We start from the raw sequence: 57671 nt of genomic DNA on the forward strand, positions 1-57671 counted from the left end.
CGATGAAATCAAGCATTAGTAAAACCAGTGGAACTTACCCTGACACGGATTTCCACTGGTTTTTACGATTTTTATCAGACTAACTTCCACTTTTATTGGCGATGGAAGTTAGTTTGGGAATTTAGCACTTTTTTCGTGATTTTTCTTTTAAAGTTCTACTGTCAAGACTTGACCTTGCCTGACAACCTGTTCTCCGGCAATATAAACATCATCTACATCACTGGATTTGACAGCATAGACAAGGTGAGAAAGCATATTTTCCTGGGGTTGGAGATGGATTTTCCCTTGAGGTTGAATGACGAGAAAATCTGCCTGTTTACCAACTTCCAGACTTCCTATCTTATTTTCCATCCCTAGGACCTTAGCCCCTTCGATTGTCAGTGCCTTGAGAGCTGTTTCGATTGGGAATTGGCTGGCATCTCCACTTTTCATCTTCTGAAGAAGGGCTGCAGTCCGTCCTTCCTCAAACATATCAAGGTTGTTATTAGAAGCAACTGAATCTGTCGCAATTCCCACAGCTACTCCTGCTTTTTGGAGTTGGGTGATTGGAGCGATTCCTGAGGCCAATTTGAGGTTACTAATAGGATTGTGGGCGATAGATACTTGAGACATTGCTAAGCGTTCAACTTCTCGCTCGTTTAATTCGACACCGTGAGCAAAGACCGACGGATGATCTAAATAGCCCAGTTCTTCTAGAAAGGCGAGTGGGCGTTTACCGTATCGTTTCAGGATAATTCCCGACTCCTCCTTGGTCTCCGCCACATGGATATGGATGGGAATATTCAGCTCTTTCGCCATATCTAAGCTAGTTTCCAGCAAGTCTCTACTACAGCTGTAAGGAGAATGCGGTGCTACCATAACCTTGAAATTTGAATTATTATATCCAATAATTTCTTCAATGATTGCTCGAGTTCTGCTTATCGTCTCAGCAGTTGTCTCTGCCTCTGAAGAAAAGAGGGTCGGTGAGAAATAACAACGCATCTTGGAAGCCTTGACTGCCTGATAAATCTGCTCAATATCCACGCCATTGGGATTATACATGTCGTTGAAGGTTGTTGTTCCCGACTGGAGCATCTCTGTCAGAGCCTGCTTGACTGCCTTTGTGGTCATCTCTGGTGTAAAGCCTGCTTCTGCCGGCCAGATATAGTCTGACAACCATTCATGGAGATTGCTATCATCTCGGATTCCTCTCAATCCTGTCATAGCAGAATGAGTATGGCAATTGACCAAACCAGGCATCATCCAGGCTCCCTGATAGTCTATAATCTGCTCAGCTTGCTCTAAAATCTCTGACTTTTCTTGACCGACATAGACAATTTGAGAACCCTTAACGGCTAAGATTCCATCTAGATAGACATGGAAATCTTGATCACAAGTCACGATATTTACATGCTGATAGACTTTCATTCTAGGCTCCTTTTCTAATTATACTCTTCGAAAATCTCTTCAAACTACGCCAGCTTCACCTTGGAGTAGATATCATAGGTATATGTAACTGACTTCGTCAGTCTTATCTACAACCTCAAAGCAGTGCTTTGAGCAACCTACGGTTAGCTTCCTAGTTTGCTCTTTAATTTTCATTGAGTATTACAGTGAATAATTTTTCTAGCTATTGTAACAAAAAAGTCACCCGAAGGCAACTTTTTTTGTTCATGAGATTTCAGAATAGAAAGAATTATTCAGAGCTAAAAGCTGCAGCTTGCTGCATTTGGTAATACTTGCCCTTTCTAGCCATGAGATCCTGATGATTGCCATGCTCCACGATGTCACCATCCACCAAGACTAGAATCAAATCCGCATCCTGAATGGTTGACAAGCGGTGGGCGATGATAAAGCTTGTGCGCCCCTTCATGAGTTTAGCAAAGGCATCCTGTACCAACACTTCTGTCCGCGTATCGATAGAAGAAGTTGCCTCGTCTAAGATGAGAATCTTGGGAATAGCCAGAAAGACTCGGGCAATGGTCAAAAGCTGAGCCTGACCGACAGAGAGAGATTCACCCGCATTTTCTAACTTTGTATCGTATCCCTGTGGCAACTGTTGGATGAAAAAGTCGGCATTGGCTGCTTTGGCAGCAGCAATCACCTGCTCTCGACTGGCTTCAGGATTGCCAAAGACAATATTGTCATGAATGGTCCCTTGCTTGAGCCAGGTTTCTTGGAGCACCATGCCAAACTGCTGTCGTAGCGAAGCACGACTATAGTCATAAATGGATCTTCCGTCTAGCAAGATATCTCCTGAGTTAATAGGATAGAAACGCATAAGAAGATTGATAAGGGTTGATTTACCAGCACCTGTCGGACCAACAATAGCCACCTTGCTACCAGCTGGAATATCAATAGATAAATCCTTAATCAAAATCTTTTCAGGATGGTAGCCAAAAGAGACCTGTTTAAAGGAAATAGCTCCCTTAACTTGGTCACTAGTCAAGACTTCCTTACCACTTTCAGCCACCTCGGGACTTTCTAAGACAGCATAGACGCGCTCTGCGCAAGCGAGAGCACTTTGCAACTCAGCTAGCACTGAAGAAATATCGTTAAAGGGCTTGGTATACTGCTGAACATAGTTCAAAAAAGTTACTAAACGACCGATGGTCAAAGTGGAACCCATCATGATACGATAAGCTCCCACTCCAGCTAGAAGAGCATAAATGAGCGAATTTACAAAGCGAGTCGAAGGATTGACCGTTGAGGAATAAAAGATAGCTGACTGAGAATAGCCTGCGTAGTTGTCATTAGCCTCACGCAGTCTTTGGATAAACTCTGCCTGAGCATTAAAAGACTGGATAATGGTCTGTTGGCTCAACGATTCTTCAATCAACTGAGTTTGAATTCCCCTAGTCTCTGTTTGCTTCTGGAAGAGATGATAGGAGCGTTTGGCAATGAAGCGTGAAATCACCATGGATAGGGGCGTCAACAACAAGACCAATAGAGTCATGAGGAGATGAATTTGGAGCATAGCTAGAATACTAACCAAAATCATCAAAACGCCAATGAAAAATTGGTTAAAAATCATGGTCAAGCCAGCTGCCAACTGTTCGATGTCCGTGGTTACACGACTGACCATCTCTCCACTGCCTTGCCGATCCACAAAAGCAATCGGTAGACGATGGAGCTTATGGATGATTCGTTCTCGTAAGTCTCTGGTATAAGAGAAAATTAGGCGATTATAAAGAAGAGGATTTACCCATTGTACCAGAGTATTTCCTATTACCACCAAGATCATTTGAAGGAAAATCTGCCAAAAAACTGATGATGAACCAATCACTAGGACTTGGTCAATAACCTGCCCAATCAAGATTGGTAGGTAGATCGATAAGGCAACCTGGGCAATGGTTCCTAGAAAGGCTAGGAAAAGGAGGAAGGGATGGCTTGCTAAATCTTTAGCCAAACGTTTGAGCGTCTGATTTGCTGTTTGTCGTCTCATGCTAGTCCTCCTTTCCATGTTGGGATGCATTGATTTCGCGGTAGACTTGGCTAGTTTTCATCAAATCCTCGTGCTTGCCGACAGTTAGGAGCTCACCTTTTTCCAAGAGAAGAATCTGGTCAGCCATCTGTAGTGTAGAAGTTCGTTGAGAAATCAAAATTAAGCTCATATTGGGTAAGTTCTCTCTAATAGCTTTCAAGAGCTTAGACTCGGTAATGGTGTCGAGGGCTGAGGTCGCATCATCTAGGATGAGAAACGGAGCTTGATGCAAGACTGCTCGAGCGATAGACAGCCTTTGCTTTTGTCCACCTGAGAAGTTTCGCCCTCCTGCCTCAACTAGGGCATCCAAAAGTCCTTCCTTTTCACTGACAAAATCCTTGGCTTGCACAATCTCCAAGAACTGCCAAAGTTCTTGGTCCGTTACTTCTTGATGCAACCCTAGAGTCAAGTTGGAACGAATGGTTCCTTTAAAGAGTTCGACTTTTTGGGGCACATAGGCAATCCAAGACCGCCACTCCTCTAAATTACGAGGACTATGTCCATCTCGATAAAGGTCAATGCTTCCCTTGTCTGCTGGATAAAGACCCAGCAAGACTTGGACCAAGCTTGACTTACCAGAACCCGTTCCCCCAATGATACCAAGGATTTGCCCTTGCTTCATATCAAAAGAAATGTCTCTCAGAGAAGGCTGGGCCGCATCAGGATAGGTGAAGGTCATTTCTTGGACTTGTAAAACCAGATTGCTGGTAACTTGCTTTTGTTCTAATTCTGAATGGATGTCTTCTAGAGTCTCAGCAAAGACCTCCTCGATTCGCTTGGCTGAGATGTAGGATTGATTGAGGGAATTTATCAGCATGGCTAGCTTGACCAATTCCACCAAAATCTGTAGGAGATAGTTGATAAGGGCAATGAGAACACCTTGACTGAGCAATCCTCCTTGGATAGAAACATATCCTTGCCAGATAATGACGAGGAGAGTTCCATTTACAATCAGATAGGTCAAGGGTGTTAATAAACTAGACCAGAAACCTGTTTTTTCTTGCAAACTGGCATAGACTTGGTTAAGGGTTTGAAAAATCTGTAACTCTCGTTTTTCTTGTCCAAAAGCACGAATAACTCGCATTCCTTGTAATTGCTGGCGGGTTTCTTGAACCAGTTGGTCCGTTTTCTTTCTGAGATTACTGTAGAGAGGATTGACCAGTCTAGAGAGCCCTACAATGACAATGGTCAAAATGACAACCATGACCAAGAACCAGAAAGTCAACTCAGCTGAGATTCGATAGGCCATAAAGATGGCACCAAAAACGATAATGGGCGCTCTCAAAAAGAGACGCAGGAATTGATTGATACCAGTCTGTATCTGGTAGGTATCAGAAGTCAAGCGAGTGACCAAGCTAGAAGTTGTCAAACGGTCTCTGCTGTCCTTTGGTAAAGAAAGAATATGACGATAAAGATCGTCTGTCAACTCTTTGGCAAATCCTACCGCTGCCTTGGCTGAGTAAAACTGAGCTACCAAGGCCACTACAACGCCAATCACTGCAAAGATAAGGAGCAAACCAATCTGCATCCAGAGATGGCCTTGATCTCCCTTAGGCAAAGATTGGTCAACAATCCCAGCAATCACCATGGGAACTAAGAGTTCAAACACAGCTTCTAACAGCTTGAACAGCGGGGCTAAAATTGATTCCTTGATGTAGGGTTTAAAGTAAGATAATAGGTGTTTCATAAATCCCTTCTATTCATATTCTGAAAATGAAGAAAGTGGGAAGCACCCACCCTCTCTGTTTTATACTCAATGAAAATCAAAGAGCAAACTAGGAAGCTAGCCACAGGTTGCTCAAAACACTGTTTTGAGGTTGTAGATAAGACTGACGAAGTCAGCTCAAAACACTGTTTTGAGGTTGCAGATAGAACTGACGAAGTCAGTTACATATATCTACGGCAAGGCAACGCTGACGTAGTTTGAAGAGATTTTCGAAGAGTATTATTTGTTTAAGTAAGGCAGTAGATAGCCGTATCCTGCCTCTTCCATCTCATCCTTGGATACAAAGCGCAAGGATGCAGAATTAATACAGTAACGAAGTCCACCTAACTCCCGAGGTCCATCTGTGAAAACGTGGCCCAAGTGAGCATTGCCTGACCGAGAACGAACCTCGATTCGCTCCATTCCATGACTCATGTCCTTGTAATAATGAATCAATTCCTTGGAAATTGGACGGCTAAAGCTTGGCCAACCACATCCTGAGGCAAACTTATCCTTGGCGAAAAAGAGTGGCTCACCTGTCGTGATATCAACATAAATCCCTTCTTCAAAGGTTTGGTCATAAGCATTGGTAAATGGAGCCTCTGTAGCAGATTCTTGGGTAACACGATAAGATTCTTCTGATAAGCTTTTCCTTAACACTTCTTGACTAGGCTTTTCATAATTTGCTGCATCAATCAATGGCTTCTCAGCATCGGTCACATCGATATGACAGTAACCAGAAGGATTTTTCTTGAGATAGTCTTGATGGTAGTCTTCAGCCAAAATGTAATGATGTAGTTTCTCCACCTCTACTGCAATCTTGCGACCAAGCATACGTTCCTGCTCCTGCACAACAGTGTAGATAGTTGGCAAGTCTGCTTCATCTTGGTAATAAATCCCAGTTCGATATTGGCGACCACGGTCATTCCCTTGTTGATTGATTGACAAGGGATCGATGACTCGGAAATAATAGAGCAAAATTTCTCTAAGTGACACTGCTTTCTCATCGTAAATCACTTGCACAGTTTCTGCATGGTCTGTTTCCTTGAGCAACTGATAATTGGTCGTTTCGACTTGTCCATTAGCGTAGCCGACACTGGTTGCAAGCACTCCAGAAATGCGTGAAAAATATTCCTCTAGGCCCCAAAAGCAACCACCTGCTAGATAAATTTCTGCCATCTTCGTTTCTCCTTTATCAAGTTTATAACTAGACTTCTTTTCAAAAAAAGGATAGGAAGCCCTCTGGTCGAGAGTTTCCCCATCCTATCATCTATTCTTTATTTTGCTTCGACACGGACACCTTGGGTATCAACTTTCAAATCATGAAGTTTTCCTTTGAAAGGTTGCTTTTCCAATTCTGCCTTAATCGTTGGCATCTTATCATGAGAAGCCAGAACCATAACTGTCGGCCCAGCACCAGAGAGGTAGGTTGCATAGGCACCATTTTCTTTGGCTACTTGCTTAATCGTCGCAAATTCTCTCACCAAGTCCTGACGATAGCGCTCGTGGAAGAGGTCTCCCTCGATTGCTTGCCCAGCTGTTACCATATCTCCTGCCAACAAGGCCGCAACCGCCACATTGGCGATAGAACTGGCCGCAACAGCTTCCTTGTAAGACAATTTTTTAGGCAAGACACCACGGCTATCGCGAGTGCGTAATTCATAGTTTGGAATGTAGGCTAGGAAATCACACTCTGGGAAGTCTGCTACGATAGCTGAAACTTGCCCATCAACAGAGCTTGCAATAACGAGATTACCATAAATGGCTGGAGCCACATTGTCTGGATGTCCTTCTATCTTAGTCGCCAACTGCAATTTTTCATGGTCTGATAAGTTGAGCTGACCCAGTTGATTAGCTAGTTCAACCCCAGCAACAATAACCGAGCTAGAAGAACCCAAACCACGCGCCAAAGGAACATCACTGGTCATTTTCAAACGTCTTGGTTGCAAGTCTGGTACAATTTGCAAGGCAATTTTGAGCAAGAGATTACGCTCATCATGTGGAATCCATTTGCCAATCTGATGTTCAATCAACCACTCATCTCGTTCTTCGCAGACCTCAATTTGAAGATACTTGGTTACAGCTACACCGATCGAGTCAAAACCCGGACCGATATTGGCACTAGTTGCAGGTACGATAATCTTCATTTTATTCTCCTAGCACCTTGAAGGTATTCAAGAGGTCAAATTCTGATACCTTGGTCAACTCAGCTGAAACCTTTTCAAGCTGGGCTTTATTGATCTTATGTGTAATGATCACAACACGCGCCTTGTCACCTTCTTTTCCATCTTGGAGGATTTGCTTGAAGGAAATATCTTGAGCATTAAAGATTTCAGCCAACTTCAAAACCTGACCTTTTGAGTCTGGAGCCAAGATTGAGAAGTAGTAGTTTGATTTAACATCTTCTGGATTAGCCAAGACCAAGTCACGGCTATATTCATTGAAGTCTTTGCCAATGGTCCCATCATTCAAGCGGCGAACGATACGGACAATATCGGCCACAACACTTGTTGCAGTTGGTTTTTGGCCCGCACCTGGTCCGTAGTACATAGACTCACCGATACCGATAGATTCTACAAAGACAGCGTTCATTACTCCATTCACACTAGCAAGTGGGTGCGCTTTAGGAAGGAAGGTTGGAGTTACTTCTGCGGCAATACCTGAAGGAGTTTCCTCGATAGAACCAACCAATTTCACTACATAACCAAGCTCTTGGGCTACAGCTACGTCTTCTGGTGTGATGTTGCGGATTCCCTTGTGGGCTACATCGTCAAAGGCAACCTTCATGCCAAAAGCAAATTGGCTCAAAATAACCATCTTGTAGGCTGCATCAATCCCATCTACGTCATTTGTCGGGTCGCTTTCTGCAAAACCAAGTCTTTGCGCTTCCGCTAGAGCATCATCGTAAGACCAGCCTTCTTCCACCATCTTGGTCATCATGAAGTTAGAAGTTCCGTTGACTACTCCAAGCACGCGCGTGATTTTATCAGAAGCCAAGGAATTTGCCAACGTACGAAGAATTGGAATCCCACCAGCTACTGCTGCTTCGTAGTAAAGTGCTACCTTGTTAGCTTGAGCAATTTTTAGCAACTCTGCACCATGGACCGCCAAAAGGTCCTTGTTAGCAGTAACAACGTGTTTTCCAGCTTCCAAGGCACGAGTGATAAAGGTTTTAGCAGGTTCGATACGCCCCATCAATTCCACTACAATCGTAATGTCTTGGTCTGATAAAATATCATCCACATTGGTTACAAAGTTAAAATCATTTCCTGCTGCAAGCAAGCGATTCTTTTCTTCTTCATCCTTAACCAATACCTTAGCAACTTCAATCTCTGAATGTGCTGATTGATTGATTTTTTCTCCATTTTCCTTTAGGAGGAAAGGCACACCACTTGCAACGGTACCAAATCCTAGTAAAGCAATTTTAACTGTCATGTTAGTCTCCTCGAAATTTTCTAATATAGCCATTATAACAAAATTTTGTGAAAATTCCTATTATAGTAAATCACTATTTCAGTCTAGAAAAGAAAAAACGAATCAAACGATTCGCTCTTCTTAAAATCTAGAAATAGCTTTCCAGAAAGGATTATCCAATCTTTTGCAGATTGAGCACTGCATCGTGATTCAGCAAGACTTGACCATACTCTTGCAAGACTGAGCGACTGATATCACTATCTTCCGCAAACTCGCGCATACGAGCCAAAAGCCAAGCTGGATATGGACTTGGATGATTTTCAATATCCACTAAAATGGTCAAATAATAGCGCTCATTCATCTTATAGAGTTCAGAAGTTTCCATATCAAAAGTCACTGTCTTAGCAAAAGCCACCAATTCAGCTAACTTAGAAAAAGAAAGTATGTAGTAGATGTAGGGCTCTTTCTTGCTCTCAACTGCTTGTTCAACCAGCTCTTGCTCTTCTTCCTTGGCTTCAACCTGCTCTAGAGATTGAATCGCTTCGATATCATCCTTAGTTTTGTCTGCGATACTTTTTTCCAGGGTTTTGATAAATTCATCTGGCGACATTTGTGCCAATTCTTCCATATCTGGTAAATCTGATAAGTTTTCAAAATCTAGATTTTGATCAATCTTTGATTTGGTTACAAAGACATCGACCTTATCCGGTTTTGGAGTCACACGGAAGCTCAACATGCCTGTATCCAAAAAGCTCTCAGGCATCTCTAATTCATCCAAGATAGCATAAAAGAATTCTTCTGTTTTTTCTTGAGGAACAAGAAAGTCAGCAATCTCCATGCCACGATCCATCAAATCCTCTAAAGACATCGTGATTTTCAAAGTTGTATCACTAATTTGTTTCATTTTCATTGCTAGTAACCTCATACTTTCAGTTCTATCTATTATACTAGATTTTTACGATTTTATCAAAAGAAGGCTCCTATATCAGGCTAGAATTTCCCTAGGGTCTTTTCTGAAGAAGACTCTCAAAGAGAATTTCTGCTGACAAATAGAAAAAGCCTTCAAAATCAAACTTCTTGTCCGACTTTGAAGACCTAATGCATCCGAATGCTTATAATTTAAAGGTTGCTACACCGAGGATAGAACGATTTAAGTTTCGAAGAATTTGAAGACTTTGCTCAAATTTCTTATAACGAGTTACTCCGTATTCTTCAACAAGAAGGACTGTATCTCTTTCCAAAAGAGATGATACATCTTGTAAATCTACAAAATGCATTCCTTTTAAAGCCTCTTGACTCTGTTGCAATTTATCTAGGATAGCTTTATTTGAGCTAACGATGGTCAATTCCTGTCCAGCATTTTTGTATGACAAGACATCTGCTAGGTTAGCAATTGTTGTAATCTCTGTTACAAAATCAATTTGATATTGAGAAAAATCACCTGCTCTATTGATTGTTGGGTTAAAGAGATAAATCAACACATTTCCCATTACAACCAAAATCACACAGATTACTCCAATAACAGCTAAACGGAGAATCAAATTCTTCACATTCAATCCAAGCGCTGTCTCACCGTTTGCATTCAATTCTTTAGAGTTGATGGTTTCCAATTTTTCAATTTTTACATTTGCATAAGTGTGTTTAAATTTCTCAATCAATCCATCAATTTTTCGCTCCAACAAGTCATTAGCGTCTTTACTTGGTGTCAAAATTTTCACACCAACCCCTGCATCGTCAATCATATAGTAGACAGTCAGTTTTTTCCACCAATAATCATTCGTAGAATTTTTCAAGGTTGTCTCTGTCGTATCTAATTCACTAGCAATTTTTTTCAACTCACTCGGGTCTACATCATTGAAAAGATAAGCTCCATTCAAATTCCCATCAATCAATTTCCCATAGAAATCACTATAACCACCAATTTGATGATTCAAAATCGTTTTAGCTGAATCTTCTGGAGGAGTGATTTTATAGCTAAGATAAGTTGAATAACTTGTTGTGTCTTTGACAGTATTTTTATTCTTAACTGCTTTAATTGTAAATGGTACAGCAATGAGAGCAAATAAAGCGATGAGAGCTAAAATATTTGCTTTTCGTTTCTTGTAAAGATTTGCAAACAAATCAGCTACTGAATAATGTTCAAACATGATTTTTTTCTCCTTTGTTTAGTAGATACTGGTTTTCTTTTGTAAGCATTTTCGCTACGAATAGAATCACAAGAACAATTCCCCAGAATTGCATTGTAAATAAATTGAAGAAACTTTCTGAAAAGCTACTTCTAGGCATAAAGAATAGATTATTCAAGATGAGTAGGGACAAGGCAAATAGGATTGTTCTTGAACGATAGGCTACTTGCAGCATAGCTATGAATAATACACCGAGTAAAAGACTAAGTAGAAAGACTCCTATCATACCATAGTCTGTATACAACTCCATGATATAACTACTTCCGATACCATGTCCTTTCAGGTACTCCTTGTTCAAGACGAGATAGGATAGATTGTGGGCATAACTATTACTATCAATAGCTAATTCCACACTATTGGTTGTATGTTCAAAGGCTTTTCCTCCGAAAATGGCCCCCAAACTTCCTCTTGCAAAATAATCCATAATAGGACCAAAAGTAAAATTACGGAAATCTCGGTAAGGGAGGCTACTGTTAAATAGAAAACCTCGAGCCAGAACTCCAAAACTAGTCCCTTGTTTATAGATAAAGTCAAGCAGGATATCCCAGAAACCTGTATGGGAAACTTGGACATTATCCCGTACATAATTGAGCACTCCCATCGCTAACATGAGAATAGGAGAACCTACAAAAATCGCTAACTTTTCTTTAAATCCAATCCATTTTCCTTTTTCAGTTTGCTCCCGCATAAAATAATAAACAAAAGCAAATAAAATACTTAAAATGAAGGGATTTCGTGTCCCAATTGCCAAATGAATGGTATTAGCTGCTATAAAGGAGACAAGTACTGCTGTTGCCTGCAATTTCTTAGGTTTCGTTGCCAGATACATACACATTGCATAGACCGTAAAGGTAGACAAAATGTAGGTAAAATAAGGCAGTTTACTTTCAAAATTTGCATAGTAGGCATAGTAGGAAGTCTGCAAGCGATACAAGAGTCGTTCAAATAACCGAATAAAATAGAAAGGATAGGTTAGAAGAAAAACTCCTAATGATACAAAGCGTAACCGCTTGATATAAACCTCTTTTAGAGAACTTCCTATCTTGGGTACTTTTATTTGCTTCCTAGCTATAAAATAACGAGCCAAGATGCCTCCAGTCGTCAAGCCCAAAATCGAAACCATGACGACTATAAAGGCAAAACGATAGGCTATGGGATGATAGGTATCCAAAGCACCATCCCTAAAATAATCAATGGTTGGCCTTGATACCAAAAAGACAAAAATAGTTAAAAAGAAAATAAAATGGATTAAGTAATACTTGATATCATTCCAACAAGCAATTAAGCTACTAACCAGTAAGAACAATAAAGTAGAAAGCAAGCTAACATTGTTATTATTAAACAGATACACAATTCCACTTACTAACGTCAAGGCATAACTGACTATGGTCAAACTAAATAATAATCGTTTCCCATCAATCACTTGCTCACCCCCGTTCTAATGTAATTTTTTAGATTTTTCAATATTTTTCAGTAATAAGAATCGGTATAAGGAAATATTTATGAATAGAGCCAAGGCACTAATTCTTCTCCCCTTACGGAAAATAGGATTCCTAGCAATAGCAAAGGCATGGCCTTTTAAAAAACGATGAATCTGAGAATAGGCTTCAAACTGTTTATACTGATCATCTAGCAACATCTTATCCAGAATAAAGAAGTGGGCATAAGCCAATCTGAAGAAAGCAACCTCCTTTAAGTCAGGATAGTTTTTCATAACTTCATTATAGAACTTTTGATAGATATCAATATAGGCTAAATCCTTCTCTGCATAAGGTTTAGTCGTAATACTATCCCCTCTATGGAAATAGTAATAATAGGGTTTGGTATTAACCACATATTTCTTAGCCAACTTGATTAAATCAAAATGATAATAGGCATCTTCGTAAATCAATCCCTTAGGAAAGGATAGGGCAGTTGCAAACTCTCTCTTGATTAGCTTATTGCAGATCGTTCCAGGTATTTTTTCACCTATGAGGTATTCCCTCAGAAATGTTTGGGAATCACAGACAAAATAGTCATCCTGATTAGCTGACTGTGGGCTCTCATCATTAGCATAGACATTCATGACACCACAGCTTGAAACATCCGCATCTTCTCGAATTAATTGCTCATATAAGCTCTGAATCATTTCTGGATGGATATAATCATCTGAGTCAATAAAAATCAGATAATCTCCGTGAGCCTGCTTCATTCCATCATTTCGTGCTTGCGACAATCCTTCGTTCTTTTTATGAAGCACTGACACCCTATCATCTTGTTCAGCGATTGAATCACACAAGCGACCACTTTCATCTGTTGCACCATCGTCAACAAGAATAATTTCCAGATTTTGATAGGTCTGTTCCTGAATGGAAGCTATCGATTTTTCTAGGTATTGCGCCACATTATAGACTGGTACAATGACACTAATTAATGCAGTTTCCATGCTACTCCTCTAATAGTTTTTCTACTTGTTCGATTTGTTTGGCAATTGTAAATTGCTGAATGAATTGGCTAGCCTCATTAACATCAAAATGTGAGGCAGAGGTCATGTAGTTCGTAATTGCCTGAGCTGCCTCTTGATTGCTCTCAATGATTTGTCCAAATTCTCCTTCTTGGGATAATTCCTCAGCTCCTCCGACATCCGTAGAGACAAAAGGAAGTCCCAGACTCAAGGCCTCCACATACACTCCAGGAAAACCTTCTTGTTTAGACATAGACAAGAGAACTTTCATCTGAGACAAATACTGGTAAGGATTTTTTTGATAACCAAGGAAATGTACATAGTCTTCAAGCTCATACTCTTTAACTCGTTTTTTCAGCTCCTCTTCCATATCACCAGCCCCGATAAAATAAAGATGATAGTTTTTTCCCTCTTGGTGTAATAACCGTATCACTTCCACCACACGGTCAGAACCCTTATTTTCCTCAATTCGTCCAATGGTACAGATACTTTGAGGCGCAATCTCGATATCTATCTTCTCTTGTGATCTTTCTAAAATAGTCTTAAAATCATAACCATTGTAGACCGTCTGTAATTTTGAAGCATAATCTGGATAGACTTCCTCGATAGAATTACTAGTCTTTTTTGAAATTCCTACAATGGTATCCGCAGCATCCAACTGGCGTCTATGAAATTCCCTTTTTGAGCTATCCTTAAGAAATTCTTCAATACTTCCATGAATCCAAGAGATTTTCTTGACCTCTTTTCTTTTAGAGAACAAAAGCGGTGGATTCATAATGGTAAAAGAAACCTCAACATCGTAGTCATCTTTTACAAGTAAGCGACGTGTCAGTCTTGGAAAATAAATTCTCATTCTCCACAAAAGAGCTCGGATCCATCTGGCTTGGCGATAATCCTGAAGTGACTTTAAAATGCCTACATGCTTGGGAACTGATTCGTAACCCTTATCAAAATGCTCCATTTCAAGAATATCAATATCATACTTTTCTGGATCTAGATTTGAAACAATTGTCGACAGAATCTTCTCTGCGCCACCCCCAAGAGAAAAAGACCACATAAAAAATAAGATTTTTTTCTTAACCACCATATTCTCCCTTGTATTCTGTATAAGACTTATCCATATCAGCAATGACTGCATCATGATGCGGTACTTGCTTGTCTACTGGTGGTGGAGTCATGTAGTCTCCAAAAGCAGTGCTGAGATAGGCATCATAGCCAACTGGAATAGGCATCTCTGTCCCTTCAAATGGTAAAAAGATATTATCTTCAAAAGATGCGATTGGGTACTTGTTTCTCATGTAGCCAGGACCTGAGCATAATTCCGTGATTCCATAGCTCTCAGCCAGACTGTACTTGGTCATTTCTTGTTCAGCTTTTTTCCAAATGAGATAACGGAGAGATTTTGGCGTCAAACCGAGTAGAATGCGACTTCCCCATTTCATAAGTGCACCATGTTTTTCTGGAATAGTTTGCGCACAAAAGAGTGAGTAGATCAAGGCCCAACGAACCTGTTTTTTCCGCTCAGCTGGATTTTTCGGATAATAATCCAAAGGCAAAACATCCAAGGCCAGACCATGTGGCAATTCTAAATCCTGCTGATAAGGTTTGATACAGGTCGTTTCCTTGTCACGAATAGTAATAAAAAGATTGCGGTCGACAAAATTCTTGTTACTCTTCGACAAGAAATAACGCTCATCTGCATAACGAGGCCATAATTCGGCTAATTTTTCATAGTCCTTACGGGGCATAAAAAAGTCTAGGTCGTCGTCCCAAGGAATGAAACCCTTGTTTCGAAGAGCACCAATAGCACCTCCTCCACAGAGATAACAGAGCAAATCATGTTCTTTGCAAAAAGCAACAAAATATTCAGCCATCTCCAGACTCCGAGCCTGAATTGCTTTTAAATCAGTCATATTGTTTATTGTTCTTTCTATCGTATCGTTTCATTATACCACAAATAAGGGGTGAAAATCTATTGCAGACTGTAATACTCTTCGAAAATCAAATTCAAACCACGTCAACGTCGCCTTGCCGTACTCAAGTACAGCCTGCGGCTAGTTTTCTAGTTTGCTCTTTGATTTTCATTGAGTATAAAAAATCAAAGCCTGACTGCTAGATAAATAGCCTTCAAACTTTGATTTTTCTGTCTTATCTCAATCCCATCTGAGATAATTTATTCTGATATTTGTTTTGATCGACCAGCAAGCCCAAGCCTCCATAGACATCATAGGCATCTACCCAGTCACCCAGTTCTGGAACTGTTAATCTCTCAATGCCATTTTGCGCTCCATCTAGGAAGGATAAGCCATTGGTCAATAAGAAACTATAAGGAACATTCGTAGAAGTCATCCCAAAGACCTTACCAAGTGCTTCTGATCCAGTAAAGAGTTTGGTTGGATCCTTGAGTTGTTGCAGAACAGCTGTCAACACTTGCTGTTGTCTCTTGGTACGACCATAATCACCTTCATCGTCATCACGGAAACGTGCATAATTTAGCAAGGTTGAACCGTTCATCTGCTGTTTCCCAACTTTGATGGTTTGGGTTGGAGAATCTGTTTCTGTAGCATGTAAATCATCTCCGACTGTAGCTTCTGTTAATGGACGCCCATTCAATGTTGAAAATTGTGCATCAATTGTCACACCATCAGGGAAAAGCGTGTCAATCGCTGTTGCAAAGGCCTGGAAATCAACCAAGGCATAGTACTTAATGTCCAAGTCAAAATTATCTTTTAGGACTTTTCGGACCATTTCTGCTCCTTTTTGCCCCTCTTGTTCACCCAACTCATAGGCTACATTTAACTTGTTATCGGACTGCTTTCTGCCGTTGATGACTTGGCTATAACCGTCTATATAAACCAAATTGTCACGCATAAAGCTAACCAGCTTAATTTTCTTATCTGAACCACCAACATTTAGGACCATAATAGAGTCCGTTCTCGTCTCAGCACTATTTTGGCCAATCCGTCCATCCGTCCCCATAACCAAAATATTAACCCCATCTCTGGTATCTTGACCATGAAAAACTTCTACTTGGACTGCCTTAGCATTGGCAGGTTTGTTTGGATCCGCATTTGAATAACCTTTTAGGAACATAAAAATCATGCCAAAACCGACACAGGCTAGAAGGGCAAGCAATCCTGCAAAAATGCGCCCCCAACGAATCTTACGTTTTTTTGCTTTAACCTTTGGTTGAGAATGACTTTTCTGATATTTTTTTGCACGACTACGGTTACCATAGGTTAGAAGAGTAGACTGATTGATCGGTTCCATGGGAGACTCTTCCATATCGTGATTTTCATTATGAATTTCTGGAGAAGCTTCACTACTGCTAGCCATATTTAACTTACCTTGTAGGTAAGCAAACTCTTTTTTCTCTCGCTCATTGAGGTAATGAATATTCTTAAAGAGATAGTCATAACGCAATTGCTCGTGATGGCTTAAAGGATTTTCTTTACTCATCTTCTCTCCTTTCCATGGTCTGATATTGGATAAATAGGATAGGCACCCAATACTTTATATTGAATCCCAATCGCTTCTAATTCTTTTTGGGCAAAGTGGACCAAGGCCTTATCAGCATAATCCACATCTATAATGAAAAAATATTCTCCCAGTGCTGTCTTGAGTGGCCGACTTTCAATTTTTGTCAGGTCAATTCCCCGCCAAGCAAAGGTCGACAGAGCCTTATAAAGTGCGCCTGGAAGGTTGTCAGGTAAGGTCAAGGCCAAACTCATTTTTTCAGTTTGAGCTTGCAAAGGAATACTAGGATTTTCAGCTCCCAGAACCCAGAAGCGTGTGAAATTGGCTTCCATTTCTTGAATATCCTCAGCAATCAGTTCTAAGCCATATTCTTCAGCAGAACTTCTTGGTGCAATAGCTGCGAAGGGCTGATCTGGATGTTCGGAAATAAAACGGGCCGCATAGGCTGTACTAGCGGTCACCTCGATTTGGGCCTCTGGATATTGTTCATCAATGAATTTCTTTCCTTGAGCCAGAGCTTGTGGGTGTGAAAAAATCTTTTCAATCTTAGTGTGACCTGGGACTACCATCAACTGCTGGTGAATAGGTTGAACAATTTCTGCTACAGCTTGGATATGAGCCTGATGAAAAAGATAGTCCAATGTCTCATGAACACTACCCTCGATAGAATTTTCAACTGGAACCACAGAATAGTCCACCAAGCCTTGCTCATAGGCCTTGATAACATCTGTAATATTGGCAAAGGCCTGCAATTCCTCATGAGGAAAAGCTGTCTGCACAACATGGTGTGAAAACGATCCCTTGGGACCTAGATAAGCAATTTTCATCTTAGTTCCTCTATAATTTCCTCTGGGCTTAGCTTAGTCACATCCAAAACCCGACTAGCCACTTCCTCATACCAAGTTTGTCTTTCTTGAAAAATATCTCGCAACTCTTCCTTACTGTTGTTGAGAAAAAGCGGTCGCTGATTATCCTTATCAGCTGCGATACGTTGGTAGAGGGTTTCAAAATCAGCTTTCAGGTAAATATTATCAGAATTTGTCTTTAGTAAGTCACGATTTCGCTGAGAAATGACTACACCTCCACCAGTTGACACAACTTGGTCTCTTTGTAGTAAATCAGCTAGGACTTGAGACTCTATCTGACGAAAGGCTTCTTCTCCTTTTTCTTCAAAAAAACGAGCAATCGGCATCCCCAGTTGGTCCTCTAGCAAAGCATCCATGTCTACAAAATCAGGATCCAGTCCTCTAGCAACAGTAGATTTACCTGCTCCCATAAATCCTAGCAAAACTTTAGCCATGAATCAGAGTCTCCAAATCATTGAAAAAGCTTGGGTAGCTAGTGTTGATAGCTTCGGCACGATCCAATTCAACTTCTCCATCTTCAACCAAAAGAGCTGCAATGGCTGTCATCATTCCGATTCTATGGTCACCAAAGGTATTGACATTAGCACCATGGAGGGCAGATTTTCCTTTGATTATCATACCGTCTGCCGTAGGAGTAATAGTGGCTCCCATACTATTTAAAGCATCCGCGACAACTTGAATACGGTCTGTCTCTTTGACTTTAAGTTCTTCAGCATCTTTGATAGTCGTCGCTCCCTCTGCTTGCGTCGCAAGGAGTGCAATAATCGGCAATTCATCAATCAAACGTGGAATCAAGGCACCGCCAATCTCTGTTCCTTTCAAGTCAGAAGACTCAACAGTCAGGGTTGCAGATTTAGCCACTGGGTCAATTTCAGTTACTTCTAATTTTCCACCCATGGCACGAATGACATCGATAATCCCTGTACGAGTTTCGTTAATACCGACATTCTTTAGCACCACACGAGAATTTGGAACAATCAAACCTGCGACCAACCAAAAGGCTGCACTGGAAATATCTCCTGGAACCACGACCTTTTGTCCACTTAGTTTCTGTGGCCCTTGGACTGTAATTTTCTTGCCCTCCACACTTAAATGGCCCCCAAATTGTTGCAACATATCCTCAGTATGATTACGAGTGCACTCTTTTTCGATAATAACAGACTCCCCTTTAACCTGCAAGGCCGCAAACATCAAGGCTGACTTGACTTGGGCAGAGGCAATCGGCAACTCATAATGAATAGGTGCTAGGTTTTTCGTCCCTTTTAAATGAAGGGGAGGTAGGTCTCGCTCAGTTTGCCCTGAAATGCTGACGCCCATTTTTTTCAGTGGAATAGTCACACGGTCCATAGGACGTTTGGAAAGACTGTCATCTCCAAACATTTCTACTTCAAAATCTGCACCAGCAAGGACACCTGAAATCAGGCGAATCGAGGTTCCAGAATTTCCCATATCAAGGGCATTTTGCGGAGCTTTTAAGCCCTCCATACCTACACCTTGAATAGTAATAACCCCATCTTTATCCTCAATCTCAACACCAAGGTCACGAAAAACCTGAATAGTTGAGAGCACGTCCTCGCCACGTAAAATATCATAAACCTTGGTCTCACCCTCAGACAAACTTCCAAAGATAATAGAACGGTGGCTGATAGACTTGTCACCTGGAACTCGGATACTGCCGTGTAAGTGGCTAATGTTTGTTTTTAGTTTCATACTGGACCTCATACTTGCAATACTTTTACCTATTTTATCACAAAAAAGCCAGAAATTCCTTAAATTTCTGACTTTATGATAGTTAAAAATATTTTTTAATAAACTTTTATCTTTTTGATTTATTTTAACTTAAAGATTTTTTATAGCAATTCTTTTTCATTTTCAATTTACCAACTATCTGAAGAACCACCACCATCAAATCCACCGCCTCCCCAATCATCTGAAGACCAAGATGAACTAGAACTACCCGAATCATAGCTAGAGGAAGAAGAATCTGATCTACCATAAGAACTTGACTGTACTTCTAGTGAAGCATAGTAGCTTTTTTTTAGTTCGGAAGTCCAAGAAGCATTCCTCACAAAATCTTTATCGTTTGGATAGAGTTTTCCCTTCCCATTATAAGAGTATTGAGAACGATTGAGCCTATCTAGTTGTTTTCTTTCAACTTCTGCGTAGTATGCTTCAACAAGTAATGCAGTCCAAGTGTCATTAGGTAGAAAACCTTTTGAGTCTGGATAGAGTTTGTTATATCCTTCGTACTGATATTGAGACCTAATTAAACGCTTATTTTTTTTATAGTCAGATTTACGTTCTTCAGTCCACGTATCGTTAGGTACAAAGTCAGGAAAATCTGGATACAGCTTCCCCTTTCCCTCGTACTCATACTTAGAAAAGCGGCATCTTTTTAAGTACTTGAACCACGTTGCTAAACTTAGTAAAAGAAAGAATATTGGATAGAACAATATCGGAGACGAAATATAATCTAAGTATTTACTAAAGCCTTCATTATTTTTTAATGATTTTTCATAGCTTTTTGGAAGTCGATTATTTTCCTTCTTGTTTATGATTTCAGTTTTTCTAGACTCCGCTTTAGAAATACCTACTAGAATTTTGTTAAGGGCATCAGTATATTTCCCTTCTTTCATGTACGGTTTAGAATCATTTAGCAAGGAACTGACCATAGAGTCAGTAAGCCAAATTGCTGCTTCGTTGGATGTTTCAATACGAAACTTTCTATCCTTTATAACAATAGCAATTAAAATTCCACTGTTAGAATCTTGTTTGCCAACTTTCCATTTGCGTGCAACCTCATTGGCTACCTCTTCTATACTGGAACCGTCCAGGGTATCTACAATGTATATACCTACTTGGGTTTCACTTCCAGCATTCATACTCTCTAACGTTTCTGCAACACTAGTGGTTACATAACCGTTAGGATCGTAAATACCATTTAAAGGACGATCTGGAACAGCTATATTCGCTGCTACTAGAGACATAAAAAAGAAGAAAGGGGTAATTAAGAGTAAAAGTAACTTTTTCATAGGAGATACCCCTCAAGACTAATCAGTTAAATTGACTTTAGGGACCACCTTTGCATCTTTCTCTGCTTCAATTAACTCAGCTCTTTGGAAACCAAACAAACTAGCTATCATATTAGTAGGAAAACGTCTAATGGTCTTATTATATTCTGTTGCAGTATCGTTGTAATCTTTACGAGCAACAAACAAACGATTTTCAGTTCCCTCAAGCTCTGATATTAGAGAAGAAACTTGTGTGTCAGATTTTAACTCCGGATAATTTTCTTGAACAACAAGCAATCGAGAAATGGCAGAAGTTAATTCGCTCTCCCCTTCATTTTTTGTTTCTTTATTTCCTGACCCAATCTTAGAACGAGCATCTGCAATCTTTGTAAAGATGTCTTCTTCATGCTTCATATATCCTTTTACAGAATTTACAACATTTGGAATTAAGTCAGCCCTACGTTGAAGTGCAACTTCAATCTTCGAGTTAGCTTGTTTCACAGATTCATCTTTGCTAACAAGACTGTTGTAGGAACCTGTCAACATTATAAAACTGATGAAGATAATTCCTACAGGAACTCCGATTAGAGCAATTAGTTTTTTTGACATATTATTTCCTATTTTCTATTGTTCATCATTTGACTAAGATTTATCGATAATAAAAATTTCATTCTCTTTCGTAATTTTTTGTATTTCTTATCTCATCAAAAATTTCTAACTTATCAATTGAAGTTGAAAATAATAGTTAGAAGCATTCAAATTCGTTTTGTATTATAGTTATGATTTTCAAAAGCCTATTTAATTTGTTTTGCATTCTATTTATTAGTAAAGACATTCATCCCAACAGTCATTATTAAACAGACCTTGCTAATAACTCTAGCTTATACAGTAGTTACTAATAATAAACATACGCTTATGAAAATACCTATAAATAAAGAACAAAATTCTTTTCTTATTTTAGCAACTCTGAAACTGGTTCGAAAACAATTTTTTCAATGTCAGAAAGATAAATTGCCAATTGTTGTTGCTTGGTAAAGAATTCTGACAAGAGGCTATTCTCCTGAATCTGCTTACCAAAGTTTTCCATCTTCGCTTGGAAGGAAGCATCTGGCATTTGGCCTGTTTGTGCTAGTTTTTGAATTTCCTCTTGGAAGGCAAGGTATTCTGTAAAGATTTTGCTTGCCTCAGCATCTGCTGAAATAGCATCTTTAGCAGCCTTGACAGCCTTGTATTCTGGTAATTCGCGAAGACCGCGACTGAGTTCGTTTGCACTATCGTAAATATTTGACATGATTTTCTCCTTATTTGATGACGACTGTATAGTCGGTGTTTTCTGTTATGAGATGCTCGGCTCGTTCCAAATCTTGAGCATTTTTAAATGAAATTTGTAGGATTCCGTGAATATCCTCACGGTTTTCCTCGTTGATATGGATATTGACCAAGGAAGTTCCACGTAGCAGTTCCAAAATCCGCAGGATGACATCTTCTTCATCGGGAACATCGACATATAGGTCATAAGAGCTGTCCACACCACCACGCTTATGGATTTCCATAGCCTGACGTTGCTCACGCGCTTGGTTGAAAAAGTTCCAGATTTGCTCCTCATCTCCCTTGCTGATGGCCTGACCAACCTCGTTTAAGCGTTCCTTGAAATCCTCAATTCGGTCTAGAATCGTTTCACGATTAGACAAGAGAATGGAGGTCCACATTCCTGGCTCGCTTTCCGCAATTCGGGTCATATCTCGAAAACCACCTGCCGCAAAGCGCCTTGCCATCTCATGTTCTTGAGCATAGACCGCGGTCTGTTCCATGAGACTAGAAGCCAGAATGTGAGGAAAATGGCTAATCTGAGAAGTCACTCGATCATGCTCCTTGGCATCAATCTCGATAAAGCGAGCATGAAGACCTGAAAGCAGATCCTTCATTTCCTCAAGTGTGTCAGGACTTGTCAGTTTCGAAGGCGTAAAGATATAATAGGCATTTTCAAAAAGATTGACATCTGCCGAAGCGGCCCCTGTCTTGTGACTACCAGCCATGGGATGGGCTCCGACAAAGCGAACAGGCTTGTCAGCCAAATACTGATCTGCTGCATCTACAATGGCTGACTTGGTCGAACCAGCATCCGAAATAATGACGCCTTCTTTCAAGTCCAAGTTGGCCAACTCCTTAATGAAAGCAATGGTTTGTTTGATTGGCAAGCTGAGAATGATGATATCTGCCAAAGGAGCAAAACTGGCAAAATCATCTGTCGCACGGTCAATCATTCCCTGCTCCAAGGCGATATCTCTAGATGCCTGACTACGATTGTATCCTAAAATTTCATAATCGGGATGATCTCGCTTGATTCCGAGTGCCATCGAAGCACCTATCAAACCCAAACCTGCGATATAGATGGTTTTCGCCATAAGAACTCCTTAATAATGTTTTGTGTACTCCCGATGTTTAGCAACAGCTTCTTTTAATTCCTCAAGATTATCTGATGAGAATTTTTCAAGTATTTCTTGTGCCAGAACCGTTGCCACAACTGCTTCCATAACTACACCTGCAGCTGGAAGAGCAGTCGGATCACTTCTCTCAACAGTTGCCTTGTAGGGTTCATGGGTTTCAATATCCACACTCATAAGTGGTTTGTAGAGAGTAGGAATAGGTTTCATAACGCCACGAACAACAATAGGTTGCCCATTAGTCATACCACCTTCAAATCCACCCAGATTGTTGGTACGACGAGTGTAGCCGTCTTCTTTAGACCAGAGAATTTCGTCCATGACTTGGCTGCCTTTACGGTAACCCGCCTCAAATCCAAGACCAAATTCTACCCCTTTAAAGGCATTGATAGAGACAACTGCTTGCGCCAATCGCGCATCCAATTTTCTGTCCCATTGAACATAGGAACCAAGGCCGACTGGTACGCCTCCAACGACTGTCTCAACAACTCCACCTATAGTATCACCGTCACGCTTGATTTGGTCAATATAATCCTTGATTTCCTGTTCTCTTTCTTGGCTGACAATAGAAACTTCAGACTGGGCAGCTCGTTCCTTAATTTCAGCTACTGTCAGATTTTCAGGTACATCAATTTCCTTGCCACCAAAGACCACGACATGATTAGCAATTTCCATATCCAGCTCAGCCAAGAGGCGTTTGGCTACTGCCCCAACTGCCACCCGCATGGTTGTTTCACGGGCAGATGAGCGCTCCAAGGAATTTCTCAAATCGTCAAAACGGTACTTGATGCCTCCAACCAAGTCGGCGTGACCTGGACGAGGACGGGTGATTTTTCGTTTACTTTTAAGGCGCTCTTCAATGTCCTCCGCAGACATGATATCCAGCCATTTTTGGTGGTCCTTGTTGATGACATCCATGGTAATAGGAGCCCCTGTTGTCTTCCCGTGACGAACCCCCGAAGTAAAGACAACTTGGTCACTCTCAATTTTCATACGACCGCCACGACCGTAACCACCTTGGCGACGTTTGAGGTCCTCATTGATATCCTCAGCTGTCAAAGGAAGTCCAGCTGGAATTCCCTCAATGATAGCTGTCAGACGCGGACCGTGTGATTCTCCTGCTGTTAAATATCTCATACATTCTCCTTATTTTACCAAGTAGTCTCTCATCTCTTCCAGAGAAACTGTGTGAATGCTCGCTGAACCAAGCTCTGGTACCAAGACCAATTTCAGAGTATTACCACGCGCTTTCTTATCATGAGTCAAAGCCTGATAAAGCTTGTCAACATCCCAGTTTTCATAGTCAACAGGCAAGCCAAATTTCTGACACATAGCTGTAATGGACTGAGTTATGCCAACTGGCATAAGGCCTTTTTCCTCAGCAACCTTGGCAATCTGCACCATTCCCATGGCCACAGCCTCTCCATGCATAACTTTTCCATAACCGGCCGTTGCTTCAATGGCATGACCAATAGTATGGCCAAAATTGAGGTAAAGGCGAACACCATTGTCCAACTCATCCTCAACTACCATCTTACGCTTAACCTGACAAGAATGTTCAATCAAGGTCTCTGCATGTTCCAGAATGCTCTCAACAGAACCATCCAACTCCGTCAAAAGATTCCAGAGTTCCACATCCTCAATCAAGCCATACTTGATGACCTCACCCATTCCTTCAATCAACTCTCTTTTTCCGAGCGTTTCAAGAACAAGTGGGTCGATCAGAACCCCATCTGGTTGGGCAAAGGTTCCCACCATATTTTTAGCAAAAGGAGTATTCACACCAGTCTTTCCACCGATAGAGGAATCCACCTGGGCAGTTAAACTAGTTGGAATTTGAACGAAATGAATTCCTCGCATATAGGTAGAGGCTACAAATCCAGCTAAGTCTCCGACCACTCCACCACCGAGCGCAACGATGCCATCACTTCGAGTTAAACCTTGTTTAACTAAAAATTCATAGGCTTTCTGCACTGTAGTCAGATTTTTCCGTTCTTCACCTTCTAAAAAGTCAAATACAGCAACTTGAAAACCAGCACCTTCTAGGCTGAGTTTAACCTTCTCAGCATAAAGAGAGGCTACATGGTTGTCAGTTACGATAACCACTTTTTGTGGTTGCCATAGTTCTCGCAACCATTGACCAGCCTGAGCCAGACAGCCTTTTTCAATCTGAATATCATGAGGATGATGAGGAATATCGATTCTGATTTTCATAGGAGAGTCTCCTTTTCTTTATTGGTATTTTTCTGTTAAGGACTGCCAAATCTCTTCCGTCGGCATTTCCTTTCCTGTCCACAATTGAAAAGCTTCTGCAGCTTGATAGAGCAACATTCCCAGACCATTGACTGCTGAATTACCCTGACTTCTGGCCCATTTCAAAAATGGCGTCTCAAAGGGTTGGTAAATGATATCTGCTACTAAGAGAGTTTCTGGTAAAACTATGCTTTCAGGAACTGGAGAGGATTGACCATCCATGCCCACACTTGTCGCATTAACCAGCAAATCCGACTCGGCAATCCTTGCTTGCAGTTCAGAAACATCTTCTAAAGCGTACAAGTCCACCTTAAAGCCTGTCTGCTCCTGTAACTTGTCTAGGTAAGGTTTTGTTTTTTCCATAGAAACCGAACGAACAAAGACCGAAATCTGACTGACGCCATACAAAATAGCTTGCGCCAGAATGGACTTAGCCGCACCACCTGCACCCAGCAAGGTCATCTTCTTACCTGAAATTGTAAAAGAAGGCAAGCTCTTAAAAAATCCCTTGCCATCTGTATTATATCCAATTAAATTGCCATTCTCATTGACAACTGTATTGACCGCACCAATCAAGCGCGCCTCATCGCTCAGCACATCCAAATAAGGAATCACCTGCTCCTTATAGGGCATGGAAAGGTTGATACCAAACATCTGGTAGCGACGAATATTGGCAACCGTTTCTGCCAAGTCACCCACTTCAATATCCCAAGCCACATAAGCACCGTTGGTAGCTGTCGCCTCAAAGGCCCTATTGTGAATAAAGGGAGAAATAGAATGCTTAATAGGATTGGCAACAACGGCAGCTAAACGTGTATAGCCATCAAGCTTCATCCAAAATCTCCCTGATTTTTTTCATGTTAGCTAGAGAAATCTGACCAGGGGCACTGGCCACATCTAGACTAGCAAAAGACCAGCTAGAACCAGTTACATCCGCAGTGATACGAGAGACCTTGCCTACCTTACCCATAGAAATCGTTACATATTCCTGCTCAGGATTGAGGGTTTTAAATCCTCGTGTATAGTTCATCAAGTCTAGCACATCCTGCTCTGTGTGAGCCATCACTGCAACCTTAACAAGTTTTGGATTTAAACTCGTCAACTCTGACAAGATTTCCATCATGTTTTCAGGTGTTTCTTGGAAATTGTGGTAACTCAAAATGAGATTTGGGAAGTCCAGCATTTCCTCAAAAACATCCTTGTAGCTATAATACTCAAAATCAATATAGTCTGGTTGATAGAGTTGTGCCACTTCCTTGATGAGATGGATATATTCTTCTGGAGAAAGGTCGATTTCTCCCCCTTCAGAGCGAGTTCGTAGCGTGAAAACCAACTCACGGCCTGCGAATTTTTCAAAAATGGCTGGAGCCACCTGCAAAATCGCTTCCTTAGGCAGATAATCGGCACGCCATTCAATGATGTCGGCATCCAGATATCTCGTGGCATCCAGAGCCTGGGCCTCCTCTAAACTTCTTGGCATTACTGAAACGATTAATTTCATTTACTAACCTTCATACTAATCACCTTGAGGTAATTACTACTTTCATCTTTTTTATTATAGGCGAAATCTGCTGGAAGACCGTATTTGTTTAAAATCTGGTAACTTCTTCCTGCAAAGCCTTTATCAATTTGTTCTGTAAATTTCTGACGGGAAACATTGGCAGCATTGGTACTAGCAATGATAATCCCTCCCGGATTTAAAATCTCAAGACTCTGGGAAATCAACTTGTGATAATCCTTGGCCACAGAGAAAGTTTGTTTTTTGTTCCGAGCAAAGCTAGGCGGATCTAGGACAATCACATCATAAGACAAGCCTTTTCGCTTAGCATATTTGAAATACTCAAAGACATCCATGACTATAAAACGATGGTCGTCTGTACTGATTCCATTTGCCTGAAAATGCGCTTGAGACAATTCTCGTGAACGTTTAGCTAGGTCAACTGAAGTAGTCTGGCTTGCTCCTCCCATGGCTGCAGCTACTGAAAAAGCCGCTGTGTAGGAAAACGTATTGAGCAAGGATTTACCCATGGCCAAACCGTCTACCAAACTCCCACGAACCTCATGCTGGTCTAGGAAAATCCCTGTCATCAAGCCATCATTCATAAAGACTTGATACAAGACACCATTTTCCAGAACAGTGAAAAAGTCAGGTGCTTCTTGACCATAAACATGGGCAGATTCATAGTCTTGACCCTTAAAGCGAATCTTCTCATAGGCTCCTAAAACCTCAGGAAAAACCTGTCTAAAGGCTTCTGAGATAGTCTGACGAATCTGATAAACATAAGAGTTATACCAAGAAAAGACGGCATAATCACCATAAAGATCCACTGTCAGACCCCCAAAGCCATCTCCCTCTTGGTTAAAGAGACGAAAGGCAGTTGTCAAATCATCTTGATAATAAGCTTTTCTCTTTTTTTTGGCTTTTCTAAACAGTGTTTCAAAGAAAGCTTGATTAAAGGTCACCTTGTCTGTGCTGACAAACCAGCCCAAGCCCTTGTTTTGCTGAGAAAGATAGGCAGTCCCAAGAAAGTTTCCATCTTGACTATGGACTTCTACTTCCTGATCCTTGAGATGAACATCTGCAAGGTCGCTAGCTTCTAGTAAAACTAGCCCTTTAGCGAGCTTCTTTTCAACCCGTTTGCTGACTCTTATTCTATTCATAGTCCCTATTATAGCAAATTTTATGACAATTCTCAAAAAAGAAACTACCCTCGCTTTTTTACTCTAGTTTTAAAAAATGGTATACTGATACTAATAAAAACTTAGGAAGTAATTGTGTGAGAATCAATTTTAACAAAATCCAAAATGCCCTGAGTACCAGACTGGGTTTTGTCCTAACCCTTTTAATCCTCTATTGGCTCAAAACCTTACTAGCCTATACCGTTGACTTTAATTTAGATATTCAATTGGGCAAATTGCAGGGAAATTACCTTGCCTTTATCGCCTTTTTCAATCCCCTTCCTTTGGGACTCCTCCTGCTGGCTCTAGCCCTCTATACTCGGTCAACCAAGGCCTTTTACAGTCTTAGCATAGCTATCTACAGCCTTTTATTCATTTGGCTCTATTCTAATGTCTTTTACTATCGAGAATTTAGTGACTTTATCACGGCTAATACCATGAAAGTGGTCAGCAAGGTGTCTGTTGGTACTGCAGAACTAGAGTTACTGCGTCTTTGGGATTTCATCTATTTTATGGATTTCCCACTGTTGGCTTATCTTCTCTATAAAAAATGCATCCAACTGGATAGGAGACCTTTCAAATTCCGCTCCAGTGTTGCTATCACTGCTCTCTCAGCCCTGCTCTTTTCAGCTAATCTTTTCTTGGCTGAAATTGAACGTCCCGATCTCCTATCGCGAGGATTTTCCAATTATTATATTGTACGTGCCCTTAGTTTGCCAGCCTTTTTAGGCTATAGTGCCAACCAATCCTATAGCGCCAACAAAGAACGTGCTAAGGCTTCTGAGACTGACCTTCAACCTATTACAGACTATATTCAAGAACATTCTGCCAAGCCCAATCCAGACTATTTTGGCTTAGCTAAAGGGAAAAATGTAATTTATCTCCACTTGGAGAGTTTCCAACAATTCCTGCTTGACTATAAACTCAACATAGATGGAACTGAGCACGAAGTCACTCCCTTCCTTAATTCCCTCTACCATTCGCAATCAACCCTAGCCTTTTCGAATATCTTTAACCAAGTTAAGGCTGGTAAGACTTCAGATGCAGAAACCATGCTGGAGACTGGTTTGTTTGGACTTGACCAAGGTTCTTTCATGGTCAACTATGGAGGTACCAATACCCAGCAAGCAGCTCCTTTTATCCTATCGAAAAACGGCTACCAATCGAGTGCAGTCTTTCACGGCAATATCGGTACCTTCTGGAATCGAAATACAACCTACAAACAATGGGGCTACCAATACTTCTTTGATGCTTCCTACTTCACCAAGCAAGACAGTAGTAACTCTTTCCAATATGGTTTAAATGATAAAATCATGATGAAAGATTCCATCCAATATCTGGAGCACCTGCAGCAGCCTTTTTATGCTAAATATATCACGGTGTCCAATCACTATCCCTATGCCAGCAATCTGACTGGCGATGAGCTTGGTTTCCCCTTGGCTAAAACCAAAGATGAAACAATCAACGGCTACTTCCAAACAGCCAACTATCTGGATAGTGCTATCAAGTCCTTCTTTGACTATCTCAAAGAAAGTGGCCTCTATGAAAATTCTATCATCGTCATCTACGGAGACCATTATGGCATTTCCAATTCTCGCAATCCTGACCTGGCTCCCTTGATTAGCAAGACTTCTGAAAATTGGTCGAATTACGATAACGCCATGTTGCAACGAGTGCCTTTTATGGTAGTCATGCCTGGTTATGAAAAGGGGCAAATCATCAATACCTACGGTGGACAAATCGATATCTTACCGACTCTCGAACACCTCCTTGGTATTGAGTCCAATTCCTTCCTTCAAGTAGGACAAGACCTTCTGTCTCCAGATCATCAAGAAATCGTTGCCTTTCGGACTGCCAATTCCTTCGTCACACCTAAATACACCAGTTATGACGGACGAACCTACTATACTGAAAGTGGTCTTGAAATCAGCAATCTTGATGAACAAGCTCAAACTGAACTGGAAAGCATTCGTCAGGCAGCCAGTCAACAACTGAAAATCAGCGACCAGATTCAAACTGGTGATTTAATACGTTTCTACCAAGCAGATCACCTTGGAACAGTTGATACTGAAAATATTTCTTACCTCAATTCCTTACCAATTCTGCAAAAGATTGAGCAAGAAAAAGGTAGTCAATCAACTAGTCTCTTTAGCCAACGACAAGGTAAAACCAGTTCTGACCTTTTCAAGGCACCAAGTTACCAAGAACTCCATCTCGAGTCTGCAGAAACCGAATCAAAATCACAATAAAAGATGCTCTTCCGTCTTGGAGGAGCATTTCTTTTTTTAAATTTGTCAAGCAAGCGACCAACTAGCTCATCTTTTTTCTATCTCTACCAATATCCGTGACAGATAGTAATGATAGCTAAATATAGCAAGACCAAGCAGGAGGATAAGAGCTCCTACCCCCAAGCTGATGGCAAGAACAGGAGAAAGAGACTGAACTAAGAATATGCTACCAATTACAAGGGCCATTAGGATTGCACTATAAATAAAAATCAAAACAATTGCGACTATGCCATTTGAACGATTCACCAGGTCCGTAATACTACTCCAATTGGTTGAGAGATTTTTCACATCCTTAAAGTAATGGTGGCAAGAAAGGATGACACTGGCAAGGAGCCATACAACAATAAGGTAAATCATCGAAAGGATGGGCAATCCTAAATAAAGGGAAAGACCAAGTAAAGTCACGATAGGTAAAAAGGACTGGACAGCAAAGATAATCCAAAATTTCACTTTCACATAACGAGCAAAATCAAAGGGCAAACTCTTCAGAAAATCAAAATTTTCCCTCTCCAGAGATAACCCGATTGAAGATAGACTTGTGATATTGTTATTTAAAACTGCTATAAATACTCCCACAAAAAACAAGGGCAACCAATATTCGGCATTTATTTCTGGAACAAGCTGTGAATCCCTAATCTTAAATATCAAGCCTATCATAAAGAAATAAGGCAGGAAAGTACTTGTAAAAAGCACTGTCACCAAGCTAGTTCCCTGTCCCAAGAGGGAGAGATTGTAGCGTAACACCATACGGAAAAAACCTTTTTTAGTTATGGAAATGCTTTGTTTGCTACGACGCTCTTTTCTGATTTTTTCCTCACTGTTGGTCATAACTACTTGATAAAATTGAGGAACAACCTTCTTTTTTGTCAGATAAAGTAGCAAAACAGTTGCTACTATCCAAGCAAGTAATCCAAAGATAGATTCAAGAGAAAAAGGCTCTACTGCTATTTTATAAAAGATATGAAGAGGATAAACGAGGGTTGGGACTTCTCTAACTGTCTCTATACTAGCTCCTGAATTTGAATAGAAAACCAGTATCATAGGGAATAATAACCCTAGACCAATCATGGCATTAGACAGAATAGACTGGTGCTTTCTGAAAAATGCTGTCTGGGCCAAAAAATGGACTGCCAAGACCATCCCTAGACCAACTGAGACCAATAATAAGGTCAAAGACAGTAACATCAAGGGCAACCCCAACCAAAGAGAGGGAGCTAATCGAAGATAAAGAACTAGAAAATAAGCTAAGATAGGGACAAGTCCAACTAGAGACGGCAAAAGAACAGATATTCCTTTGGCAAGCATAATTTCTGATTCCTTAAAGGCATAAGGACTATAAGAGGATAAGTCCTTACTCTCATAAAAAACATTGTAAAAGGCTGTTAAACTATTAGAAAAGACAATAACTAGAAAAATAGCAATCATATTACTAAATAAACTGGGAACCTCCTCAAAGGGATAACGAAAAACTAGATTCGAAAATAAGATGAGTAGCAACAGGCTAGAAACAAGATAAGAACGTAACAATTTCCCTGATACATCAACCTTTTTATCGGGATTCTTAGCTTGTTTTTTGCGTAGATTTGCTAGGTTCGTCTCATTTGATGAATAAAGGATATTGATATCAACTAATTTTTTAATGACCTTGAGACGCATCCGTAACCTCCTCTTTTCTACCAGCAAGGCTAAGGTAGATACTTTCCAAAGACTGATCTGGGTGGTCTTTTCTCAAGTCCTCTACACTACCACAATAAATCAAATGCCCCTTTTTCAAGATGGCAATCCGATCACAGACTTGCTCAGCAACTTCGAGTACATGCGTCGAAAATAGGACAGTCTTGCCTTTTTGTACATGTTCCTTCATCATTTGCTTCAAATCAAAAGCAGCCTGGGGATCCAAACCAGTCAAGGGTTCATCCAAGACCCAAATATCAGGATCAGATAAGAGCGCCCCTATCACAAAGACTTTCTGACGCATTCCGTGAGAAAGGGTTTCAATAACCTGATAGCGATTTTCAGCAAAATCAAAAACGTTCAACAGCCTAGCTAGACTAGCTTCCAAGTCAGAGCTGCTCAAATCATAGGATGAAGCAACCAATTCCCAAAATTCATTGGCCGTTAAACGTAAAAATAAGTCAGGCGAGTCTGCAACGTAGCCAATCTTTCGTTTGATAGCCAAGCGATCTTCCGATAAATCTAAACCATCTACCAAAATACGACCACTGCTGGGTGAAATGATACTGACTAGAGACTTTATGGTGGTCGATTTTCCAGCACCATTATGGCCAATCAAGCCCATAATTTCTCCATTTTCAATCTGCAAATTGAGATTGCTCAAGGCCTCTTTATCACCATACAACTTACTAACATTTTGAAATTCAATCATGGGCTGACTCCTATCTTTATCTATGTTATATACTGTTATACTAGCACTTTAATACAAAAAAATCAACACTTTACTTTAAATAGTTAAAATATATTTCTTCTATCTTACGCAAACGTTTGCGTAAGATAGAACTTTATGATAGAATATAGAACAAGATTGACAAGTAAGAGGAAACATCATGCAAAATCAAACACTTATGCAATACTTTGAATGGTATCTGCCCCACGACGGCCAGCACTGGACGCGTCTAGCTGAAGATGCTCAACACCTAGCTGATCTCGGTATCAGCCACGTCTGGATGCCACCAGCTTTCAAGGCAACCAATGAAAAAGATGTCGGCTATGGTGTCTATGACTTATTTGACTTAGGAGAGTTCAACCAAAAAGGGACTGTCCGCACCAAGTATGGTTTCAAAGAAGACTATCTTCAAGCTATTCAAGCCCTAAAAGCGCAGGGAATCCAGCCCATGGCCGATGTGGTGCTCAATCACAAGGCTGCAGCCGATCATATGGAAGCCTTTCAGGTTATCGAAGTGGATCCCGTAGACCGTACAGTTGAACTTGGAGAACCCTTCACTATCAATGGCTGGACTAGCTTTACCTTCGATGGTCGCCAAGATAGCTACAATGACTTCCACTGGCATTGGTACCACTTTACTGGTACAGACTACGATGCCAAACGTCGTAAGTCTGGCATTTATCTGATCCAAGGGGACAATAAGGGCTGGGCAAATGAGGAATTGGTCGATAACGAGAACGGAAACTACGACTACCTCATGTATGCCGACCTAGACTTTAAACATCCTGAAGTCATTCAAAATATCTATGACTGGGCAGACTGGTTCATGGAAACCACTGGTGTAACTGGTTTCCGCTTGGATGCAGTCAAACACATCGATTCTTTCTTTATGCGCAATTTTATCCGTGATATGAAGGAAAAATATGGTCAAGATTTCTATGTTTTTGGTGAATTCTGGAATCCTGACAAGGAAGCCAATCTGGACTATCTTGAAAAAACGGAAGAACGCTTTGACCTTGTCGATGTTCGTCTCCACCAGAATCTCTTTGAAGCCAGTCAAGCTGGCGCAAACTATGACCTTCGTGGCATTTTTACAGATAGCCTGGTTGAACTCAAACCTGACAAGGCTGTGACTTTTGTCGATAATCATGATACCCAACGAGGTCAGGCTCTTGAGTCTACCGTTGAAGAATGGTTCAAACCAGCAGCCTATTCCCTCATTCTGTTACGCCAAGATGGCCTTCCATGTGTCTTTTATGGAGATTACTATGGGATTTCAGGGAAATATGCCCAAGAAGATTTCAAAGAAGTCCTTGACCGCCTCCTAGCCATCCGAAAAGACTTGGCCTATGGAGAACAAAATGACTACTTTGATGATGCTAACTGTATCGGTTGGGTACGTTCAGGTGCTGAAAATCAATCCCCCATCGCAGTCTTGATTTCCAATGACCAAGAAAACAGTAAGTCAATGTTTGTCGGCCAAGAGTGTGCTAACCAAACCTTTGTAGATCTACTTGAAAACCACCAAGGTCAAGTTACAATCGATGAAGAAGGTTATGGACAATTCCCAGTCTCAGCTGCTTCGGTAAGCGTCTGGGCAGCCAATACTATCTAATAGCTCATAATAACCAAGCCAAGTCCAATCGGATTTGGCTTTTTTGTCTACGCAAAAAGATCTACCCAAATGGATAGATCTTTATACTCAATGAAAATCAAAGATCAAACTAGGAAGCTAGCCGCAGGCTGTACTTGAGTACGGCAAGGTGAAGCTGACGCTGTTTGAAGAGATTTTCGAAGAGTATTACTTGATTACAATTTACCTGCTACTGCATCCAACAATTCTTGAATTTTAGCTTGGTTGCTTCCTCCTGCCATGGCCATGTCTGGTTTTCCACCACCACGTCCATCGACGATTGGTGCCAATTCTTTGACAAGGTTTCCTGCATGAAGGTCTTTTGTCTTGCTTGCTACAAGGACATTGACTTTGTCACCAATAGCAGCAACAAGGACAAGAAGATCAGAGTAGTCTTTTTGTTTCCAGTTATCTGCAAAAGTACGAAGGGCACCAGCATCTGATACAGACACTTGACTAGCAATGTAACGGTGACCGTTGACTTCCTTAACATCCTTGAAGATATCGCCCGCGGCTGCTGCTGCAGCTTTTTCCTTCAATTCTGCATTTTCTTTTTGCAATTGACGGAGTTGTTCTTGAAGTCCTTCAACCTTGTGAGGTACTTCTTTGAGTTGAGGAGCTTTCAAGGTTGCTGCGACGGCTTTCAGTGCATCTTCTTGATCACGATAAGCTTCAAAGGCTTCCTTACCAGTCACTGCCAAGATACGACGAGTCCCTGATCCGATCCCTTCTTCCTTGACAATCTTGAAGAGACCGATTTCAGAAGTGTTACCTACGTGAGTACCACCACAAAGTTCAACTGAGTAGTCACCAATCGTTACAACACGGACTTCCTTACCGTATTTCTCACCAAAGAGGGCCATAGCTCCCATTTCTTTGGCTGTGTTGATGTCTGTCTCAACAGTCTTGACTGCGATGGCTTCCCAGATTTTCTCATTGACTTGTTGCTCAATAACACGCAATTCTTCTGGAGTCACAGCTTGGAAATGGGTGAAGTCAAAGCGGAGGAATTCTACTTCATTAAGTGAACCTGCTTGAGTTGCATGGTGGCCAAGGATATTGTGAAGGGCCGCATGGAGCAAGTGAGTTGCTGTGTGGTTCTTCATGACACGGTGACGACGATTGCTATCGATGGCCAAAGTGTATTCTTGGTTCAAAGCAAGCGGTGCAAGGACTTCAACAGTATGAAGAGCCTGTCCATTTGGTGCTTTTTGAACATCCGTTACAGTCGCTACAAGGTTTCCTGCAGCATCCAAGATTTGACCGTGGTCAGCTACCTGTCCACCCATTTCAGCGTAGAAAGGTGTTTCCGCAAAGATAAGAGAGGCAGTTCCATCTGAAACAGCTGCTACTTCTGCATTGTCAGCCACGATAGCCACTAATTTAGAAGACAATTGAGATGCTTCATAGTTAAAGCGGCTTTCCACTGTGATGTTTTGAAGGGTTTCATTTTGCATCCCCATAGATCCGCCTTTGACAGCAGATGCACGCGCACGCTCTTGTTGTTCCTTCATGGCTACTTCAAAACCTTCACGGTCTACAGTCATACCAGCTTCTTCAGCGATTTCTTCTGTCAACTCTACTGGGAATCCGTATGTATCATAGAGTTTAAAGACATCTTGACCAGCAATGACAGATTGTCCTTTTTCTTTCAAGTCTGCTACGATGCCTTGGGCAAAGTGTTGACCTGAGTGAAGGGTACGAGCAAATGACTCTTCTTCGCTCTTGACAATTTTCTCAATAAAGTCACGTTTTTCAAGTACTTCTGGGTAGTAGCTTTCCATGATTTTTCCAACAGTTGGAACAAGTTTATAAAGGAAAGGCTCATTGATACCCAATTTTTGACCATGCATAGAGGCACGACGAAGGAGACGACGAAGGACATAACCACGACCTTCATTTCCAGGAAGGGCACCATCACCAATCGCAAATGAAAGAGAACGGATGTGGTCAGCGATGACCTTAAAGCTCATGTTGTCGCCATCTTGGTCGTAAACCTTACCAGATAATTTCTCAACTTCACGGATGATTGGCATGAAGAGGTCAGTTTCAAAGTTGGTCTTAGCCCCTTGGATAACCGCCACCAAACGCTCCAAACCAGCGCCCGTATCAATGTTCTTGTGTGGCAATTCCTTGTACTCGCTACGAGGAACCGCAGGGTCCGCGTTAAATTGTGACAAGACAATATTCCAGATTTCGATGTAACGGTCGTTTTCGATATCTTCTGCAAGAAGACGAAGACCGATATTTTCTGGGTCAAAGGCTTCTCCACGGTCGAAGAAAATTTCTGTGTCAGGTCCAGAAGGTCCAGCACCGATTTCCCAGAAATTGTCTTCGATTGGAATCAAGTGGCTTGGATCTACTCCCACTTCAATCCAGCGGTTGTATGAATCCTTGTCATCTGGATAATAAGTCATGTAAAGTTTGTCTTTAGGGAAGTCAAACCACTCAGGACTTGTCAAAAGCTCATATGCCCATGTAATTGCTTCGTCACGGAAGTAATCCCCGATTGAGAAGTTCCCCAACATTTCAAACATAGTATGGTGACGAGCAGTCTTCCCTACGTTTTCAATATCGTTGGTACGGATAGCCTTTTGAGCATTGGTAATACGTGGATTTTCAGGAATGATGGTTCCATCAAAGTATTTTTTAAGAGTGGCAACCCCTGAGTTGATCCACAAAAGTGTTGGGTCATTTACTGGAACCAAACTAACGGATGGTTCTACTGAGTGGCCTTTTGTAGCCCAGAAATCAAGCCACATTTGGCGGACTTGTGCACTAGATAATTGTTTCATATGTATCTCCTTTTTACTAATTTGATTGGCTTTCTAGCATTTCCACATAGTCGATAGCGACACAGAGGGAAATGACTAGGTCTGCATAAGATTCGTCATAGACGGTTACGGTATAGGTAGAGGTTAAATGGAAAAGTTCCTTGGCAATCTCCGCAATTACTTGATCGCGGTCATCTAGCAATTTAAAATTCAAATCCCAGACGTTTCCTTCGATGCGAAGACCAAGATTATCAAATTCATATTTATCCTTCCAGAAAGTCAACTTCTTACGGATATAAAAACTATCTCCGTTACTAAGTTGAATTTCAAAACGTGGTAGGAAAGTTAAGACTTCTTTACGAATCTCACTAACCTGTTCACCAGCAGCATCATAGATGGTAAAGGTTTTAGGAATTTTAAAAAATGAACCTTCAACCTGATAGGCGACATTACCTAACTCATCCTTGATATCAAAGCGTTCACCACCTAGGCGAAATTTCTGTTTGACAAGAAATGTTCTCATAAACACCTCCAAAAATAAAAGACAAATCCATATCACGAAGGGCGAAAAACCGCGGTACCACCTTCATTCAATGAACTTGTCATTCTTGATTCTTATGCAATTGTTACAATCGAGTAGCATGATTTTCTATCTTAGATGGCTCGCAGCACCGCCAATTCTCTGAACTAAGATGGAGAGAAAACCAATTCTCAACTTTCTTATTATATCGTTTTTTTAAGTCTGCGTCAACTGGAAATAATCCTCATTTAAATAACCAACTCCCTAAATCTCTGGTTACTTTTTCAGAATATATTTTTTCTTACTGCCATTTTTCTTTTTATCCCAACTTTTATTCCAAAGTTTTGAATTGTTAAAGATAGCTTCGAAAATATTTACAAATATAAAGAACCCTATCACCAAATATATAGACTCAGTTGTTAGGTATTGTCGATCCAAACCATCCTTTAGAGAGAATAGTATAACAGTTTGCTGAACAGTCAAAAAGGCTGCCCAAAAAAATTTTTTGAAAAAAGTAGATATTTTCATTATTTGTTACCGCTTTCTGTAAGGTTAAACTTAGTATACTACTGGGAAAGAAAATAAGCAACTAGAATAGAAAAAGATATGGCTATAAAAGCTGACTTCTAATCGAGTAGGGGATAATCTCAAGCCCCTCTCACACCACCGTACGTGCCGTTCGGCATACGGCGGTTCAACTAACTTTTAACGCATGTCGTTCAAGGTAATAATCCAAACACGAAACCAGTCCACGTTTTTCAAGGACTGGTTTTGATATAGCACGTTTAAGTACCGACTTCTGAGCTACTAATTGATAATGGTCGCCCCAGCCAGATACTTTATCTGCTATCCATTTCGGAACTCCTAATTTAAGAAGTCCCCAAAGTCGCTTAGATTTCTTCTTCCATTGTTTCCAGATAATAACCCTAACTCGTGTTCTCAATCTTTCATCAATGCTTAACATAGTTGACTTCATATTAGTCAAGGCGAAATAGTTTATCCAGCCTCGGATAAGCCAATTGAGCTTCTCAATACGACTATCCAAGTCAATACTCCACTTTCGGCTAGTCAGTTTCTTGAGTTTTCTCTTGAAATTCTGTACACTGTCTTGGTGCGGGCGACTTTTCCACCCCTCAGCTGACTTCCAGAATCCAAATCCTAGATACTTCAGTTTACTTGGTCTCACAATCTTGGTTTTAGTCATATTGACTTTCAATCCTAGTCGTTTCTCAATAAAACGACTAACAGAATACATCACTCGCTTGGCCGCTGCTTCACTTCCGACTGTGACGACACAATCATCTGCGTAGCGGACGAAGCGAAGCTCTCGATTCTCTAACTCCTTATCCAGTTGATTAAGCATGATATTAGACAAGAGTGGAGACAAATTGCCTCCTTGAGGTGTCCCTACCAAGGTTTTATATCGTTGTCCGTTAATGATAACACCTGAATGGAGATATCTACGAATCAGTGATTCTGTATCACCATCTTGGATGATATTATGAACAAGAGACATTAGTCTATCTTGAGGAACTGTATCGAAGAATTTCTCTAAGTCAATATCCACTATCCACTCATAGCCATCGTTAATATACTCTAGTAGCTTGATGATGGCTTTTTCACATGACCTATTTGGTCTGAATCCATAGCTCGTATCTGAGAAATGGGGCTCACAAATAGGGCTAATGACTTGAACAATGGCCTGTTGAATCATTCTATCCATAACCGTTGGAATTCCTAGTTGACGGATGCCTCCGTTTGGTTTAGGAATCTCAACTCTGAGAACTGGTTGAGGCCTATATTTTCTCTGTTTTATCAGTTCCTTAGTCAGGCGCCAGTTTTGTCTGAGATAGTCATCTATCTCTTCAATAGTAATTCCATCAATCCCAGCGGAGCCCTTATTGGATTTTACTTGATTGTAAGCTTCAAGCATATTTTCGCGTGATAATATCTTATCTAGCAATTTTGACATGTGCGTATTCCTTTCTTGTTTTGGTGCCTGAGGGACATCTTATATTGGTGAACCTTCATCTAGTCAATACGTGACAGAGTCCAGTTCTATCAGACCGTTCGTTTTACAGACACAAGTGAAGTAGGATTACTTCAATAAGTTGTTCACCCCTTCGCTCCACTTCTATTACAGAAGTTTCCTCACTACTATGGCCTCGGCTGACTTCTCATGATTCGTTGTTACTACGCTTTCAGCACTCATGAGACCTCACGGGATAAGTCGTACATCTTTCCTCGTTTACTCTCGTGATTTACGCATATAGGTTACGACTACCTTTTTGGACTTTAGAGTTTTAAGCCTCCTTATCCGCTATATACGCCTTACTATCACGTTCCTGTTCGTAGAGCCACGATTTCGCTATCCCTTCCTCTCCCCGCTACCTCACGATAGTCAGGCTTGGGAATCGCTATTGGGTTCACCGGTAGCGGGTGCCCATGGAGGACTTACACCTCAGATGCACGACATGCCCGTCGTACTTAAAAAACGAACCAGCTTGACTGATTCGTTTTCATCCGTTTAGCTCCTACTTCCGATACATTTTAAATTGTAGGAAGAGGTCACTGTAGATTCCTGTCCATTTATGGTCAAATTTTTCATAAACTTCTAGGTGTTTCATAGTGTCTGCATCTGGATAGAAGGACTTGTCCTCTTTTGTCTCCTCTGGGAGCATTTCCTTAGCAGCATTGTTTGGTGTTGAATAGCCCACATACTCTGCATTCTTAAGAGCATTTTCAGACTTCAACATGAAGTTGATAAAGGCATAAGCTGCATCTTGGTTCTTGACAGTTTTAGGAATAACCATGTTATCAAACCAGAGGTTACTTGCTTCTGTCGGCACGACATATTTGAGGTTAGGATTCTTTTCCAACATCTGGCTAGCTTCCCCTGAGAAGGTCACACCGATAGCAGCATTGTTCTGAATCATGTAACCCTTCATCTCATCCGCCACAATTGCCTTAATATTAGGAGTTAGCTCATACAGTTTATCAACCGTTTGTGACAGTTGCTCTGGATCTTTTGAGTTGAGGCTATAGCCTAGTGAGTTAAGACCTAAACCAAGCACTTCACGCGCCCCATCAAAGAGCATGATCGAATCCTTGTATTCTGGTTTCCAGAGGTCGTCCCAATGTTCAGGCGCTTCTTCCACCATGGTTTCATTGTAGACAATTCCCAAAGTTCCCCAGAAGTATGGGATAGAGTACTGGTTATTTGGATCAAAAGACTGATTGAGAAATTCTGGACCAATATTCTCAATTCCCTCAATTTTACTATAATCCAGTGGAACTAAGAGGTCTTCATCCTTCATTTTGTTAATCATGTACTCACTTGGGATAGCAATATCATAGGTTGTCCCACCCTGCTTGATTTTCGTGTACATGGCTTCGTTAGAGTCAAAGGTTTCGTACTGGACTTGGATTCCTGTTTCTTCTGTAAATTTCTCCAAAAGTTCAGGATCGATATAATCTCCCCAGTTGTAGATAACCAGTTTTTGACTATCACGGCTATTAATCTTGCTATCAAGATGATAGGAAATCCCCCACAAGACAAGGATAATGGCTAAAATTCCTGCTAAAAATGAATAGAGTCGTTTCATGCTTGCTCCTCCTTCTCACGTGAAATGAAGTAATATCCTACAACTAGGATAATACTGAAAAGAAAGACCAAGGCTGAAAGAGCATTGATTTCAAGAGAAATTCCTTTACGAGCCCGAGAGTAAATCTCAACTGACAGGGTTGAAAAACCATTCCCCGTTACAAAGAAGGTCACGGCAAAGTCATCCAATGAATAGGTGAAAGCCATAAAATAGCCTGCAATGATAGACGGCGTTAAGTAAGGAAGCATGATTTCCTTAAACATTTGGAACTGACTAGCCCCAAGGTCATAGGCCGCATGGATCATATCCCCATTCATCTCTTTTAATCGTGGTAAAACCATAAGCACTACGATTGGAATCGAGAAGGCTACGTGACTGGAAAGAACCGTCAGAAATCCAAGTGAAAATTTGAGTTGGGTAAAGAGAATCAAGAAGCTGGCACCAATCATAACGTCTGGTGCAACCATCAAAATATTATTGAGAGATAGGAAGGCTTCTTGGTATTTTTTGCGTGATTGGTAGATGTAGATAGCCCCAAAAGTCCCAATCACCGTCGCTATCAAGGCTGATAGGAAGGCTAGTAAAAAGGTTTGAACCAAGATAAGCATGAGTCGTCCATCACCAAACATAGTCTCAAAGTGAGTCAAGCTAAAACCTGTAAAGCTATTCATATCATCCCCAGCATTGAAGGCATAGCCAATCAAGTAAAAGATTGGCAAATAAAGGACGATAAAGACAAAGGCTAGGTAAAGATTCGATAATTTTTTCATCGTTCTCTCCTTTCCTTGGTCACCCACATGGTGATGAACATGGTCAGGATGAGAATCACACCGATGGTTGAACCCATACCGTAGTTGTCATTGGTCAGGAAGTTCTGCTCAATGGCAGTCCCCAAGGTGATAACGCGGTTCCCACCAATCAAACGGGTCAGCATGAAGAGACTCAAACTTGGGATAAAGACCGACTGAACCCCACTTCGCACGCCGTTCATAGACAGAGGAAAGATGACATGACGGAAGGTCTCCCACTTGGTCGCACCGAGGTCGTAACTGGCATTGATGAGATTGTTGTCCATATCGTCCAAGACATTGAAAATCGGCAAAATCATAAAGGGAAGCTCGATGTAGCTTGCGACAAAGATAAAGGAGAAATCGGTAAAGAGCAACTGTTGTGAACCAATTCCGATGAATTCCAAGAATTGGTTAATAGAGCCATTTTGACCAAAAATCCCGATAAAGGCATAGGCCTTGAGGAGCAAATTGATCCAAGTTGGCAGGATAATCAGCATGAGCCAGAGTTGACGGTGCTTGAGACGGGTCAAAAAGAGGGCTGTTGGATAGCTGATAAGCAAGGTCACAAAGGTCACAATTCCTGCATAGAGTACAGAGTTGAAACTCATTTTTAGGTAGGTCAAGTTTTGTGACGCAAAGTAAGATTTATAATTTTCTAAACTAAACTGGCCTTCGATATTGAAAAAGGATTGACCGAAGATCAAGACCAGAGGTGCCAATACAAAGAGCGCAATCCAAAGCATGTAGGGCACTACAAAGAGTTTAGAGGTTGTTTTCTTCATTCTCTTTCCTCCTCAATAGCGTTAATCAAACCTGCTTCTTGCTCTTCGATTTCTACGTATTCTTCGATACGAGCATCGAACTCTTCTTCTGTTTCATTGAGACGCATGATGTGAATATCTTCTGGTTCAAAATCCAGACCGATTTCCTCACCAACGATGGCCTTACGAGTCGAGTGAATCATCCATTCGTTACCAAGTTCATCATAGGCGATAATCTCATAGTGAACCCCACGGAAGAGCTGCGTATCAACTTTTACTTGGAGCTTGCCTTCTTCTGGAAGGGTAATGCGCAAGTCCTCTGGGCGAATCACCACTTCAACAGGTTCATTTGGCTTCATACCACCGTCGACCGCTTCAAAGCGTTTGCCGTTAAACTCGACCAAGTAGTCCTCAATCATGGTACCTGGCAGGATATTTGATTCACCGATAAAGGTTGCAACAAAGTGGTTGATTGGCTCGTCGTAGATGTCAACTGGTGTTCCTGACTGAACAATTTCACCGTCATTCATAACGAAAATCCAGTCACTCATAGCCAGGGCTTCTTCCTGATCGTGGGTAACAAAGACAAAGGTAATACCCAATCGTTGTTGCAATTCACGCAATTCGTACTGCATATCTGTTCGCAACTTCAAGTCTAAGGCTGACAAAGGCTCATCCAAGAGTACCACACGGGGTTGGTTGATAATCGCACGGGCAATAGCTACACGCTGACGTTGTCCTCCAGATAGTTTACGGATGGAACGTTTTTCGAAACCTTCCAACTGAACCATCTTGAGAACTTCCACCACGCGTTTCTCGATTTCTTTCTTGTCAATCTTACGCAAGCGGAGTGGAAAGGCAACATTTTCAAACACATTCATATGTGGAAACAAGGCATAGGATTGGAAGACCGTATGGACATCTCGCTTGTTGGTTGGGATGTCATTGATGCGGACACCGTCCAGCAAAATATCTCCTGTCGTCGCATCCAGTAAACCTGCAATGATGTTAAGGATCGTTGATTTTCCTGAACCAGATGCGCCTAGAAGAGTATAAAATTTCCCCTCTTCCAACTCAAAGTTGATGTCTTTGAGAACCTTGGTGTTGCTGTCTTCAAAAACTTTAGAGACGTTTTTGAATTCAATAATTGGTTTTTTCAATTGTCATTTATTCCTTCTTTTTCATAGATTAACAGATCAGGGCTCTGTCAGGCCGCCACTACCTCGTGTAGGAGATTAAACTGCCTACATTCTTCTGCGCTAACGATAGGCTTTCACCCCCTTCCATGACATAGCAGCAGCTTTTCAAATACAGCTTCCTACTTGCTTTCACCCAAGATACGGACTTCTCTCTCAAGAGTGACGCCTGAGTGTTCCTTGACTTTTTCAATCACAGACTCAATCAAGTCCTCGTAATCTTTAGCCGTTCCGTCAGCAACATTGATCATGAAACCAGCGTGCTTTTCAGATACTTCAACACCACCGATACGATAGCCTTTCAAGCCAGCTTCTGAAATTAATTGACCTGCAAAATGGCCCACTGGACGCTTAAAGACCGAACCACAAGACGGGTATTCTAAAGGTTGCTTGAGTTCACGTAGGTGCGTCAAACGGTCCATTTCTTGCTTGATAACCTGATGATTTCCTGGAGCAAGGGCGAATTTAGCTGATAAGACAACTGAACCAGACTCCTGAATGGCTGAATGACGGTAACCAAAAGCCAAATCTTTGGCAGACAAGGTCTCGATTTCTCCATCCTTAGTCAAAATCTTACAAGACTGCAAGATATGGGCAATCTCGCCACCATAGGCACCCGCATTCATAAAGACAGCACCGCCGATGCTCCCCGGAATGCCACAAGCAAACTCAAAACCAGTCAAACTATGACGAAGGGCAATGCGAGTTGTTTCAATCAAGTTGGCCCCTGCTTCAGCTTCAATGGTATAGCCATCAACCGAAACATTATTGAGCTTGTCACACAAGATGACAAATCCACGAATTCCACCATCACGAACGATGATGTTGCTGGCATTTCCAAGAACCATCCAAGGGATATTTTCTTGATTGGCAAATTTAACAACGCGAGCCAACTCAAAACGATTTCGTGGAAAGACCAGATAATCAGCCTCTCCACCTACTTTTGTATAACTATAAGTATGCAAGGGTTCCTTAAAACGGATATCAATCCCTTCTAAGATTTCAAGCATTTTTTCTTTTACTGACATGTTACGATTCCTTTTTAAAAATTCATTCCATTATACCATTTTTAGAGACATTTGACGACCATAAAAAAATCTTGTTTGGATTTTTGCATAAAAAAAGAGGTTACCCTCTTTTTCTTATGATTTTTTGCAAAAGATAGCCTTGGTTCCATAGGCAACTAGAACAAGTTCAAGTGCTAGGACAACTTCCACCAAGACTGGACTTGTCAGCCAGCCAACTTGAGCTAGAGATGGAGCTAGGTCAAAGAAGGCATGTAGGCCATAGGCTGCTAGGAGATAAATCCATTTCTTCTGGCGAACAGCTTGGTAAACCCAAACAGTCAAGAGTAATTGGAAGCCTAGGGCCAAAATCCGTTCAAAACCAAGCAAATAAATCTGCCAGACAGACAGTGACTGGATAGTTTTCAACATATTTTCAGACAGCAATTGCATGACCTGTGGATTCTGAGTTTGAACTGCTGAGAGAACGATGTAGAGATTCAGCAAACTAGTAAGGCCAAGGAAAATCAATTCCAAGCCACCATGCCCTAGTCCATAGGCCAAAGCGTCTGCCTTTTCCAAACTTCTCTTTTTCTCCAACCATTTGAAGAAAATAAGACGAGCAGTTTCCTCAAAAAGGGCTGCCATGGCTAAGCCATAGAGGATATAGAGAAGTGGATGATCCTGCAAGAGGGCAATACTACCGTCTTTTTGAGGATGCAAAACCAAGATATGCACCAGTTTTTCCAAAATCTGTGAAGAGACAAAGAAGGCTACAGCCCCCAAGCCCAAGACAGCTAGATTAATCTGGTATCTCTTTTTGGCATACCAAATGCTCCCTATCAAGAGAGCCAGCAACAGCACCATGGTAATGATAATATGAATGGTCATCTTCTTCTCCTATTCTGCCTTTTCAATATCTTTTTTCATCTCGTCAACATTGAACTTAGCAAACAAGTATTGACGATCTTGGACTGGGAAACGTTGGTCCAATTGGTCAACAGCTCCCACCTCGATAATTCCTTCCTTGATGACAAAGTCCATGACATGTCCACCGAAGGTCAAATCATCTGATATGAAGTGCAGATGATAGCCTGCCACACTAACCCCATGGAAAATCTCTGGCGTCCAGAAACCGACAATGGTCCCCGCCACATTGTCACGACTATATTCCGGTTGATGGGTTGCAACCTCAGCAAACTTGGTATCTGGTGTCGACTTGGGAATCATGCGCACATGCATATGTGAAAATTCCCCACGAATCTTGATAGAGCGGAAAAGATTTTCCCCATCATAATAAGACTCGATTCGCTCTTCCAATTCCTTGTCTGTCATCTCAAAGCGCTGTCGGAAAATAACCTCTGCCTGATGCGGTACTACTGCTGCATAAGGAATAAGGGCATCTGGTGATACTTCCACAATTTCTGGCTGGTCTCCTGACCCTTTGGCCTGATAAGCCTTGCCATCTAAAACAATCAATTCCCCATCAATGGAATCCAAGGTTCCTAAACCAAGGTCACCATGCTCTAGCAATTCTCCTACTGTCATGGAACCACCATAAAGGCCGGCCATCAAGGCTCCAAGGGTATTGTATTGAAATAATTTCACTGGTTCCTGCACGTTCTTATCCATTCACTTTCTTGTCTGTTATTCTATAAATGTTACTCCTAAGTATACCACATTTGCCCCTAGATGTGAACGAGAGAAACACTCTAGACATTGCCAAGAAGAAAAAAAAAGGGTACAATGTAACAAAATCAAGGGAGGTCTGGAATGAAGAAACAAAGCAAGTACCAAGAGGTCATATCTTTTCTGAAAAATGGCATCGAGTCTGGACACTTTCCTACGGGAAGTCGCCTGCCTTCTATCCGTCAACTGAGCCTGGACTTTCACTGTAGCAAGGACACCATTCAACGAGCCCTGCTGGAATTACGGCACGAACAATACCTCTATGCCAAGCCCCAGAGTGGCTATTATGTTCTAGAACAAGGACAACACCAGGACCTAGAAATCGAAGTCACTGACGAACATGCCAGCGCCTATGACGATTTTCGACTCTGTGTCAATGAAACCTTGATTGGCCGGGAAAACTACCTCTTCAACTACTATGACAACCAAGAAGGATTAGAAGACCTAAGACAGTCCATTCACCATCTCCTCTTTGACCAAGCCCTCTACTGCAAGGCTGACCAGCTGGTATTGACTTCTGGAACCCAACAAGCCTTGTTTATCCTTTCTCAAATATCCTTTCCAAGCCAAGCAAAGGAAATCTTGGTGGAACAGCCGACCTACCATCGGATGAATCGTCTCTTGATTGCTCAGGGATTGGACCATCAAACGATTGAACGAGGCATTGATGGGATTGACTTGGAGGAACTGGAAGACCATTTCAAGACAGGAAAAATCAAGTTTTTCTACACTATTCCTCGCTTCCACTATCCTCTGGGGCATTCCTATTCAGAACAGGACAAACGGACTATTCTTGATTTAGCTACCAAGTATGGTGTCTATATCGTAGAGGACGACTATCTAGGGGATTTAGACTCCAAGAAAGGCCAGACCTTCCACTATCTGGATACAGAGGAGCGCGTCATTTATATCAAGTCCTTCTCAACCAGCCTCTTTCCAGCCCTGCGGATAACTGCACTCATTCTTCCAAATGCTATCAAGGAAGCCTTTGTGGCCTACAAAAATATCCTAGACTACGACAGTAACCTCATCATGCAAAAGGCCCTGTCACTCTATATTGACAGTCAATTGTTTGAGAAAAATCGTTTGGCTCGCTTGTCCAATCAGGAAGCTTACCAAAAACAACTCGAGGAAAGACTAGCTAACACTCCTTGTCCCCTTCCTCACTTTCCCCTACACGATGGTTTATTGCTCGATCTGAGACAATATCCTAAAATCGCCAGTCTCAAACACAGCCAACTGGGCTTAGACTTCTTTGAAGAGGCTTACTTGGATGCCTGTCCTTATCAATTTGCCAAGGTTTCCTTAGACAATCTGGAAAATGTTTTAAACTATTTAAAAGCAGAATTGGATTGACCTCCAACTCTGCTTTTTTCTTATTGTTCAACTTCTGTTAGGCTTGCTGCTTTTTCAAGATATTTTTGGTAGGTGCCGTCATCCTTAAGTTTTTGGATGACCTTGTCCACCACTTCTTTCAAATCAGCACTATTTTTTCTAAGGGCAACTGCATTAGCTTCGCCGTCTTTCATCTTCAAGCTGACAGTTGCGACAGCTAGGTCGGCATTTTTAGCAGCATAGCTAAGCGCAACAGGTTCATCCATATGAACAGCATCTACTTTTCCAGCCTGCAATTCATTGACTGCTTCACCCATATTTGTTAAGGATGTCAATTGAGCTTTTGGCAATTGTTCCTTGACCATTGATTCTGGAACAGTCCCTTTTTGGGCTGCAATATTAGCACTTTCAAGGCTTGTTAAATCCTTGTATTTTTCTACATCAGCCTTACGAACTAAGAAACTAATCTTGTTTTCATAGTAAGGGATTGAAAAATCAAAGACTTCTTTTCTCTCGTCAGTAGCGCTAATTCCCGCAACTGCTAGGTCAGCCTTACCAGTTTGAAGACTGGTCAAGACATTATCAAAACTCATGCTTGAGATTTCCAACTTAACCCCAAGTTCATCCGCAATCGCTTGGGCCATATCAATATCCGCACCGACTACCTGGTTTTTTCCGTCAACCAATGCTTGGAATTCAAAGGGTGCATAGTCAGGACTGGTCGCTACAACTAATTTCCCCTTTTGCTTAATGGCCTCAAGAGCTGACTGAGAACCATTAGAACCTGACTGACAAGCAACTAAGAAGAAACTTGCAAGAAAACTACATAAAACAAATATCCATTTTTTCGACTTCATAAATAAACAACCTCTCTGTTAATTTTGTATAATTATAACGCTATCCAAGACACTTGTCAAGCGTTTATTGAATTTTTATCTCAAAAATATTTTTTTCATTCAAGAAAAGGAGCCATCAGTTGATTTCAAGCTCCTTTTTATACAAAATTATCCTATTTTATAGTTCGACAATCTTACCTGTTTCAAAGTAAACAACCCATTCACAGATATTTTTGGCATAATCTCCAATGCGTTCCAAGAAGGCAATTACTTGGAAGTAATCACGTCCTGTAACGATGGCATCTGGATTTTTCTTGATTTCTTCTGTAGCCAAGTCACGAATGCTATCAAAGTAATGGTTGATTTTTTCGTCCATGGCTGCTACTTCATAGGCCTGGTCTACTGAACCATTCAGATAAAGTTCAAGGGCTGCTTCGACGAAGTTTTTGACATCGCGACCCATTCTCTTGATTTCTTCTTCAACAGCTGGGATACGTTGCTCTCCCTTCATACGAATGGCTGCTTTTGCAATGGAAACAGCATGGTCACCCATACGCTCCAAGTCAGATACGGCTTTTAAAACTGTTAAAACTGTACGCAAGTCTTGAGAAACGGGTTGTTGAAGGGCAATCATTTCAAATGATTTTTTCTCCAATTTCACTTCGTATTCGTTTACTTCTGCATCGTCTTCGATGACTTCTTTAGCCAAATCACGGTCATGCGTAACAAAGGCACGTACCGTACGATTGATTTGGGATAGCACTTCTTGTCCCATAGCATAGAACTGGTTGTGCAATTTCTCTAAATCTTCCTCAAATTGAGAACGTAACATCTTTTATCTCCTTATCCAAATTTTCCTGAAATATAATCTTCTGTTTCCTTGTGTTGTGGGTTGAGGAACATCTTCTTGGTATCATTAAACTCGATTAAATCTCCATCTAGGAAAAATCCTGTCTTGTCAGAGATGCGAGAAGCTTGTTGCATGGAACGCGTAACCAAGAGCATGGTGTATTTATCTTTTAAGCCATACAAGGTTTCCTCAATCTTACCAGCAGAGATAGGGTCCAAGGCTGAAGTTGGTTCATCCAAGAGGATGATTTTAGGACTGGTTGCCAAGACACGGGCAACACAGACACGTTGCTGTTGTCCACCTGAAAGCCCGATAGCTGAATCATGCAGGCGGTCCTTAACCTCATCCCAAATGGAAGCTCGTTGCAAGGCTTTTTCTACTGCTTCATCCAGAACCTGCTTGTCCTTAACTCCATTGATACGAAGCCCGTAAACAACATTTTCATAGATAGACATAGGGAAGGGATTTGGTTGTTGGAAAACCATACCGATTTCCTTGCGCAATTCAACTGTATCTGTACGTGGACTGTAAATGTTGTGGCCGTTGTAAACCACCGAACCAGTTGTAGTCACCTCTGGATTGAGATCCCCCATGCGGTTGATAGCCTTGAGAAGGGTTGACTTCCCTGACCCAGATGGACCGATCAAAGCTGTAATTTCCTTGGGTTGGAAAGATAGGGAAACACTATTCAAGGCCTTCTTTTGATTGTAGTAAACGGACAGGTCTGACACCTGTAAAATCGCTTCTGTCATACTGTTTCCTTTCTATCCAAAGTGTCCTGTTACGTAGTCATTGGTTGACTGTAATTTTGCATTTTGGAAAATATTAGAGGTCTTATCGTACTCGATCAAGTCACCCAAGTAGAAAAATCCTGTGTAATCACTAGCACGCGCAGCCTGCTGCATACTGTGGGTCACGATGATGATGGTAAAGTCCTTTTTCAATTCCAACATGGTTTCTTCCAGCTGGGCTGTCGCAATCGGATCCAAGGCTGACGCAGGCTCATCCATCAAAAGAATATCTGGTTTAACAGAGATAGCACGAGCGATACAGAGACGCTGCTGCTGACCTCCTGATAGGGTCAAGGCTGACTTGTGCAAATCGTCTTTGACTTGGTCCCAAAGGGCCGCCTGACGAAGAGAGGTTTCCACAATTTCATCCAAGACTTGCTTGTCCTTAACCCCTGCACGTTCATGGGCAAAAGTGATATTGCGGTAGATAGACTTGGCAAAGGGATTTGGGCGTTGGAAAACCATTCCGATGTGCTTACGCATCTCATAGACATTGATTTCTGGACGGTTGACGTCAATCCCTTGATAAAGAATTTGACCTGTTACCTTGGCAATATCAATGGTATCATTCATACGGTTGAGACTGCGGAGGTAGGTTGACTTCCCTGAACCAGAAGGGCCAATTAAGGCTGTAATTTTATTTTTTTCAAATTGCATATCGATGCCCTTGATGGATTCTTTTTTACCGTAGTAAACATGTAAATCCTTAGTAGAGAGGGCCACTTTCTCTTCAGGAAAGGTGATGATATGCTTTTCATCCCAATTATATTTTGACATGGCTTCTCCTTTAGGCAGCGGTTAATTTCTTATGTAGGTAGCTTCCGAGTTTGCGAGCTCCAAAGTTAAAGATGAGGATAAAGATGAGGAGCACGGCTGCAGAACCTGCTGATACGATGGTCCCATCTGGAATGGTTCCTTCACTGTTGACTTTCCAGATGTGGACAGCCAAGGTTTCTGCTTGACGGAAGATAGAGATTGGGCTGGTCACACTGAGAATATTCCAGTTAGACCAGTCCAGAGCTGGAGCGGATTGTCCTGCTGTATAGATGAGAGCGGCAGCCTCACCAAAGATACGACCAGAGGCCAAGACGACACCTGTTACAATACCTGGAAGGGCTTCTGGAATAACCACATGGACCACTGTCTCCCAACGAGAAATCCCAAGGGCCAGACCAGCTTCACGTTGCGTATGGTGAACGTGTTTCAAGCTATCTTCAACATTACGAGTCATCTGAGGCAGGTTAAAGACTGTCAAGGCCAAGGCACCTGAAATGATTGAAAATCCATACTCAAACTGAACTACAAAGATCAAGTAACCAAAGAGACCCACAACTACTGATGGCAGTGAAGACAAGATTTCAATACAGGTTCTGACAAAATTGGTCACAGGACCTTTTTTGGCGTATTCAGCTAGGAAAATCCCAGCTCCCATAGACAAAGGCACAGAGATAATCAAGGTAATGACCAGAAGGAAGAAGGAATTATAGAGCTGAATTCCAATCCCTCCACCTGCTTGGTAAGAAGATGATTTGCCAGTCAAGAAAGACCAAGAGATGTGGGGCAAACCACGAACCAAGATATAAAGAATCAAGGATGCCAAGATGGCAACAATAATTCCTGCAATTGAGTAGAGGACAGCTGTTGCAATTTTATCTAATTTCTTAGCGTGCATAGTTTTTCTTTCCTCTTTCTTTCGTAATCAATTTAATGACACTGTTGAAGGCCAAACTCATCAAAAGCAAGACTAAGGCCAGTGACCAGAGAACATTATTGTCAACGGTTCCCATAACGGTATTTCCGATACCCATGGTCAAAACAGAGGTCAAGGTCGCAGCAGGTGTTGTCAATGAAGTTGGGACAACGGCTGAGTTACCGACCACCATCTGAATGGCCAAGGCCTCACCAAAGGCACGCGCCATCCCAAAGACCACTGCTGTGAAGATACCTGAACGCGCTGCCTTCAAGGTCACGCGCCAGATGGTTTGCCAACGAGTGGCTCCCATAGCCAAACTAGCTTCACGGTAGTGACGAGGCACCGCACGCAAGCTATCGGTTGTCATAAAGGTTACCGTCGGTAAAATCATGACAAAGAGAACGAAAATCCCTGATAAGATTCCAAAACCAGTTCCACCAAAGACACTACGGACAAAGGGAACTACGACCTGCAAACCGATAAATCCATACACGACTGAAGGAATTCCGACTAGCAATTCAATAGCTGGTTGCAAGATTCTAGCACCTTTTGGTGAGACTTCAATCATAAAGACTGCCGCACCAATAGCAAAGGGAGTTGCGATAAGGGCTGATAGGATTGTGACAATAAAGGAACCCAAAATCATAGGAAGGGCACCAAATTGTTTACCTGAAGGATTCCAAGTTTGGCCAAAAAGGAAATCAAAGATATTAACCCCATTGACAAAGAAGGTCGACAAGCCTTTTTGGGCTACAAAAATCAAAATCATAGCCACAATGATGACAATCAAAGACAGACAGGCAAAGGTCAAGCCTTTTCCTAGTTTCTCTAGACGAGAGTTCTTTGAGGGAGAAAGTAATTTTTTAGCTAATTCTTCTTGATTCATTACTGGCTCCCTTCTATTGCTGTCACAGTACCTGCAGCATCTTTTTCAACCTTCATTTCCTTAACAGAAATATAACCCATTCCCTTAACGATTCCACTTTGCGCTTCATCTGAGAGGACAAAGTTGAGAAATTCTGCCACCAATTCATTTGGCTTACCAAGGGTGTACATGTGTTCATAAGACCACAAAGGCCAATTGTTAGTTGTAACGTTTTCTGAGATTGGCTCATAACCATTGAGTTTGATAGTCGCTACTGAATCATCAACATAGGCGAAGGCTAAGTAAGAAATGGCTCCTGGTGTTTGAGAAACAATGGATTTAACCATTCCGTTTGAATCTTGTTCTTGACTCTGCATAGCAGATTGGCCATCCATGATAACACTATCAAAGGTTGCACGCGAACCAGAACTTGCCGCACGGTTAATAATAGAAATGGCTAGGTCTTTGCCACCGACTTCTTTCCAGTTGGTAATTTCACCTGTAAAAATTTTGCGAAGTTGTTCTGTCGTAAGATTATCAACATCTACTTCTTTATTGATGATAACAGCTATACCCGCAACAGCTACCTTGTGGTCAACTAAGGCAGAGGCGTCGATCCCGTCTTTTTCCTCGGCAAATACGTCTGAATTTCCTACATCAACAGCTCCAGACTGAACCTGAGACAGACCTGTACCAGATCCGCCACCTTGGACGTTGACTGTTTTTCCAACGTGCATAGAGCCAAATTCATCTGCTGCTGCTTCGACCAAAGGCTGAAGAGCCGTTGAACCAACAGCTGTCATGGATTCTCCACGATCAATCCAGCTAGCACATCCCGCCAAAGAACCTGCTAGCAAAAGAGCAGCAAGGGATAGAGCGAGTTTTTTCCTTTTTTTCACTGTTTTTCTCCTTGAAAATAATGGTGAATGCTGTGAATTTTTTCAACTATTTATTTATGTTTTTCCTTTTTAAAATTGGGAGGTGAGTGAAGTTGTTCGCTTAGTTTTACTAGAAATTTGCTCATACTCTTCGAAAATCAAATTCAAACCACGTCAACGTCTCCTTGCCGTACTCAAGTACAGCCTGCGGCTAGTTTCCTAGTTTGCTCTTTGATTTTCATTGAGTATCAGTCACCTTCTCCGCTAATTTTGACTTAAAATGAAAGACAATTTGAAAAAAATCCATACTTCCACTATAACATAGACAAGCTACTTTGACTAGCATTTTCACTTGAATCTGAGGCCTTTTGGAAAATAATTTTTCAAAACATTTCCAGTCACCTTTGCAAAGCCCAAACCATTGCCTTGAACCAAAACTTGGTACCAACCATTTGGCAGACTTTCCGCTAGCTGAACGGTTTCTCCAGCGACATACTTTACAAACTCTTCTTGGTCAATTTCAACCGACTGCTTGACCTGACTCGGTTTCAAAGCTAGACCAAGAGCAAAACTAGGCTCAAAGCGTTTCTTCTTAAATGTACCCAGATGCAATCCATTGCGAGCAATCTTGACTTTCCCTAAATCTGGCAAGAGTTCTGGCAAGAGATAGAGTTGATCCCCAAAAGTCTGCAAGATGCCGGGTAAATTAACCTTCAAGTGTTTTTGGGCAAATTCCTGCCACAAGGCAACTTGTTCTCGGCTGAGATTGCTCTTACTTGCCTTACATTTAGGTGCCGGATTTTCACCTTTAAACTGTAGATGAGCTACAAACTGACCCTCTCCCTTAAAATGATGAGGGTACATCCGAGCCGTTTCTGGCAAATCAATACCAGCTACCATTCCATTGATATGCTCTACTGGCAGCAAATCAAAATCATACTCTTCCAGTAACCAATTGACAATCTCTTCGTTTTCCTCGGGTGCCCAGGTGCAGGTTGAATAAACCAGACGACCACCCTCTGCTAGCATGGTTACTGCATCTTCCAGAATTTCTCTTTGCAAGCTAGCGCATTGACTCGGATAATCTAAGCTCCAATAGTCCATAGCGTCTGGTTGCTTACGGAATATCCCTTCACCAGAGCAAGGGGCATCAAGGACAATGAGATCAAAATAGCCTTTAAAGACCTTGGCCAAACGGTCAGCAGATTCATTGGTCACCACAACATTTGTCGCTCCAAAGCGCTCCATGTTTTCAACCAAAATCTTAGCCCGCTTGCTTGAAATTTCATTGGAAACCAGGATACCTTCACCTGCTAGATAGGCTGCTAATTGAGTTGATTTGCCTCCCGGTGCAGCTGCCAAGTCCAAGACCTTCATTCCAGGACTGGGCTGGGCTACCTGAGCCACCATCTGGGCAGCGGGTTCTTGCGAATATACTAAACCTGTAGCATGCTCAGGCGATTTCCCTGAAACCTTCCCATAGTGGCCCCAAGGGGTTTGAGGAATGGCATCAGGAAAGGAAACTGGCGCTTCTTTTAAAGGATTGATCCGAAAGGCCGAAACCGCTTCCTTCTCAAAAGAGGCAAGAAAATCTCTTGCCTCTTCTCCTAGTATCTCTTCATATTTTTCAACAAATCCTTCTGGAAATTGCATTTAAGTTCTTTTCCTTTCGTAAATATAGGACTGAATTTCCTCTTGCATCTCAAGAGGCACCATCATGACCGCCTGTCTGGTTTGAAAATCAGGAGTTTCACCAGAAAGAGTCACAACTCGATAGCCCAGACTTTCCCCTAAAATACTAGATGCGGCATAGTCCCATGGTTGCAGATAAGTGACATAGGTCAACAAACGCCCTGACAAAATCTTGGCAAAACTAATGGCCGCACTCCCATAGACACGAACACCGAGGACCGCTCGACTCAAATCAGCCAGGCCCCATTCGTTGGTTTCCAGCATACCACTATTTCCTGCAATGAGAAAATCTCCAAGAGGTTTTGCTTTAAAGGGAGCTAGGGGCTTATCATTTCGACAAACTGGAAAGGCTCCACCACCATGGTAACAATCCCCTTTAACCACATCATAAATCAGTCCAAATTGCCCTTGACCATTTTCAAAATAAGCCATCATAACTGCAAAATCTTCTTGCTGGGCGACAAAATTATTGGTACCATCAATCGGATCAATGACCCAAACCTTGCCCTCTTGAACCGAGGCTCGCAGACAACCTTCTTCAGCACAAATCTTATCTTCAGGATAACGAGACAAAATCTCACTAACCAAAAGCTCCTGAACTTCCTTGTCCAGTCTGGTCACTAAGTCTGTTGGAGAGGACTTAGTCTCAACACTTAAGTCTTCCTGCATATGGTCAAGGATGTACTGGCCCGCTTTCTTAACAAGCTCTTTAGCAAATTCAAATTTACTTTCCAAGAGAAATCTTTCCTTCCCCTTTTTCCTTGGCAGCCTGAACTGCTCGGTAAAACGAATAGTCACTAACCGTTTCAAATTCTCGTCCCAAACGTTTTTCTTCGCTCTTACTTGGCACGACCGCCTTGAATCCCTTATAGGAGTCTAGTAACTTTTTAGCCTCTACCTTGCCTTCATAGGCAGCTTCAACATCATTAAAAAAAGAAAGCACTGAAGCAAGTTCTTCAGTGCTCCACGACAAATCTAGTGGGTAACTATACTGTTTGTTCATTAACTAATACCAGCTCTCATTCTTGCTTCTTTTAGTTCTTGCTTACGGTAACTACGAGGGAGAAAAGCACGAATCTCATCTTCATTAAAACCAATCTGCATACGTTTTGCATCGATAATAATCGGACGACGCAAAAGACTTGGATACTGCTCAATCAAATGAAGCAATTCCGATACCGAGATACTCTCTACATCAATATTCAATTTTTGAAAAATTTTTGAACGAGTTGAAATGATGTCATCAGTACCATTTTCGGTCAAGTAAAGGATGTGTTGCAATTCTTTTCTTGTTAAAGGACTGGTCATAATATTGTGTTCCTCAAAGGGCACCTTATGTTTTTCTAACCAGGCCTTTGCCTTACGACATGAAGTACAGCTCGGTGATAGAAATAGTGTAATCATGCTTTTCTCTTCTTATCTATACTTTGCTACCTCTATTATACAAAAAAATAAAGCGCTTGACTAGGGATTTTTAGAAAAAAAAGCCTATTTTTTCAAGAGGTAACTTCTCAAAGTAACTTCCACTTGTCTGACCAAAGTGGAAGTTAGTCTAAAACGAATTTTTATGGTGGAATTAAGTATGAGACGTTTGAGTTAGAAATGAGGTCTACTATGACAAAACATAAACATCTTACCCTTTCAGACCGTAACGATATCCAACTAGGTTTAGAGCGCGGTGAAACCTTCAAAGCTATTGGCCAACTTATTCTAAAAGACCCCACCACTGTTTCTAAAGAAGTCAAACGAAACAGACAAATTAGAGAGTCTACATGTGATAACCTTCCTTGCTCTCTACTCGATAAGGCTCCCTTTGTCTGTAATGGGTGCCCTAAAAGAAGGCAAAATTGTGGCTATCAGAAAATCTTCTACCTCGCTAAACAAGCTCAAAAACAATACGAACAAACTCTTATCGAAGCTCGTGAAGGAACTCCCCTTAATTCTCAGACTTTCTGGGACATGGACAAAGTCATTTCTGATGGTGTTAAAAAGGGACAACACATCTATCATATCCTCAAAACTCATAACCTTGATGTTATTCCTCAACTGTCTATCGACACATCCGAAAAGGTTACCTGTCTATCGCTCCGATTGATTTAGCCAGAGCCGTTAAATTTAAAGAGAG

At 41.4% G+C, this 57671-nt stretch carries 51 protein-coding genes and 2 pseudogenes (1 of these 53 running past the window's edge); 4 read left to right on the forward strand and 49 right to left on the reverse strand.

Features of this window, described 5'->3' with window-relative positions; translation table 11 throughout:
- Nucleotides 1–147 precede the first annotated feature (147 nt).
- From QM959_RS04915 to QM959_RS05035, 25 genes are all read right to left on the reverse strand, one after another.
- The gene (locus QM959_RS04915; protein ID WP_414371778.1) at nucleotides 148–1407 is read right to left on the reverse strand and encodes a TRZ/ATZ family protein; all 1260 of its coding nucleotides are present in this window, start codon (nucleotides 1405–1407) and stop codon (nucleotides 148–150) included.
- A 268-nt stretch (nucleotides 1408–1675) separates the two neighbouring features.
- On the reverse strand, nucleotides 1676–3424 hold the full coding sequence (locus QM959_RS04920; RefSeq protein WP_414371780.1) for an ABC transporter ATP-binding protein: 1749 nt from the start codon (nucleotides 3422–3424) through the stop codon (nucleotides 1676–1678).
- A gap of 1 nt (nucleotide 3425) precedes the next feature.
- Nucleotides 3426–5150, reverse strand: coding sequence for an ABC transporter ATP-binding protein (locus QM959_RS04925; RefSeq protein ID WP_414371782.1), 1725 nt, complete (start codon nucleotides 5148–5150; stop codon nucleotides 3426–3428).
- A gap of 258 nt (nucleotides 5151–5408) precedes the next feature.
- Nucleotides 5409–6347, reverse strand: a complete 939-nt coding sequence (gene msrB / locus QM959_RS04930; protein WP_414371784.1) for a peptide-methionine (R)-S-oxide reductase MsrB — start codon at nucleotides 6345–6347, stop codon at nucleotides 5409–5411.
- Nucleotides 6348–6445: 98 nt separating this feature from the next.
- Nucleotides 6446–7315 carry a homoserine kinase gene (gene thrB, locus QM959_RS04935; protein WP_414371786.1) on the reverse strand — a complete coding sequence of 290 codons (870 nt, stop codon included), beginning with the start codon at nucleotides 7313–7315 and terminating at the stop codon, nucleotides 6446–6448.
- 1 nt (nucleotide 7316) lies between these two features.
- Nucleotides 7317–8603, reverse strand: coding sequence for a homoserine dehydrogenase (locus tag QM959_RS04940; protein WP_414371787.1), 1287 nt, complete (start codon nucleotides 8601–8603; stop codon nucleotides 7317–7319).
- A 151-nt stretch (nucleotides 8604–8754) separates the two neighbouring features.
- A complete protein-coding gene (mecA, locus tag QM959_RS04945) occupies nucleotides 8755–9492 on the reverse strand; it encodes an adaptor protein MecA (RefSeq protein WP_414371789.1) in 738 nt (245 codons plus the stop codon).
- Between the two features lie 202 nt (nucleotides 9493–9694).
- Nucleotides 9695–10729 (reverse strand): prephenate dehydratase, encoded by a 1035-nt coding sequence (locus QM959_RS04950; RefSeq protein ID WP_414371791.1) that lies wholly within the window; start codon nucleotides 10727–10729, stop codon nucleotides 9695–9697.
- A complete protein-coding gene (locus QM959_RS04955; protein WP_247935575.1) occupies nucleotides 10722–12191 on the reverse strand; it encodes an O-antigen polysaccharide polymerase Wzy family protein in 1470 nt (489 codons plus the stop codon). The genes QM959_RS04950 and QM959_RS04955 overlap by 8 nt, the downstream gene beginning before the upstream one ends.
- 15 nt (nucleotides 12192–12206) lie before the next feature.
- Nucleotides 12207–13193 (reverse strand): glycosyltransferase family 2 protein, encoded by a 987-nt coding sequence (locus tag QM959_RS04960; RefSeq protein ID WP_414371793.1) that lies wholly within the window; start codon nucleotides 13191–13193, stop codon nucleotides 12207–12209.
- A 1-nt stretch (nucleotide 13194) separates the two neighbouring features.
- A complete protein-coding gene (locus tag QM959_RS04965; RefSeq protein ID WP_414371795.1) occupies nucleotides 13195–14298 on the reverse strand; it encodes a glycosyltransferase in 1104 nt (367 codons plus the stop codon).
- Nucleotides 14288–15124, reverse strand: a complete 837-nt coding sequence (locus QM959_RS04970) for a LicD family protein (protein ID WP_414371797.1) — start codon at nucleotides 15122–15124, stop codon at nucleotides 14288–14290. Before QM959_RS04970 ends, QM959_RS04965 begins: the two co-directional genes overlap by 11 nt.
- 235 nt (nucleotides 15125–15359) lie before the next feature.
- A complete protein-coding gene (locus tag QM959_RS04975; RefSeq protein WP_414371800.1) occupies nucleotides 15360–16670 on the reverse strand; it encodes an LCP family protein in 1311 nt (436 codons plus the stop codon).
- The gene (gene pheA, locus QM959_RS04980; RefSeq protein ID WP_414371802.1) at nucleotides 16667–17515 is read right to left on the reverse strand and encodes a prephenate dehydratase; all 849 of its coding nucleotides are present in this window, start codon (nucleotides 17513–17515) and stop codon (nucleotides 16667–16669) included. The genes QM959_RS04975 and pheA overlap by 4 nt, the downstream gene beginning before the upstream one ends.
- A complete protein-coding gene (locus QM959_RS04985; protein WP_414371804.1) occupies nucleotides 17512–17988 on the reverse strand; it encodes a shikimate kinase in 477 nt (158 codons plus the stop codon). Before QM959_RS04985 ends, pheA begins: the two co-directional genes overlap by 4 nt.
- Nucleotides 17981–19264: a 3-phosphoshikimate 1-carboxyvinyltransferase gene (aroA, locus tag QM959_RS04990; RefSeq protein ID WP_414371806.1), complete on the reverse strand. Its 1284-nt coding sequence runs from the start codon at nucleotides 19262–19264 to the stop codon at nucleotides 17981–17983. The genes QM959_RS04985 and aroA overlap by 8 nt, the downstream gene beginning before the upstream one ends.
- Before the next feature lie 167 nt (nucleotides 19265–19431).
- Entirely contained in the window at nucleotides 19432–20586 is a 1155-nt protein-coding gene (locus QM959_RS04995; RefSeq protein ID WP_414371808.1) for a TPM domain-containing protein, read from the reverse strand.
- Nucleotides 20587–20604: 18 nt separating this feature from the next.
- Nucleotides 20605–21174, reverse strand: coding sequence for a LemA family protein (locus QM959_RS05000; protein ID WP_414371811.1), 570 nt, complete (start codon nucleotides 21172–21174; stop codon nucleotides 20605–20607).
- A 343-nt stretch (nucleotides 21175–21517) separates the two neighbouring features.
- The gene (locus tag QM959_RS05005; protein ID WP_414371814.1) at nucleotides 21518–21856 is read right to left on the reverse strand and encodes a YlbF/YmcA family competence regulator; all 339 of its coding nucleotides are present in this window, start codon (nucleotides 21854–21856) and stop codon (nucleotides 21518–21520) included.
- Between the two features lie 10 nt (nucleotides 21857–21866).
- Nucleotides 21867–22970, reverse strand: coding sequence for a prephenate dehydrogenase (locus tag QM959_RS05010; protein WP_414371817.1), 1104 nt, complete (start codon nucleotides 22968–22970; stop codon nucleotides 21867–21869).
- Nucleotides 22971–22979: 9 nt separating this feature from the next.
- On the reverse strand, nucleotides 22980–24146 hold the full coding sequence (gene aroC, locus QM959_RS05015; protein ID WP_414371819.1) for a chorismate synthase: 1167 nt from the start codon (nucleotides 24144–24146) through the stop codon (nucleotides 22980–22982).
- A gap of 9 nt (nucleotides 24147–24155) precedes the next feature.
- On the reverse strand, nucleotides 24156–25223 hold the full coding sequence (gene aroB, locus QM959_RS05020) for a 3-dehydroquinate synthase (protein ID WP_414371821.1): 1068 nt from the start codon (nucleotides 25221–25223) through the stop codon (nucleotides 24156–24158).
- Nucleotides 25224–25241: 18 nt separating this feature from the next.
- Nucleotides 25242–26096, reverse strand: a complete 855-nt coding sequence (locus tag QM959_RS05025) for a shikimate dehydrogenase (RefSeq protein ID WP_414371823.1) — start codon at nucleotides 26094–26096, stop codon at nucleotides 25242–25244.
- Nucleotides 26086–26763 carry a type I 3-dehydroquinate dehydratase gene (gene aroD / locus QM959_RS05030; protein WP_414371824.1) on the reverse strand — a complete coding sequence of 226 codons (678 nt, stop codon included), beginning with the start codon at nucleotides 26761–26763 and terminating at the stop codon, nucleotides 26086–26088. The genes QM959_RS05025 and aroD overlap by 11 nt, the downstream gene beginning before the upstream one ends.
- Nucleotides 26760–27923, reverse strand: coding sequence for a class I SAM-dependent rRNA methyltransferase (locus QM959_RS05035; RefSeq protein WP_414371826.1), 1164 nt, complete (start codon nucleotides 27921–27923; stop codon nucleotides 26760–26762). The genes aroD and QM959_RS05035 overlap by 4 nt, the downstream gene beginning before the upstream one ends.
- Nucleotides 27924–28039: 116 nt before the next feature.
- On the opposite strand from QM959_RS05035, the gene QM959_RS05040 reads away from it, so the two are divergent.
- A complete protein-coding gene (locus QM959_RS05040; RefSeq protein ID WP_414371828.1) occupies nucleotides 28040–30190 on the forward strand; it encodes an LTA synthase family protein in 2151 nt (716 codons plus the stop codon).
- A 66-nt stretch (nucleotides 30191–30256) separates the two neighbouring features.
- On the opposite strand, the gene QM959_RS05045 is transcribed toward QM959_RS05040, so the two are convergent.
- On the reverse strand, nucleotides 30257–31885 hold the full coding sequence (locus QM959_RS05045) for a hypothetical protein (RefSeq protein WP_414371829.1): 1629 nt from the start codon (nucleotides 31883–31885) through the stop codon (nucleotides 30257–30259).
- Entirely contained in the window at nucleotides 31866–32615 is a 750-nt protein-coding gene (locus QM959_RS05050) for an ABC transporter ATP-binding protein (RefSeq protein ID WP_414371831.1), read from the reverse strand. Before QM959_RS05050 ends, QM959_RS05045 begins: the two co-directional genes overlap by 20 nt.
- A gap of 178 nt (nucleotides 32616–32793) precedes the next feature.
- Here QM959_RS05050 and QM959_RS05055 point away from each other — a divergent pair, with 178 nt between their 5' ends.
- A complete protein-coding gene (locus tag QM959_RS05055; RefSeq protein WP_414371833.1) occupies nucleotides 32794–34248 on the forward strand; it encodes an alpha-amylase in 1455 nt (484 codons plus the stop codon).
- A 194-nt stretch (nucleotides 34249–34442) separates the two neighbouring features.
- On the opposite strand, the gene alaS is transcribed toward QM959_RS05055, so the two are convergent.
- From alaS to budA, 11 genes and pseudogenes are all read right to left on the reverse strand, one after another.
- On the reverse strand, nucleotides 34443–37061 hold the full coding sequence (alaS, locus tag QM959_RS05060) for an alanine--tRNA ligase (protein ID WP_414371834.1): 2619 nt from the start codon (nucleotides 37059–37061) through the stop codon (nucleotides 34443–34445).
- Nucleotides 37062–37077: 16 nt separating this feature from the next.
- A complete protein-coding gene (locus tag QM959_RS05065; protein WP_414371836.1) occupies nucleotides 37078–37563 on the reverse strand; it encodes an LURP-one-related/scramblase family protein in 486 nt (161 codons plus the stop codon).
- 273 nt (nucleotides 37564–37836) lie between these two features.
- Complete coding sequence (locus tag QM959_RS05070; protein WP_414371838.1) at nucleotides 37837–38088, reverse strand: hypothetical protein; 252 nt, start codon at nucleotides 38086–38088, stop codon at nucleotides 37837–37839.
- A gap of 166 nt (nucleotides 38089–38254) precedes the next feature.
- Nucleotides 38255–39532 carry a group II intron reverse transcriptase/maturase gene (ltrA, locus tag QM959_RS05075; protein WP_414371840.1) on the reverse strand — a complete coding sequence of 426 codons (1278 nt, stop codon included), beginning with the start codon at nucleotides 39530–39532 and terminating at the stop codon, nucleotides 38255–38257.
- Nucleotides 39533–40094: 562 nt separating this feature from the next.
- Nucleotides 40095–41165, reverse strand: a complete 1071-nt coding sequence (locus QM959_RS05080; protein ID WP_414371841.1) for an ABC transporter substrate-binding protein — start codon at nucleotides 41163–41165, stop codon at nucleotides 40095–40097.
- Complete coding sequence (locus tag QM959_RS05085; RefSeq protein WP_414371843.1) at nucleotides 41162–41935, reverse strand: ABC transporter permease; 774 nt, start codon at nucleotides 41933–41935, stop codon at nucleotides 41162–41164. Before QM959_RS05085 ends, QM959_RS05080 begins: the two co-directional genes overlap by 4 nt.
- Nucleotides 41932–42738, reverse strand: coding sequence for an ABC transporter permease (locus QM959_RS05090; RefSeq protein ID WP_216730522.1), 807 nt, complete (start codon nucleotides 42736–42738; stop codon nucleotides 41932–41934). The genes QM959_RS05085 and QM959_RS05090 overlap by 4 nt, the downstream gene beginning before the upstream one ends.
- Nucleotides 42739–42740: 2 nt before the next feature.
- Nucleotides 42741–43877, reverse strand: a pseudogene (locus tag QM959_RS05095) (ABC transporter ATP-binding protein); the annotation flags it as partial.
- Nucleotides 43878–44035: 158 nt separating this feature from the next.
- Entirely contained in the window at nucleotides 44036–44941 is a 906-nt protein-coding gene (murB, locus tag QM959_RS05100; RefSeq protein ID WP_414371846.1) for a UDP-N-acetylmuramate dehydrogenase, read from the reverse strand.
- Between the two features lie 114 nt (nucleotides 44942–45055).
- Nucleotides 45056–45808, reverse strand: a complete 753-nt coding sequence (locus QM959_RS05105; protein WP_414371848.1) for a YhfC family intramembrane metalloprotease — start codon at nucleotides 45806–45808, stop codon at nucleotides 45056–45058.
- A 9-nt stretch (nucleotides 45809–45817) separates the two neighbouring features.
- A complete protein-coding gene (budA, locus tag QM959_RS05110; RefSeq protein WP_247934734.1) occupies nucleotides 45818–46549 on the reverse strand; it encodes an acetolactate decarboxylase in 732 nt (243 codons plus the stop codon).
- 141 nt (nucleotides 46550–46690) lie between these two features.
- Here budA and QM959_RS05115 point away from each other — a divergent pair, with 141 nt between their 5' ends.
- Nucleotides 46691–47962, forward strand: coding sequence for a PLP-dependent aminotransferase family protein (locus QM959_RS05115; RefSeq protein ID WP_247934733.1), 1272 nt, complete (start codon nucleotides 46691–46693; stop codon nucleotides 47960–47962).
- A gap of 20 nt (nucleotides 47963–47982) precedes the next feature.
- Here the strand turns inward: QM959_RS05115 and QM959_RS05120 are convergent, their stop codons facing one another.
- The 11 genes from QM959_RS05120 to QM959_RS05170 form a co-directional block, all read right to left on the reverse strand.
- Nucleotides 47983–48798 (reverse strand): ABC transporter substrate-binding protein, encoded by an 816-nt coding sequence (locus QM959_RS05120; protein WP_414371850.1) that lies wholly within the window; start codon nucleotides 48796–48798, stop codon nucleotides 47983–47985.
- 157 nt (nucleotides 48799–48955) lie between these two features.
- Nucleotides 48956–49609, reverse strand: coding sequence for a phosphate signaling complex protein PhoU (gene phoU, locus QM959_RS05125; protein ID WP_000946458.1), 654 nt, complete (start codon nucleotides 49607–49609; stop codon nucleotides 48956–48958).
- A gap of 11 nt (nucleotides 49610–49620) precedes the next feature.
- Nucleotides 49621–50379, reverse strand: a complete 759-nt coding sequence (gene pstB, locus QM959_RS05130; protein WP_000133484.1) for a phosphate ABC transporter ATP-binding protein PstB — start codon at nucleotides 50377–50379, stop codon at nucleotides 49621–49623.
- Between the two features lie 12 nt (nucleotides 50380–50391).
- A complete protein-coding gene (pstB, locus tag QM959_RS05135) occupies nucleotides 50392–51195 on the reverse strand; it encodes a phosphate ABC transporter ATP-binding protein PstB (RefSeq protein WP_020900241.1) in 804 nt (267 codons plus the stop codon).
- A gap of 10 nt (nucleotides 51196–51205) precedes the next feature.
- Nucleotides 51206–52090, reverse strand: a complete 885-nt coding sequence (gene pstA, locus QM959_RS05140; RefSeq protein WP_000543046.1) for a phosphate ABC transporter permease PstA — start codon at nucleotides 52088–52090, stop codon at nucleotides 51206–51208.
- Nucleotides 52080–52997, reverse strand: coding sequence for a phosphate ABC transporter permease subunit PstC (gene pstC, locus QM959_RS05145; RefSeq protein ID WP_414371852.1), 918 nt, complete (start codon nucleotides 52995–52997; stop codon nucleotides 52080–52082). The genes pstA and pstC overlap by 11 nt, the downstream gene beginning before the upstream one ends.
- Nucleotides 52997–53875 carry a phosphate ABC transporter substrate-binding protein PstS gene (locus tag QM959_RS05150; protein WP_414371853.1) on the reverse strand — a complete coding sequence of 293 codons (879 nt, stop codon included), beginning with the start codon at nucleotides 53873–53875 and terminating at the stop codon, nucleotides 52997–52999. The genes pstC and QM959_RS05150 overlap by 1 nt, the downstream gene beginning before the upstream one ends.
- A gap of 327 nt (nucleotides 53876–54202) precedes the next feature.
- Complete coding sequence (locus QM959_RS05155; RefSeq protein ID WP_414371855.1) at nucleotides 54203–55507, reverse strand: RsmF rRNA methyltransferase first C-terminal domain-containing protein; 1305 nt, start codon at nucleotides 55505–55507, stop codon at nucleotides 54203–54205.
- Nucleotides 55508–56281 (reverse strand): inositol monophosphatase family protein, encoded by a 774-nt coding sequence (locus QM959_RS05160; RefSeq protein WP_414371857.1) that lies wholly within the window; start codon nucleotides 56279–56281, stop codon nucleotides 55508–55510.
- Nucleotides 56271–56549: a UPF0223 family protein gene (locus tag QM959_RS05165; protein ID WP_414371859.1), complete on the reverse strand. Its 279-nt coding sequence runs from the start codon at nucleotides 56547–56549 to the stop codon at nucleotides 56271–56273. The genes QM959_RS05160 and QM959_RS05165 overlap by 11 nt, the downstream gene beginning before the upstream one ends.
- Nucleotides 56549–56950 (reverse strand): Spx/MgsR family RNA polymerase-binding regulatory protein, encoded by a 402-nt coding sequence (locus tag QM959_RS05170; protein ID WP_247934727.1) that lies wholly within the window; start codon nucleotides 56948–56950, stop codon nucleotides 56549–56551. Before QM959_RS05170 ends, QM959_RS05165 begins: the two co-directional genes overlap by 1 nt.
- Before the next feature lie 210 nt (nucleotides 56951–57160).
- Here QM959_RS05170 and QM959_RS05175 point away from each other — a divergent pair.
- A pseudogene (locus tag QM959_RS05175) lies at nucleotides 57161–57671 on the forward strand (IS30 family transposase); it runs 655 nt beyond the window's last position.

The organism is Streptococcus mitis, assembly GCF_047459985.1.
GTDB lineage: Bacteria > Bacillota > Bacilli > Lactobacillales > Streptococcaceae > Streptococcus > Streptococcus mitis_DZ.

Excerpts from the sequence above, each read along its gene's own strand:
- QM959_RS04915 (WP_414371778.1), bottom strand. The coding sequence starts at position 1,407 with ATGAAAGTCTATCAGCATGTAAATATCGTGACTTGTGATCAAGATTTC.
- QM959_RS04920 (WP_414371780.1), bottom strand. The coding sequence starts at position 3,424 with ATGAGACGACAAACAGCAAATCAGACGCTCAAACGTTTGGCTAAAGAT.
- QM959_RS04925 (WP_414371782.1), bottom strand. The coding sequence starts at position 5,150 with ATGAAACACCTATTATCTTACTTTAAACCCTACATCAAGGAATCAATT.
- msrB (WP_414371784.1), bottom strand. The coding sequence starts at position 6,347 with ATGGCAGAAATTTATCTAGCAGGTGGTTGCTTTTGGGGCCTAGAGGAA.
- thrB (WP_414371786.1), bottom strand. The coding sequence starts at position 7,315 with ATGAAGATTATCGTACCTGCAACTAGTGCCAATATCGGTCCGGGTTTT.
- QM959_RS04940 (WP_414371787.1), bottom strand. The coding sequence starts at position 8,603 with ATGACAGTTAAAATTGCTTTACTAGGATTTGGTACCGTTGCAAGTGGT.
- mecA (WP_414371789.1), bottom strand. The coding sequence starts at position 9,492 with ATGAAAATGAAACAAATTAGTGATACAACTTTGAAAATCACGATGTCT.
- QM959_RS04950 (WP_414371791.1), bottom strand. The coding sequence starts at position 10,729 with ATGTTTGAACATTATTCAGTAGCTGATTTGTTTGCAAATCTTTACAAG.
- QM959_RS04960 (WP_414371793.1), bottom strand. The coding sequence starts at position 13,193 with ATGGAAACTGCATTAATTAGTGTCATTGTACCAGTCTATAATGTGGCG.
- QM959_RS04965 (WP_414371795.1), bottom strand. The coding sequence starts at position 14,298 with ATGGTGGTTAAGAAAAAAATCTTATTTTTTATGTGGTCTTTTTCTCTT.
- QM959_RS04970 (WP_414371797.1), bottom strand. The coding sequence starts at position 15,124 with ATGACTGATTTAAAAGCAATTCAGGCTCGGAGTCTGGAGATGGCTGAA.
- QM959_RS04975 (WP_414371800.1), bottom strand. The coding sequence starts at position 16,670 with ATGAGTAAAGAAAATCCTTTAAGCCATCACGAGCAATTGCGTTATGAC.
- pheA (WP_414371802.1), bottom strand. The coding sequence starts at position 17,515 with ATGAAAATTGCTTATCTAGGTCCCAAGGGATCGTTTTCACACCATGTT.
- QM959_RS04985 (WP_414371804.1), bottom strand. The coding sequence starts at position 17,988 with ATGGCTAAAGTTTTGCTAGGATTTATGGGAGCAGGTAAATCTACTGTT.
- aroA (WP_414371806.1), bottom strand. The coding sequence starts at position 19,264 with ATGAAACTAAAAACAAACATTAGCCACTTACACGGCAGTATCCGAGTT.
- QM959_RS04995 (WP_414371808.1), bottom strand. The coding sequence starts at position 20,586 with ATGAAAAAGTTACTTTTACTCTTAATTACCCCTTTCTTCTTTTTTATG.
- QM959_RS05000 (WP_414371811.1), bottom strand. The coding sequence starts at position 21,174 with ATGTCAAAAAAACTAATTGCTCTAATCGGAGTTCCTGTAGGAATTATC.
- QM959_RS05005 (WP_414371814.1), bottom strand. The coding sequence starts at position 21,856 with ATGTCAAATATTTACGATAGTGCAAACGAACTCAGTCGCGGTCTTCGC.
- QM959_RS05010 (WP_414371817.1), bottom strand. The coding sequence starts at position 22,970 with ATGGCGAAAACCATCTATATCGCAGGTTTGGGTTTGATAGGTGCTTCG.
- aroC (WP_414371819.1), bottom strand. The coding sequence starts at position 24,146 with ATGAGATATTTAACAGCAGGAGAATCACACGGTCCGCGTCTGACAGCT.
- aroB (WP_414371821.1), bottom strand. The coding sequence starts at position 25,223 with ATGAAAATCAGAATCGATATTCCTCATCATCCTCATGATATTCAGATT.
- QM959_RS05025 (WP_414371823.1), bottom strand. The coding sequence starts at position 26,096 with ATGAAGCTTGATGGCTATACACGTTTAGCTGCCGTTGTTGCCAATCCT.
- aroD (WP_414371824.1), bottom strand. The coding sequence starts at position 26,763 with ATGAAATTAATCGTTTCAGTAATGCCAAGAAGTTTAGAGGAGGCCCAG.
- QM959_RS05035 (WP_414371826.1), bottom strand. The coding sequence starts at position 27,923 with ATGAATAGAATAAGAGTCAGCAAACGGGTTGAAAAGAAGCTCGCTAAA.
- QM959_RS05045 (WP_414371829.1), bottom strand. The coding sequence starts at position 31,885 with ATGCGTCTCAAGGTCATTAAAAAATTAGTTGATATCAATATCCTTTAT.
- QM959_RS05050 (WP_414371831.1), bottom strand. The coding sequence starts at position 32,615 with ATGATTGAATTTCAAAATGTTAGTAAGTTGTATGGTGATAAAGAGGCC.
- QM959_RS05055 (WP_414371833.1), top strand. The coding sequence starts at position 32,794 with ATGCAAAATCAAACACTTATGCAATACTTTGAATGGTATCTGCCCCAC.
- alaS (WP_414371834.1), bottom strand. The coding sequence starts at position 37,061 with ATGAAACAATTATCTAGTGCACAAGTCCGCCAAATGTGGCTTGATTTC.
- QM959_RS05065 (WP_414371836.1), bottom strand. The coding sequence starts at position 37,563 with ATGAGAACATTTCTTGTCAAACAGAAATTTCGCCTAGGTGGTGAACGC.
- QM959_RS05070 (WP_414371838.1), bottom strand. The coding sequence starts at position 38,088 with ATGAAAATATCTACTTTTTTCAAAAAATTTTTTTGGGCAGCCTTTTTG.
- ltrA (WP_414371840.1), bottom strand. The coding sequence starts at position 39,532 with ATGTCAAAATTGCTAGATAAGATATTATCACGCGAAAATATGCTTGAA.
- QM959_RS05080 (WP_414371841.1), bottom strand. The coding sequence starts at position 41,165 with ATGAAACGACTCTATTCATTTTTAGCAGGAATTTTAGCCATTATCCTT.
- QM959_RS05085 (WP_414371843.1), bottom strand. The coding sequence starts at position 41,935 with ATGAAAAAATTATCGAATCTTTACCTAGCCTTTGTCTTTATCGTCCTT.
- QM959_RS05090 (WP_216730522.1), bottom strand. The coding sequence starts at position 42,738 with ATGAAGAAAACAACCTCTAAACTCTTTGTAGTGCCCTACATGCTTTGG.
- murB (WP_414371846.1), bottom strand. The coding sequence starts at position 44,941 with ATGTCAGTAAAAGAAAAAATGCTTGAAATCTTAGAAGGGATTGATATC.
- QM959_RS05105 (WP_414371848.1), bottom strand. The coding sequence starts at position 45,808 with ATGACCATTCATATTATCATTACCATGGTGCTGTTGCTGGCTCTCTTG.
- budA (WP_247934734.1), bottom strand. The coding sequence starts at position 46,549 with ATGGATAAGAACGTGCAGGAACCAGTGAAATTATTTCAATACAATACC.
- QM959_RS05115 (WP_247934733.1), top strand. The coding sequence starts at position 46,691 with ATGAAGAAACAAAGCAAGTACCAAGAGGTCATATCTTTTCTGAAAAAT.
- QM959_RS05120 (WP_414371850.1), bottom strand. The coding sequence starts at position 48,798 with ATGAAGTCGAAAAAATGGATATTTGTTTTATGTAGTTTTCTTGCAAGT.
- phoU (WP_000946458.1), bottom strand. The coding sequence starts at position 49,609 with ATGTTACGTTCTCAATTTGAGGAAGATTTAGAGAAATTGCACAACCAG.
- pstB (WP_000133484.1), bottom strand. The coding sequence starts at position 50,379 with ATGACAGAAGCGATTTTACAGGTGTCAGACCTGTCCGTTTACTACAAT.
- pstB (WP_020900241.1), bottom strand. The coding sequence starts at position 51,195 with ATGTCAAAATATAATTGGGATGAAAAGCATATCATCACCTTTCCTGAA.
- pstA (WP_000543046.1), bottom strand. The coding sequence starts at position 52,090 with ATGCACGCTAAGAAATTAGATAAAATTGCAACAGCTGTCCTCTACTCA.
- pstC (WP_414371852.1), bottom strand. The coding sequence starts at position 52,997 with ATGAATCAAGAAGAATTAGCTAAAAAATTACTTTCTCCCTCAAAGAAC.
- QM959_RS05155 (WP_414371855.1), bottom strand. The coding sequence starts at position 55,507 with ATGCAATTTCCAGAAGGATTTGTTGAAAAATATGAAGAGATACTAGGA.
- QM959_RS05165 (WP_414371859.1), bottom strand. The coding sequence starts at position 56,549 with ATGAACAAACAGTATAGTTACCCACTAGATTTGTCGTGGAGCACTGAA.
- QM959_RS05170 (WP_247934727.1), bottom strand. The coding sequence starts at position 56,950 with ATGATTACACTATTTCTATCACCGAGCTGTACTTCATGTCGTAAGGCA.